Genomic DNA, 56,174 nt, shown 5'->3' with positions numbered 1-56,174 from the left:
CGAGGGTGCTCCGGGAGTCTGGAGGCATCACCGAACGTCGGAGCAGACCATGATCGTCACCCTCATCCTCTCCGCCGAGGTCGCCTTCTGGGTGGTCCTCGCCCTCGGCCTCGCCACCCGCTACCTGCTGCGGTGGCGCACGGTGAGCACCGTCCTGCTGGTCGGGCTGCCCGTGATCGACCTCGTCCTCTTCCTCCTCACCCTGTTCGACCTGCACGGCGGCGCCACCGCCTCCTGGACGCACGCGCTCGCCGCGAGCTACCTGGGCTTCTCGGTCGGCTACGGCCCGTCCGTGGTCCGCTGGGCCGACGCCCGCTTCCTGCACCGCTTCGCCGGCGGGCCCGCGCCGCTGCCCGCACCGAAGTACGGCGCCGACCGGAGCCGCTACGAGTGGCAGGTCTGCCGGCGCACCCTGGTCTCGGTGGCGATCACGATCACCCTGATCACCACGCTGAAGCTGCTCACGGACGCCCCCGGGAGCGAGGTGTTCGACCAGTGGTACTGGAAGCTGGGCATCGCCGCGGCGGTGAACACGGCGATCGCCGCCAGTTACACGCTCTGGCCCAAGCAGCCGCCGGCCGGCGCGATCGTCGAGGACGGCCGGATCACCGGCTGGAAGACCCCCGAGCGGTCGGACCGCTGAGCCCGGACCGCTGAGCCGCCGGACCGCCGGGGCTCAGCGGTTCTCGCCCGGCACCCAGAGCACGTCGCCGCGCTCCTTGTTGGCCGAGCGGGCCAGGATGAACAGCAGGTCGGACAGCCGGTTGAGGTACTTGGCGGTCAGCGGGTTGACGGTGTCCCCGTGGGTGTCGATCGCCGCCCAGGTGGCCCGCTCGGCCCGGCGCACCACGGTGCAGGCCAGGTGCAGGTACGCGGCGCCGGGGGCGCCGCCGGGCAGGATGAAGCTGCGGAGCTTCTCCAGCGTCTCCAGGTAGTGGTCGCAGTCCCCTTCGAGCTTGTCGATGTAGGACTGCTCGACCCGCAGCGGCGGGGCCACCCTGGAACGGGACGAGGGCGGGTCCTCCACCACCGGGGTGGCCAGATCGGCGCCGACGTCGAAGAGGTCGTTCTGCACCCGGGTCAGCACGGTGACCACGTCCTCGGGCAGCGCGCCGGCGGCGATCGCCACGCCGATCGCGGCGTTGGCCTCGTTGGTGTCCGCGTACGCGACCAGGCGCGGGTCGGTCTTGGTCGTGCGGCTCATGTCGCCCAGCGCGGTGGTGCCGTCGTCGCCGGTGCGGGTGTAGATGCGCGTCAGATTGACCATGCGGCCAGCCTAGCGGGCCGGTTAGGGGGCGTTAACCCCGCTACGCGACGTTCACCTCCCCCAGCCTCCGGCCGGGGGGACCCCCACCCCGAGGGTCCGTCGCTACGCGACGTTCACCTCCCCCAGCCTCCGGCCGGGGGGACCCCCACCCCGAGGGTCCGTCGCTACGCGACGTTCACCCTCTGCCCGGGCGGGGCCGCTTCCAGCCAGGCGAGGAAGCCGGTGAGCGCGTCCTCGCTCATCGCCAGCTCCAGCGGGGCGCCGTTGTGCAGGCAGCGCAGCACCACCGAGCCGGAGAGCAGGGCCAGTTCCTCCTGCCCCTCCGGGTAGCGCCGGCCGAGCACCTCGATCTCCCGGCGCGGCAGCACCTTGCGCGGGCGCGGGGCGTACGAGAAGACCCGGAACCACTCGATGGAGTCCCCGCTGTACCGGCCGATACCAAAAACCCACCCCTTGCCGTCGGTCTGCGGGACCGGGGCCGGGGTGGGTTGGCCGTTCTCGTCGAGGTCGGGCTGCGTCGAGGCGTCGGCCGGCATTTTGAGCCGGTAGCTGCAGTCGAACGTGCCACCGACCCGCTGGATCACACGGCGGCGTACCGCGAACGCGACCAGCCCGATCACACCGAGCGCCACGACCGCCGCACACACCACAAGGGCGAGGACCATGCTCACCTACCTCCTCGCTACCCGCGTTCCCCGTGTCGGTCGTACCAGGCGACCGCGTTGACCTACCAACTGAGACGACAGTCCCGGGGTCACGCTCACGCGTCCCCGGGACCGTCGGTCGACCCCGCTCAGGCGGGGTCCGGCGCACTCAGGCGTGGGCCTTGAGGCCGCGCGCCGCGAACAGCCGGACCTCGGCGCGCCGCTCGGCGTGCTCGTCCAGGTCGGACTTGGCCTTGTCCAGTGCGCGCTCGGCGCGCGCGACGTCGATCTCGTCCGCCAGCTCGGCGATCTCCGCGAGCAGAGACAGCTTGTTGTCGGCGAACGAGATGAAGCCGCCGTGCACCGCGGCGATCACGGTGTTGCCGTCCGTGGTGCGGATGGTGACCGGACCGGTCTCCAGCACGCTCAGCACCGGGGTGTGACCCGGCATGATGCCGGTGTCACCGGAGGCCGTACGGGCGACGACGATGGTGGCCGCACCGGACCACACCTTGCGGTCGGCTGCGACCAGCTCGACGTGCAGCTCAGCCAACGTGGGCTCCTAGGCTCATGCAACGCCCGATTACTCGGGAGTTTCGGTAAGAATAACGGGCCCGCGCCCCCGGCATGAAACCGGCGGCACGGATTTGACCGGAATCACAGCCGATGCGGCGCGAGGGGTGGGTCCCAGGGTTGGGGCCCACCCCTCGCGATCACGCTCGGCTGCTACCGGCCGGACTACTTCTTGGCCAGCTCGGCGGCGTTCTTCTCAAGGTCCTCGATGCCACCGCACATGAAGAAGGCCTGCTCCGGGACGGAGTCGTACTTGCCGTCCGCGATCGAGTTGAAGGCCTCGATGGTCTCCGACAGCGGGACGGTCGAGCCCTCGACACCGGTGAACTGCTTCGCCACGTAGGTGTTCTGCGAGAGGAAGCGCTCGATGCGGCGGGCACGGTGGACCGTGACCTTGTCCTCCTCGGACAGCTCGTCGATACCGAGGATCGCGATGATGTCCTGGAGGTCCTTGTACTTCTGCAGGATCCCCTTGATACGGACAGCCGTGTCGTAGTGGGTCGCAGCGATGTACCGCGGGTCGAGGATGCGGGACGTGGAGTCCAGCGGGTCGACGGCCGGGTAGATGCCCTTCTCCGAGATCGGGCGCGACAGAACGGTGGTCGCGTCCAGGTGGGCGAAGGTGGTGGCCGGGGCCGGGTCGGTCAGGTCGTCCGCGGGGACGTAGATCGCCTGCATCGAGGTGATCGAGTGACCGCGGGTCGAGGTGATGCGCTCCTGCAGGAGGCCCATCTCGTCGGCCAGGTTCGGCTGGTAGCCCACCGCGGAGGGCATGCGGCCGAGCAGGGTCGACACCTCGGAACCGGCCTGGGTGAACCGGAAGATGTTGTCGATGAAGAGGAGCACGTCCTGCTTCTCGACGTCGCGGAAGTACTCCGCCATGGTCAGCGCGGAGAGCGCGACGCGCAGACGGGTGCCCGGCGGCTCGTCCATCTGGCCGAAGACCAGCGCGGTCTTGTCCAGAACACCCGAGTCGACCATCTCGTCGATGAGGTCGTTGCCCTCACGGGTGCGCTCGCCGACGCCGGCGAACACCGACACACCACCGAAGTTCTCGGCGACGCGGTAGATCATCTCCTGGATCAGAACGGTCTTGCCGACACCGGCGCCACCGAACAGACCGATCTTGCCACCCTGGACGTACGGGGTGAGGAGGTCGATGACCTTGATGCCGGTCTCGAACATCTCCGTCTTGGACTCGAGGTCCTTGAAGGCCGGGGCCTTGCGGTGGATCGGCCAGCGGACCTCGACCTGCTTGTCGAACTCCGCCTGGTCGACGTTCAGCACGTCACCGAGGGCGTTGAAGACCTTGCCCTTGGTGATCTGGCCGACCGGCACCGAGATGGCGGCACCGGTGTCGGAGACCTGCGAACCGCGGACCAGGCCGTCGGTCGGCTGCATCGAGATGCCGCGGACCAGGCCGTCGCCGAGGTGCTGGGCGACCTCGAGGGTCAGGGTCTTCTTGCCCGTGCCGTCGGGGTTGTCCACCTCGACGTGCAGGGCGTTGAACATGTCCGGAATGGCGTCGACGGGGAACTCCACGTCGACGACCGGGCCGATGACCCGCGCGACGCGGCCCGTCGCCGTGGTCGGCTCAACAGTGGTGGTCATACTCATTCGCTCCCCGCGCTAGCGTCGGCCAGGGCGTTCGCGCCACCGACGATCTCGCTGATTTCCTGGGTGATCTCGGCCTGACGGGCCGAGTTGGCAAGCCGCGTGAGCGACTTGATGAGCTCGCCGGCGTTGTCCGTCGCGCTCTTCATGGCGCGGCGGCGGGCGGCGTGCTCGGAAGCGGCCGACTGCAGCAGCGCGTTGTAGATCCGGCTCTCGACGTACCGCGGCAGCAGCGCGTCCAGCACGCCCTCCGCCGACGGCTCGAAGTCGTACAGCGGGAAGATCTCCGACTTGGCCGGCTTCTGGTCGCTGAGCTGGACCTCGTCCAGCTTCAGCGGCAGCAGCCGCGCCTCGACCGCGTTCTGCGTCAGCATGGACACGAACTCGGTCGAGATCAGGTGGAGCTCGTCCACGCCGTCGGTCTCCGCGGTGAAGGCCTCGATCAGCTCGGAGGCCACCGTCTTCGCGTCACCGTAGGTCGGCTTGTCGGAGAAGCCCGTCCACGAGCCCGCGACCCGGAGGTTGCGGAAGCCGTAGTACGAGACGCCCTTGCGGCCGACGATGTACGTCACCACGTCCTTGCCCTCGGCGCGCAGGCGCTCGGAGAGCGTCAGCGCGGCCTTGATGGCGTTGGTCGAGTAGCCGCCCGCCAGACCGCGGTCCGCCGTGATCAGCAGGACCGCGGCGCGCGTGGCGCTCGGGTTCTCGGTGGTGAGCGGGTGCTTGGCGTTGGACCGGGTGGCCACCGCCGTCACCGCCCGGGTGAGCTCATCGGCGTACGGAGTGGAGGCGGCCACCGCGCGCTGCGCCTTGACGATGCGCGACGCGGAGATCATCTCCATCGCCTTGGTGATCTTCTTCGTCGCGGTGACAGAGCGGATCCGGCGCTTGTAGACCCGAAGCTGTGCTCCCATGGGTCGTTACGTCCTTTCCCTCGCTACCGGACTCAGGCCTGCTCGGAGAGCAGCTTGCCGTCAGCGGTCTGGTAACCCGCCTTGAAGGACTCGATGGCCTTCGTCAGCGCGTCGACGGTGCCGTCGGCCAGCAGGCCGGTCTCGACGATCCCGGCCAGCAGGTCCTTGTGCTGCAGGCGGACGTAGTCCAGGAACTCGCGCTCGAAGCGGCGGATCTCGGCGACCGGGACGTCGTCCAGCTTGCCGTTGGTGCCGGCCCAGATGGAGACGACCTGCTCCTCGACCGGGAACGGCTGGTACTGGCCCTGCTTCAGCAGCTCGACCATGCGCGCACCGCGCTCCAGCTGGGCCTTGGAGGCCGCGTCCAGGTCCGAACCGAAGGCGGCGAAGGCCTCCAGCTCACGGTACTGGGCGAGGTCCAGGCGCAGGCGGCCGGCGACCGAGCGCATGGCCTTGATCTGGGCGGAGCCACCGACGCGGGAGACCGAGATACCGACGTTCACGGCCGGGCGGATGCCGGCGTTGAACAGGTCGGACTCCAGGAAGCACTGGCCGTCGGTGATCGAGATGACGTTGGTCGGGATGTACGCCGAGACGTCGTTGGCCTTGGTCTCGATGATCGGCAGACCGGTCATCGAGCCGCCGCCGAGGGCGTCGTTCAGCTTGGCGCAGCGCTCCAGCAGGCGGGAGTGCAGGTAGAAGACGTCGCCCGGGTAGGCCTCGCGGCCCGGCGGGCGGCGCAGCAGCAGGGAAACGGAACGGTAGGCCTCGGCCTGCTTCGACAGGTCGTCGAAGATGATCAGGACGTGCTTGCCGTCGTACATCCACTCCTGGCCGATGGCCGAGCCGGTGTACGGGGCGAGGTACTTGAAACCGGCCGGGTCGGAGGCGGGAGCGGCCACGATGGTGGTGTACTCCAGCGCGCCGGCCTCCTCCAGGGCGCCGCGGACGGACGCGATGGTGGAGCCCTTCTGGCCCACGGCGACGTAGATGCAGCGGACCTGCTTCTCCGGGTCGCCCGAGCGCCAGTTGTCGCGCTGGTTGATGATCGTGTCGACGGCCACCGCGGTCTTGCCGGTCTGGCGGTCGCCGATGATCAGCTGGCGCTGGCCGCGGCCGATCGGGGTCATCGCGTCGATGGCCTTGATGCCGGTCTGCAGCGGCTGCTTGACCGACTTGCGGGCCATGACGCCCGGAGCCTGGAGCTCCAGGGCGCGACGACCGGTCGAGGCGATGTCGCCCAGGCCGTCGATCGGGTTGCCCAGCGGGTCCACGACGCGGCCGAGGTAGCCGTCGCCGACCGGAACGGAGAGGACCTCGCCGGTGCGGCGCACCGTCTGGCCCTCTTCGATGCCGCCGAACTCACCGAGGACGACGACACCGATCTCGCGGGTGTCGAGGTTCAGCGCGAGGCCGAGGGTGCCGTCCTCGAACTTCAGCAGCTCGTTCGCCATGACCGAGGGCAGACCCTCGACATGGGCGATGCCGTCCGCCGCGTCAGTGACCGTGCCGACCTCTTCCACAGAGGCGGCGTCCGGCTGGTACGACTGGACAAAGTCGGCCAGCGCGTCCCGGATCTCCTCCGGACGGATCGTAAGCTCCGCCATCAGGCTTCCCTGCTCTCCTAGTTTGCGATCCTCGGCCCGCCATTGAGGGCCGCAAGTACTCGACTCTCGGCCGGGTCGTATGAACCGGCCGTACGTTTTCCCGACTCCGGTGGAGCCGGTTTCCCGACCGAGGGTCGGATGTGCTGCTTCGGTGCTCAGCCTTCGAGCGACTGGCGAGCGCCTTCAAGGCGGCTCGACACGGTACCGTCGACGATCTCGTCACCGATCTGCACCCGGACACCGCCGACGACCTCGGGGTCGATGTCGATGTTCAGGTGGACCTGGCGGCCGTACATCCGGCCGAGGGCGCCCGACAGGCGCTCCTTCTGGCCGTCCGACAGCGGAGCCGCGGTGGTGACCTGGGCCACCACCCGGTCGCGCCGGGCCGCGGCGAGCTTGGAGTAGGACTCCAGCCCCTGCTCCAGGCTACGGCCACGCGGGTTGTTCACCAGGGTGGTGACCAGCCGCACGGTGCCCGCCTGAGCGCGGCCGCCGAGCAGCTTCTTGATCAGGGCCGCCTTGGCGACGGCACCGGCCTTGGGCTCGGTCAGCGCGGAGCGCAGCTCGTGCGAGCCGCTCACCACCCGGCCGAACCGGAAGAGCTCGTCCTCGACGTCGTCCAGGGCACCGGCCTTGTCGGCGGCGATGACCTCGGCGTACGCGGCCAGCTGCTCGCTGGCGTCGACCAGGTCGCGGCCGCCCGACCAGCGGGACCGGACCAGGCCGGACACCAGGTCGACGGTCTCGCCGGAGACCTGGCCGGCCAGCAGCGAGGAGACCAGCTGCGCCTTGTCCTGGCCCGACCGGGACGGGTCGGTCAGGACACGGCGGAGCGACACCTCACGGTCCAGCAGGGTCGTGACGGCGGTGAGCTCCTCGGCGAGCTTGGCCGCGTCCACCGAGGTGGAGTCGGTCAGGCTCTCCAGGTTCTGCCGCCCGGCGGCCAGAGCCTCGCGGCTGGCGCCGATCACTTGGCCGCACCCTGAGCAACGGCGGCCTTGGCCTCCAGCTCGTCCAGGAAGCGGTCGACGACACCGCTCTGCCGCGCGTGGTCCTCAAGGGACTCACCCACGATGCGGGACGCCAGCTGGGTGGCCAGCGAGCCCACGTCCTGACGCAGGGCGGCGGTCGCCTGCTTCTTGTCGGCCTCGATCTGGGCGTGGCCGGCGGCGACGATGGCCTCGCGCTGACGCTGGCCCTCCTCGCGCATCTCGGCGAGCTGGGCGGCGCCCTGCTCGCGAGCCTGCTCGATGATGCGGGCAGCCTCGTGACGCGCCTCGGCGAGCTCCGCGCGGTACTGCTCAAGCGTGGCCTGGGCCTCGGCCTGAGCGGCCTCGGCGCGCTCCATGCCGCCCTCGATCGCGTCCCGGCGCTCCGACAGCACCTTCTCGATGCTGGGGAGGAGCTTCTTGCCGAGGATCCCGAAGACGATGAAGAAGCAGAGCAGGCCGATGATGATCTCGGGCCATGCGGGCAGAAGGGGGTTCATGATCTCCCCCTCCTCCGCGAGGTGAGCCGCGATGCTCATATCTGGACCTTCCTCGAAGGGTCTACGGCGGGGATTACTTGGGGCCCTGGCCGAAGACGAACGGCATGACGATGCCGATGAGGGCGAGCGCCTCGGTCAGCGCGAAGCCGATGAACATGTTGGAACGGATCAGGCCGGCGGCCTCGGGCTGGCGGGCCATGGCCTGGACACCGTTACCGAAGATGAGACCGACACCGATGCCGGGGCCGATCGCGGCGAGGCCGTAGCCGATGGAAGCGACGGAACCGTAGACGCCGACCTCAGCGAGCATGCTCATTGCAATGTGTCCTTTGCGGGGATGGTGATCCGGTGGTGATTGGCCACCGGGCGTTCCGGGGGTGGTTCAAGAGGGCCGCAACGGCCCCTGGCTCAGTGCGCCTCTTCCAGGGCACCGGCGATGTAGCTGCTGGCCAGCATCACGAAGATGTAGGCCTGCAGGAACTGGACCAGCAGCTCGAAGGCGGTCAGGCCGACGGCGACGATGAACGAGGCCGAGCCGTACAGCGCGCCCAGGGTCGGGCTGAGCAGGTACCAGGAGGCGATGGAGAACATCACGATCAGCAGGTGGCCGGCGAACATGTTCGCGAAGGCTCGGACCGCGAGCGTGAAGGGGCGCACGAAGATGTTCGAGAAGAACTCGATCGGCACCAGGATGAACATGACCCAGCCGGGGATGCCCGAGGGCCAGCAGAGGTTCTTGAGACCGCCGACGAAGCCGTGCTTCTTGAAGGTCAGCGTCATGTAGGTGATCCACACGACCGCGGCCAGACCGGCCGGGAACGCGATCGCCGCCGTCACCGGGAACTGGGCGAACGGGATGACCGACATGATGTTCAGCAGCCACACGAAGAAGAACATCGAGACCAGCATCGGGACGTACTTCTCGCCCTTTTTGCCGATCGTCTCCAGCACGATGGAGCGCTTGACGAAGTCGTAGCCGATCTCACCGACCAGCTGCAGCTTGCCCGGGACCAGCTTCGGCTTGGCGAAGGCGGCCCAGAAGAACACGACGACCAGCGCGGCCACGATGATCGACAGCAGCATCGGCTTGTTGAACTCGAAGCTGCCGATGGTGAAAATCGGCTCGAACTGGAACTCGTTCAGGCCCGGGGCCGGGAAGCCGCAGCCAGCGTCCCCGAAGTGGCAACTGCCTGAGGCGAGGGACGTGAGTTCAGCACTCACCACGGACTCCTTCGTCGTGACGCATGGTTACGGCAACCTCGCTGTGTCGGCGTGGCCTGCGACCACGGAGCGGCACTGGAACTTGATGGGTTTCTCGCCGACCCCGCACGTCAGTGCGCTGCACCGAAGCGGGATCATCGAAGACTGCGCGGGTCCGGGGGGCGATCGGTCCGCCGTGCGGACAGACCAGGCCTCTTCCCGTACTCCGTTGTTGCGACGGACGATAGCAGCCCGTCAGTGCGGCATAAACACCGCCCCCCTCGTTGGGGGGACAGTGGGCCGTCGTCACTGTTGACGCCCCTTGTCGGACGGCTTCTCAGCCTTGTTTTCGGAGGCGTCGGGGTCGACGTAGAAGGTCTTGGCCTTCAGTGCGCCGCGCACCTGGAACCCGGTCCAGATCAGCGCGCAACCGAGCAGCGTGAAGGCGAACGCCTGCCGGTTGAAGAGGTCGGTGTCCTTGAAGACCGCCAGCACGATGCCGACCAGCAGGATCTGCGTGGTGTACACCAGCAGCGCGGCGGCCATCAGGATGTGCGGGTTCGACCTGGTCAGCCGGTCGAGGGCGACCTGCCCGAAGGTGAAGAAGGCCATCACCAGAAGGGCGCCGAAGAGCGCGCCGAGCAGGCCCTTGCCCCCGGCGACGGCGAAGGAGATCGCCATCGCGATGACTCCGGCGGCCGCAGTGGGGATCGCGGCGCCTCGGAGGATCCGGGCGTCGTTGGACGGCATGTCGGCAACTCCGGCGGCATGTCGATGTGGCGGGGGGACGGGCAGAGAAACGCGGTGGGTGACACCGGACCGGGACCGCCGCGGGCCGGCCGCTCGACGGCGAGCCCGTCGAGGGAGACCCGCCAGGGACGGAAGTCATCCACCTGTCAGGTCTTTCGGCGTGTTCTCGGTACTCGTGAACGGTATCACAAACTATTTGATGAGAGCTTTACCATGAATGTGTGGCACCTGTCACACCGATGGCACAGAAGTGCCGCCGAACGGGTGACATGGCGTGACGGTTCATCACCTCCCCTAGCGGCCCCGGCCGTTGCCGCGGCCACGCCCGGTGATCGCCGACGATCCCTTCGCCGCCCCGCCGAGCAGCCGCTTGTCCTCGGCCGACAGCTCCGCCATCGGTTCGGAGACCGTACGCCCGGCCGAGTCGGCGGTGAGTTCCCCACCCTCCGTGACCGGAGCCTCGACGGCGTCCACGGCCTCCACGGCGACCCGCGGACGGCGGCGGCGGTAGCGCGGCGGCACGAAGGCCTGCACCGCGCGCGGGGCCCGCGGCCGGAACTGCGGGGTGAGCAGCACCACCAGGCCGACCAGGCAGAGCCCGGCCAGCGTGAGGACGACGGTACGGCCGGTGCTGGTGACCGAGAAGGCGACGGTCCCGAACGCGATCAGCGCGGCCCAGAAGTACATGATCAGTACGGCGCGGCTGTGCGAGTGGCCGACCTGGAGCAGTCGGTGGTGCAGGTGGCGCTTGTCGGCGGCGAACGGGGACTGGCCCGCCCAGGTGCGGCGGACCACCGCGAGCAGCAGGTCCGCCAGCGGCAGCGCGATGACCGTCAGCGGCAGCAGCAGCGGGATGTAGATCGGCACCAGGGCGTGCACGGTGGCGGTCTGCGAACCCAGCTCGCTGGTGATGAGGTCGGGGTCGACCCGGCCGGTGATGGAGATCGCGGCGACGGCCAGCATCAGGCCGAGCATCATCGAGCCCGAGTCGCCCATGAAGATCCGGGCCGGGTGCATGTTGTGCGCCAGGAAGCCCAGGCACATGCCGATCAGCAGCACGCTGAACAGCACGGCGGGGGCGGCGTCGGTGATCGTGTAGCCGTACCAGAGCCGGTAGGAGTACAGGAAGAAGGCCATCGCGGCGATGCAGACCATGCCGCCGGCCAGGCCGTCCAGACCGTCGATGAAGTTCACCGCGTTGACCATGACGACGACCAGGACCACCGAGATGACCATGCCCTGGGTGGGGCTGACCGCGACCGGGCCGAAGCCCGGCACCGGCAGGGTGATCACCGTGACGCCCTGCCAGACCATCACGCCGGCGGCGATCATCTGGCCGCCGAGCTTCACCAGGGCGTCCACGCCCCACTTGTCGTCCAGCACGCCGAGCAGCCACATGATGCCGGCGCCGGAGAGCAGCGCCCGGATGTCGGTGCCCTGGGAGAACACCTTGCTCAGGTTGTCGAGCTGGGAGGCGACCAGGATGCCCGCGCAGAGTCCGCCGAACATCGCGATGCCGCCGAGCCGCGGAGTGGGCTCGCGGTGCACGTCGCGGGCGCGGACCGGGGGCATCGCCCCCGCCGCGATGGCGAACTTCCGGACCGGACCGGTCAGCAGATAGGTGACGGCCGCGGTGCAGAACAGCACCAGCAGATACTCACGCACCACTGGCCTCCTGCAGCGCTGTCCGACGGATGGGTACCGAAGGTACTCCCGTGCCTGTCCGGGGTTCGAGGTGCGTCGCCACGGCACACACCTTATTGAGTCCGACGCCGGGGACGCGCATCGCGGTTCGCCCTACCGGGTAGGAGATTCGAACAACCGGTCAGCGGCGCCCGGCGAAGTCCTGCGCCAGCTCCCGGACCCGCTCCGCCACCCGGACGTCCGCGCCCTCGGCGAGCAGCCGTCCGAGCAGGGCGGCGATCTCCGCCAGCTCCGCCTCGCCCATGCCCTGGGAGGTCACCGTACCGGTGCCGAGCCGGATCCCGGAGGCCTCGGACGGCGGCGCCTCGTCGTACGGCAGCGCGCACTTGCCGAGCAGCAGCCCGGCGGCCGCGCTGCGGCGCTCCGCCTCGGCGCCGGTGACCCCGAGCGGGCTGACGTCGGCGGTCACCAGGTGGGTGTCGGTCCCGCCGGTCAGCGGGCGCGCGCCGGCCTGCGCGAGCCCCTCCGCGAGCACCCGCGCGCCGGCCACCGCGCGGTGCGCGTAGGCGCGGTAGGCGGGCGTCGCGGCCTCGGCCAGCGCGACGGCCTTGCCGGCCACCTCGTTCATCGCGGCGCCGCCCTGGCTGAACGGGAACACCGCCCGGTCGATCCGCTCCGCCAGCTCCGCGGTGGACAGCAGCAGGCCCCCGCGCGGGCCGCGGAGCAGCTTGTGGGTGGCCGCCACGGTGACGTCCGCGTACGGCACCGGGGACGGCGCCAGACCGGCCGCGATCAGCCCGGTGGTCTGCGCGGCGGCGGCCACCAGGTAGGCGTCCGTCTCGTCGGCGATCTCCCGGAAGGCGGCCCAGTCCGGATGCCGCGGGTAGGAGATGGAACCGGCCACGATCGCCTTGGGGCGGTACCGCAGGGCCAGCTCGCGCACCTGGTCGAGGTCGATCAGCCCGTCCTCGCGGCGCACCCCGTAGCCGACGAAGTCGAACCAGCGGCCGGAGAAGTTGGCCCGCGAGCCGCAGCTGAGGTGGCCGCCGTGCTCCAGCGACATCGCGAGCACCACGTCGCCGGGCCGCAGCAGCGCGGCGTAGGCGGCCAGCATCGCCGAGGTGCCGGAGCGGGGCTGGACGTTGGCATGCGGGGCGGCGAACAGCGCGCGGGCCCGGTCGACCGCGAGCAGCTCGGCGGCGTCGGCGAGCGCGCAGCCGGTGTGGTGGCGGCGGCCGGGGTAGCCCTCGGCGTACTTGTCGATCAGCGGGCCGGTGAGGGCCGCCAGGACGGCCGGGCTGGTGAGGTTCTCCCCCGCCAGCAGCTGGACCGTCTCGGCCCTCCGCTCGGCCTCGGCGGCCAGCAGGTCGGCCAGCTGCGGATCGGCCCGGTACAGGGCCGTGGAGCGCGCCTCGGCGGTGTCGACGGGGCCGGTCGCGGCATCGGTGACGGTCATGGCGGGGCTCCCGGGCGGCGCGTCGGGTCGGATTTCTCCAGCGTAGGACCGCCCCCGCGCCCCGGCGCGGCGGCGCGGGCCGGGACCGCCCGGGTGGGTGTGCCGGGTGCCGGGAGGAAGGAGGGGCGGGAGCCCCGGCGGAGCGCGAGCGGCGGTGCGGGACGGCGGGTCCGGGACGCGGGAACAGGCGCCGGGAGGGAGGACGTCACCGTCCCGGCGGGCCGCCGTCAGTGCAGGGCGGGGAAGCCGGTCAGAGCGGTGACCACCGGGTCGACGGCGTGGAATATCTCCTCGCCGCAGTTGCGGAACATCCCGATCGGCGCGCCGTAGGGGTCGTGCAGTTCGTCCGCCTCGGGGTCGGCGGCCAGCAGCCAGCCGCGCAGCGCGGCGGCGGCGCGGACCAGCGCGCGGGCGCGCTCGGTGACGTCCGCGCCGCGGCGGGGGTCCGGCAGGGTTCCGGGGTCGATGGTGCGGACCAGCCGGGTGAACTCCTTCAGCGTGAAGGTGCGCAGCCCCGCCTCGTGGCCCATCGAGATGACCTGGGCCCGGTGGTCCAGGGTCGCGGTGAGCACCAGGTCGGCCTCGACCACGTGCTCGTCCAGCAGTTCGCGGCCGGTGAAGCCGCCGCTGTCGGCGCCGTACTCGTCCAGCACCGTGGCGGCGTGCTCCTCCATCGGCGCGCCCACATGGCCCCAGGTGCCGGCCGACTCGACCAGGATCCGGCCGGCCACCCGGGGGTTGAGCCGGGTGTCCAGCTCACGCCGGGTGAGCCGCTCGGCGATCGGCGAGCGGCAGATGTTGCCGGTGCAGACGTAGAGGATCCGGAAGTGGTCCAGCGGCCTGGGGCCCACGCTCAGGTACGGCGATATGCCGGGCCCGGCATGGAGGGAGGCGGCCGTCAACTGCCGGCCTCCAGGTCGGGGACGACCTCCCTCAGCTGCTCGGCGGAGATCGCGCCGGCCCGCAGCAGCACCGGCACCTTGCCCGTGACGTCCACGATCGACGAGGCCCGGGCGTGGTCGGCGGTGCCGCCGTCCAGGTAGACCGAGATGGCGTCGCCGAGCTGCTGCTGGGCCTCGTCGCAGGTGGCCGGGGACGGGCCGCCGGTCCGGTTGGCGCTGGAGACGGCCATCGGTCCGGTGGCGTTCAGCAGCTCGATGGCGACCGGGTGCAGCGGCATCCGGACGGCGACGGTGCCCCGGGTGTCGCCGAGGTCCCAGCGCAGCGAGGGCTGGTGCTTGGCGACCAGGGTGAGGCCGCCCGGCCAGAAGGCGTCGACCAGCTCCCAGGCCTGCTCGGAGAAGTCGGTGACCAGGCCGTGCAGGGTGGTCGGCGAGCCGACCAGGACCGGCGAGGGCATGTTGCGGCCGCGGCCCTTGGCGGCGAGCAGGGCGCCCACGGCCTCCGGCGAGAAGGCGTCCGCGCCGACCCCGTACAGGGTGTCGGTGGGCAGCACGACGAGTTCGCCGCGGCGGATGGCCGAGGCGGCCTCGCGCAGGCCGGTGGCGCGGTCCCCGGCGTCGGCACAGTCGTAGCGGCGGCTCATCGGTACGGTCCCCTTCCGGACGGGCTCATGGCGTTGTTCACAGCGACGCCTTGCGCGCCGTGGTGAAGCGGGGGCGGTTGTTGAGGTCCCGGTGGTCGGCGGCGTCGGTCCAGCCGCCCTCCTCGTTGAAGATCCACGGGACCTGTCCGCCCTGGGTGTCGGCGTGCTCGATCACCACGGCGCCGCCCGGGCGCAGCAGGCGGGCGGCGACCCGCTCGATGCCGCGGATGGTGTCGAGGCCGTCCTCGCCGGAGAACAGCGACATCTGCGGGTCGTGGTCCCGGGCCTCGGGCGCGACGTACTCCCACTCGGTGAGCGGGATGTACGGCGGGTTGGAGATGACCAGGTCGAAGCGGCCGTCCCAGACGCGGTCGTCCTCGAAGGCCCGGGTGGCGTCGCCCTCGTGCAGGGTGACCCGGGCCCGGTCGGGCGAGGCCTCGATGTTGCGCCGGGTGTACGGCAGCGCGCCCTCGTCGAGCTCGAAGGCGTGCACGATGGAGCGCGGAAGCTCCTGGGCGAGGGCGAGCGCGATGGCGCCGGAGCCGGAGCACAGGTCGACCACCAGCGGCTCGGCGACGTCCATCTCGCGGACCGCGTCTATGGCCCACTCGACGACCGTCTCGGTCTCCGGGCGGGGCACGAACACCCCCGGTCCGACCGCCAGTTCGAGGTAGCGGAAGAAGGCCCGGCCGGTGATGTGCTGGAGCGGCTCGCGCGCCTCGCGGCGGGCGACGGCCTCCCAGTACCGGGCGTCGAAGTCGCCGTCCTGGACGGTGTGCAGCTGGCTGCGCTTGACGTTGTGGACGTGGGCGGCGAGCTCCTCCGCGTCGAAGCGCGGCGACGGCACGCCGGCCGCGGCCAACCGCTGGGTGGCCTGGGCCACCTCCGCGAGTAGCAGGTTCATCCGTACGACCTCTTGCTTCCGCTCTCCGGCCTCGACGTCGGTCTCGCTGCCGCCGGTGTCAGTTCTGTTGGGCCGCGGCGAGCTTGGCCGCGGCGTCCGCGTCGACGCAGGACTGGATGACCGCGTTCAGCTCGCCGTCCAGCACCTGGTCCAGGTTGTACGACTTGAAGCCCGTGCGGTGGTCCGAGATGCGGTTCTCCGGATAGTTGTACGTCCGGATCCGCTCGGAACGGTCCACCGTGCGGACCTGGCTGCGGCGCGCGTCCGAGGCCTCCCGCTCGGCCTCCTCCTGCGCGGCGGCCAGCAGCCGCGAACGCAGGATGCGCATCGCCTGCTCCTTGTTCTGCAGCTGGCTCTTCTCGTTCTGGCAGGACGCCACGATACCGGTCGGCAGGTGGGTGATCCGGACCGCGGAGTCGGTGGTGTTGACCGACTGGCCGCCGGGGCCCGAGGAGCGGTACACGTCGATCCGCAGGTCGTTCGCGACGATCTCGACCTCGACCTCCTCGGCCTCGGGGGTGACCAGCACGCCCGCCGCGGAGGTGTGGATGCGACCCTGCGACTCGGTGGCGGGGACGCGCTGCACGCGGTGCACGCCGCCCTCGTACTTCAGCCGGGCCCAGACGCCCTGGCCGGCCTCGGCGTTCCCCCTGGTCTTCACGGCCACCGAGACGTCCTTGTAGCCGCCGAGGTCGGACTCGTTGGAGTCGATGATCTCGGTCTTCCAGCCGATCCGCTCGGCGTACCGCAGGTACATCCGGAGCAGGTCGCCGGCGAACAGCGCGGACTCCTCGCCGCCCTCGCCCGCCTTGATCTCCAGGATGACGTCCTTGTCGTCGCTCGGGTCGCGCGGGACGAGCAGCAGCCGCAGTTCCTCGGTCAGCTCCTCGCGGCGCGCCTCGCCCTCCTTCACCTCGGAGAGGAACTCCGAGTCCTCGGCGGCGAGTTCGCGGGCGGCCTCGATGTCCTCGCCGGCCTGCTTCCAGGCCCGGTAGACGCGGGTGATCGGGGTCAGCTCGGCGTAGCGCTTGGCCAGCTTGCGGGCGTTGGCCTGGTCGGCGTGGACGGACGGGTCGGCCAGCCTCGCTTCGAGGTCGGCGTGCTCGACGAGGAGCTCTTCGACTGCCTCGAACATGGGGTGGCCTTCTTCCCGGGGATCGTCGTGCGGGGGGGTGGGTGCGCGGAGGCGCGGGGGGACGCGAACGGCGCCGGTCCCCAGCACCCCCGGAACGAGTTCGGGGGCACCGGGAACCGGCGCCGAGGGAGCGCTAGGCCTTCGCGCTGTGCTGCTTGCCGAAGCGGGCCTCGAAGCGGGCCACGCGGCCACCGGTGTCGAGGATCTTCTGCTTGCCGGTGTAGAACGGGTGGCACTGCGAGCAGACCTCGGCGCGGATCTCGCCACTGGTCTCGGTCGAGCGGGTGGTGAACTCGGCACCGCAGGTGCAGGTCACGCGGGTGACCACGTACTCGGGGTGAACGTTGGGCTTCAAGGGGTTCTCCTAGTGTTCGGGAGGGCACCGGGTCGGCGGCTGGAATGCCGCACGTGAACCGGGACCGACGGTCCAGTCTGCCAGGACCGGCCGCTTCTTCCCAAACCGGGGGGCGCTCCGGGATATTCCGGGCCCCCGCCGGGGCTCCCCCGCCGCCTCACGGCCGCTTGGCGGGCGTCTTCGCCGGAGCCGTGGCCCGGGCCGTGGGGGTGGCCGCGGGGGTGGCCTGGGCGGGGTTCTGCGGCTGGGCGGCGACCACCGCCTGCGGCACCGGCCGGTCGGCCTTGAGGGCCGCCCAGAGCTGGTCCGCCTGGGGCTGCTGCTGGACCACCCGGTCCGGGTCGCTCGGCGCCGTCACCACCGGCAGGGTGACCATGGCGAGCCGGTCCGGCCCGATGCCCTTGACCTCCTGGGCCAGCCCGACCAGCGAGTTCACCGAGGCGAGCGCGGAGTCGGTGGTGATCGAGCGGGTCAGGGTGTCGCCGACCGACCAGAGCTTGACCGGGTCGGTCAGCAGTCCGACGCCGCCGACCTGCTGGAGCAGCGAGCGGACCATCTGCTTCTGCAGCTCGATCCGGCCGAGGTCGCTGCCGTCGCCGACACCGTGCCGGGTGCGGACGAAGGCGAGCGCCTGCTGCCCGTCGAGGTGGTGCTCGCCGGCCGGGAGGTCCAGGCCGCTGTCCTTGTCGTGGATGGCCACCGTGGTCGTCACGGTGACCCCGCCTATCGCGTCCACCAGCCGGGCGAAGCCGGCGAAGTCCACCTCGACGTAGTGGTCCATCCGCAGCCCGCTGAGCTGTTCCGCGGTCTTCACCGCGCAGGCCGCGCCACCGGCCTCGTAGGCGCTGTTGAACATCGCGCGCTTGGCGGCCGGCACGGTCCCGCCCTTCGCGTCGGTGCACTCGGGCCGCGGGACGAGGGTGTCGCGCGGGATGGACACCACGTCGGCGCGGGAGTGGTCCTGGCTGACGTGCACCACCATCGCGGTGTCCGAGCGGGCGGTGCCGCCGGTGTCGCCGCCGGCGAGGGCCGCGTTGCCGCCGGACCGCGAGTCGGAGCCGAGCACCAGCAGGTTGAAGGAACCGTCGGTGGCGGCCGGCGGGCGGGCGGTGCCGAGCCGGGAGTCGATGTCGACGCTCCTGATGTTGCCGTCCAGCCGCAGGTACGCGTACCCGGCCGCGCCGGCCCCGAGGACGGCGAGCGCCGCGACGGCGCACGCGACCGCGCGGAGGACCTTGCGACGGCGGCTCGGGACCCTCTTGTGTTCGGCCATACGGTCCAGAGTAAATCGGACAAGATGCCAAAAAGTCCCCCATCTGTCCCGAGTCTGGAACAAAGGGGCCGGAAACGGCAGCGGGCCCCGAACCGCTCGCGCGGTCCGGGGCCCGGGTGCTTCGACGCGTCCTGCCGCGTCAGTCGCCCGACCCGGGGGTCGTCTTGGCGATCTGCATCAGGAACTCGGCGTTGCTCTTGGTCTGCTTCATCTTGTCCAGCAGCAGCTCGATCGCCTGCTGCGAGTCGAGCGCGTGCAGCACCCGGCGCAGCTTCCAGACGATGGCGAGCTCCTCGCCGCCGAGCAGGATCTCCTCCTTGCGGGTGCTGGAGGCGTCCACGTCCACGGCCGGGAAGATGCGCTTGTCCGAGAGCTTCCGGTCGAGCTTGAGCTCCATGTTGCCGGTGCCCTTAAACTCCTCGAAGATCACCTCGTCCATCCGCGAGCCGGTCTCGACCAGCGCGGTGGCCAGGATGGTCAGCGAGCCGCCGTTCTCGATGTTGCGCGCGGCACCGAAGAACTTCTTCGGCGGGTACAGCGCGGTCGAGTCGACACCACCGGACAGGATGCGGCCGGAGGCCGGCGCCGCCAGGTTGTAGGCGCGGCCCAGGCGGGTGATCGAGTCCAGCAGGATCACCACGTCGTGGCCCAGCTCCACCAGGCGCTTGGCGCGCTCGATGGCCAGCTCGGCGACGGTGGTGTGGTCCTCCGCCGGGCGGTCGAAGGTCGAGGAGATGACCTCGCCCTTCACCGACCGCTGCATGTCGGTGACCTCTTCCGGACGCTCGTCGACCAGGACGACCATCAGGTGGCACTCGGGGTTGTTGTGGGTGATCGCGTTGGCGACCGCCTGCAGCACCATCGTCTTGCCGGTCTTCGGCGGCGCGACGATCAGACCGCGCTGGCCCTTGCCGATCGGCGACACCAGGTCGATGATCCGGGTGGTCAGCACGCCCGGGTCGGTCTCCAGGCGCAGCCGCTCCTGCGGGTAGAGCGGGGTCAGCTTGTTGAACTCGGGGCGGCCGCGGCCGCTCTCCGGGTCCATGCCGTTGACCGAGTCCAGCCGCACCATGGCGTTGAACTTCTCGCGGCGCTCGCCCTCGCGCGGCTGGCGCACCGCACCGGTGATGGCGTCGCCCTTGCGCAGGCCGTTCTTGCGGACCTGGGCGAGCGAGACGTAGACGTCGTTCTGGCCCGGCAGGTAGCCGGAGGTGCGCACGAACGCGTAGTTGTCGAGGATGTCGAGGATGCCCGCGACCGGGATCAGGACGTCGTCCTCGCCGATCTGCGGCTCGGTGCCGCTGGTCTCGAAGCCCTCGCGGCGGCTGCCCCGGCCCCGGCGGTCGCGGTAGCGGCCACGGCGGCCGCGGCGGCCGTCGCCGAACTCGTCGTCGTCGAAGCCGCCCTGCGGCTGCGCCTGCGGCTGGGCCTGCTGGCCGCCGCCCTGGCGGCCCTGCTGGGCCTCGCCCTGGGTGCCGCCCTGCTGCTGGGGCTGGCGGTCGGCGCGGTCACGGCGGTTGCGGCGGTCGCGGCGCGACTCGCGCCCGTCGCCGTCCTGGCCGGCCGGGGCCTCGGCGGTCTCCTGGCGGCCCTCGCGCTCGCCGCCCTCACGGCGGTCGCGGCGCTCGCGGCGGTCGCGGCGGGTCTCGCGGCCCTCCTCGCGGCCCTCGAAGGCGCGGGCGCCCTCGGTGCGGGTCTCGGCCGTCTTGGCCTCGGTCGCCACGGCGGCGGGCGCCTCGGCGGCGGCCTCGGCGACCGGGGCGCCGGCGGCCGAGGTGGCCCGGCGGCGGGTGCGCTCGGCGCGGGCCGGCGCGGCGGCGGTCTCGGCGGCGGCCTGGACCGGGATCTCGATCTGGGCCTGCGCGTCGGCGGCGGCGGCGGGGGCCTCGGCCCGGGCGGCGGCCTTGGTGGTCCGGCGGGCCGGCTTCTCGGCCGGCTCGGCGGTCTCCGCCTTGGCGGCGCGCTTGGCGGCCGGAGCGGCGGCGGCGGCGCCGGCGAGCAGCGGGTCGCCGCCGCTCTTCTCCTTGATGGTCTCGATCAGCTGGCTCTTGCGCATGCGTCCGGTACCGGTGATGCCCAGGTCCGCGGCGAGCTTCTGCAGCTCGGCCAGGACCATGCCGTCCAGGCCCGCGGCGGCGGTACGACGGCGCCGCGCCGGGGCCGCGGGTGCGGCGGCTGCGTCGGACGCGTCGGCGTCCGGGCGCGCGCCCATCAGATCGGTGGTGTCGCTCACTAAGGGTCCTTCCCTGGAGCGGACGTCGGCCTGTCTGGCTCGGCGACCGGTTGTGCTGTCCTGACCAACGCTCGACTGCGTCGGTCCGAGGCGGTGATCCCCCGAATGGCGCTGGGTGCCAGTCGGGAGAGAGCTACGAGGTGCGGTGCTTGAAGCACGGTGGTGCTGAGTGGCGTGGCGGGACGGTCGTGCACCGACCCTCCCCCGGCCTCCGGCCGGGAGGTGCCCCCACGCTGCCTGCGAATCCCGGGCCCCCGTCGCGTGACGGTGGCCCGTGCTCCGCCCGTCCTGGCCTCTAGGTGGGAGGCCGCGGGTGGGAGTCAGGTGCCGTCACGGCTTCGGGATGCGACCGCAAGTCGCGCAGGCAGGCTGCGTACGCGCTGCGGTGGGCTCCCGGAGAATCGTCGCCCCGTACATCGCCGGGACTCCACTGGTGCGGAGTGCTGGGATCGGGACGCGGCGCACCGAGCCCCGGAGGGCACCTGGTGCAGCAATGAGGTTAACACTACCGACCCCCTCAGACATTCCCCAGCCTTGCGCTTGCCAATCGTGTCCGGACGGTCCGGCCCGGACGGCGCGCTCAGACGCCCAGCGGGAGCACGGCGGCGCCGGTCCGGTCCAGTTCGAGCCGGTGCGCGGCGAACACCGGGCCGCCGGTGCCGTGGTCGCCGGCGAAGCCCAGGACCTTCTGCACGCCGGCCTCGTCGGTGAGCGCGAGCACGGTCGGGCCGGCGCCGGAGATCACCGCGGGCACGCCCTCGGTGCGCAGCGCGGCCACCAGCGCGGCACTGTCCGGCATCGCGGAGGCCCGGTAGTCCTGGTGGATCCGGTCCTCGGTGGCGGTCAGCAGCAGGTCCGGCCGCCGGGTCAGCGCCTCGACCAGCAGTGCGGACCGGCCGGCGTTGGCGGCGGCGTCGGCCAGCGGGACGGTCCTGGGCAGCAGGCCGCGGGCGGTCTCGGTGAGCACCTCGGTGGCCGGGACGAACACCACCGGGACGACCTCGGCGGACGGCTCCAGGGCGATCGCCCGGGCGGTGTCCTCCTCGGTCCACGCCACGGTGAAGTTGCCGCGCAGACAGGCCGCCACGTTGTCCGGGTGGCCCTCCAGTTCGGAGGCGAGGGCCAGCAGGGCGTCGTCGTCCAGGGCGGACGGGCCGCCGATGGTGACGGCGCGGGCGGCGACGATGCCGGCGCAGATCGCGGCGGACGAGGAGCCCAGGCCGCGGCCGTGCGGTATCCGGTTGGCGCAGACCACTTCGAGGCCGCGCGGCTGGCCGCCGAGGCGGTCGAAGGCGGCCCGCATCGAGCGGACCAGCAGATGGCGCTCGTCACGCGGGAGCGTGTCGGCACCCTCGCCGGCGATGTCGACGGAGAGCCCGGAGTCGGCGACCCGGACGACCACGTCGTCGTACAGACCCAGCGCGAGTCCGAAGGCGTCGAAACCCGGGCCGAGGTTGGCGCTGGTCGCGGGAACCCGGACCCGGACGGCGGCGGCACGGAACGCAGGACCGGCCATGCGGTGGACTCTCCTGGGGAAATCGGGCGGCGCGAAGCGCGTCGGTGCGAGGGTGGGGAGCGGGCCGCGGGCCCCGGCCGGGGCGGACGGTCACAGTCGGTGGTGCGGCCCGTGATGGGGCCGGACCCGGGGCATGTGCCACACGGCCGGACCCAGAGTATCGAAGAGAGGTTCCACAGCGGTACACCCCGTGGGCCTTCGATCTGGTGTGTTGCCGGTTCTGGCCGGAATGCATGCGGGAATCGGATCGGAATGCGCCGGTGAATTGACACAAAAGTGTCAGTCGAGAACGCAAACCGGGCCGACCCCCGAAAGGGTCGGCCCGGTGGGGGCTGAGCCCCCGGCGCGGCGGGGGGGGCTAGTCGAGCAGGCCCAGGCGCTGGGCGGCGGCCTCGGGGTCGACCGGGACGATCTGCGGCTGCGGCGCGCCGGCCACCGCCCAGTCCGGGTCCTTGAGGCCGTTGCCGGTCACGGTGCAGACGATCCGCTGGCCCGGGTCGACCAGACCGGCCTCCGCCTTGGCCAGCAGGCCGGCCACCGAGGCGGCCGAGGCGGGCTCCACGAAGACGCCCTCCTGGGAGGCCAACAGGCGGTAGGCGGACAGGATCTGACGGTCGGTCACCTTGTCGATCAGGCCACCCGACTCGTCCCGCGCGGCGAGCGCGTAGTCCCAGGAGGCCGGGTTGCCGATCCGGATCGCGGTGGCGATGGTCTGCGGCTTGAGCACCGGGGCGCCGTCGACGATCGGGGCCGAGCCGGAGGCCTGGAAGCCCCACATCCGCGGCGTGCGGGAGGCCAGGCCGTCCGCCGCGTACTCGCGGTAGCCCTTCCAGTACGCGGTGATGTTGCCCGCGTTGCCCACCGGCAGCACGTGGATGTCCGGCGCGTCGCCGAGCATGTCGACGATCTCGAAGGCGGCGGTCTTCTGGCCCTCGATCCGGACCGGGTTCACCGAGTTGACCAGCGCCACCGGATACTTCTCGGACAGTTCACGCGCAAGGGTGAGGCAGTCGTCGAAGTTCCCGTCCACCTGGAGGATCTTCGCGCCGTGCACCAGCGCCTGGCCCATCTTGCCCAGGGCGATCTTGCCCTGCGGGACGAGCACCGCCGACACCATCTGCGCCCGCACCGCGTACGCGGCGGCGGAGGCCGAGGTGTTGCCGGTGGAGGCGCAGATGACGGCCTGGGCGCCGTCCTCCTTCGCCTTGGAGATGGCCATCGTCATGCCGCGGTCCTTGAAGGACCCGGTCGGGTTGGCGCCCTCGACCTTGAGGTAGACCTCGCAGCCGGTGCGCTCGGAGAGCACCTGGGCGGGGACCAGCGGGGTGCCGCCCTCCAGCAGGGTGACCACCGGGGTCGCCGCGCTGACCGGCAGGCGGTCCCGGTACTCCTCGATCAGGCCGCGCCATTGGTGGGTGTGGGTGCCACGGGCGGCGTTCTCGGCAACGCTGCTCATCATCTGTTCCTATTCCCCTTCGACCCGCATGATGCTGGCCACGTCGCGCACGCTGTCGAGTGCGCGGAGCTTGTCCACCGTCGCCGACAGCGCGGCGTCGGAGGCCCGGTGGGTGACCACGACGAGCGAGGCGTCGCCGTCGCGGCCCTGCTGGCGCACGGTGTCGATGGAGACGCCGTGCTCGGCGAAGACGGAGGCCACCTGGGCGAGCACGCCCGCGCGGTCGTCGACGTCCAGGCTGACGTGGTAGCGGGTGACGACCTCGTCCATCGGCTTGGCCGGCAGCTGCGTGTAGACCGAGTCGCCGGGGCCGGTGGCACCGGCGAGCTTGTTGCGACAGACCGCGACGAGGTCGCCGAGGACCGCGGAGGCGGTCGGCGCGCCGCCCGCGCCCGGGCCGTAGAACATCAGCCGGCCGGCCGCCTCGGCCTCCACGAACACCGCGTTGTACGCCTCGCGGACCGAGGCCAGCGGGTGCGACAGCGGGATCATCGCCGGGTGGACGCGCGCGGTGACCGACTCGCCGTCGGCGGCCCGCTCGCAGATCGCCAGCAGCTTGACCACGCAGCCCATCGCCTTGGCGGAGGCGATGTCGGCGGCGGTCACCTCGGTGAGGCCCTCGCGGTAGACGTCCGCCGCGGTCACCTTGGTGTGGAAGGCGATGCCGGCCAGGATCGCGGCCTTGGCGGCGGCGTCGAAGCCCTCCACGTCGGCGGTCGGGTCGGCCTCGGCGTAACCGAGCGCGGTGGCCTCCTCCAGCGCCTCCGAGTAGCCGGCGCCGGTGGTGTCCATCTTGTCGAGGATGAAGTTGGTGGTGCCGTTGACGATGCCCAGCACCCGGTTGACCCGGTCGCCGGCCAGCGACTCGCGCAGCGGGCGCAGCAGCGGGATCGCCCCGGCCACCGCGGCCTCGTAGTAGAGGTCCACGCCGGCCGCGGCGGCGGCCGCGTGCAGCTCGGTGCCGTCCTTGGCCAGCAGCGCCTTGTTGGCGCTGACCACCGAGGCGCCCTTCTCGAACGCCGACAGGATGAGGTGTTTGGACGGCTCGATGCCGCCCACGACCTCGATCACCACGTCGATGTCGCCCCGGTTGACCAGGGCCTCGGCATCGGTGGTGAGCAGGTGCTCGGGCACTCCCGGGCGGGGGCGCCCCGCCCGGCGCACCGCGATACCGGCGAGCTCGACCGGCGCGCCGATGCGCGCGGCGAGGTCGGCGGCGTCTGTCGTCATGATGCGCGCCACCTCGGAGCCCACCACACCACAGCCCAGCAACGCCACCTTCAGCGGCCGCGTACGCATCATCCGACTCCGCTCTGCATTCATCGTGCTTCGGTCGATCCGGCGGGTTTTCGGGGGCCCGCCGGACTTTCGGTTCCTACCAGTCTCCGGGACTTTCCGTACGGATCTACGGTCGTTCCATGATCTGAGACAAGGATTTCGTCATCCGATATCGAGACGCAGGAGATCCTCCTCCGTCTCGCGCCGGACGATCACCCGGGCCGCGCCGTCCTGGACGGCGAGCACGGGGGGCTTGAGGGCGTGGTTGTAGTTGCTCGCCATGGAGCGGCAGTAGGCGCCGGTGGCGGGCACCGCGATGAGGTCGCCGGGGGCGAGGTCGGCCGGCAGGAAGGCGTCCCGGACGACGATGTCGCCGGACTCGCAGTGCTTGCCGACCACCCGGACCAGCATCGGCCCGGCCTCGCTGGTGCGCGACACCAGGGCCACCGAGTACTCGGCGTCGTACAGCGCGGTGCGGATGTTGTCGGACATCCCGCCGTCCACGCTGACGTAGGTGCGCAGGCCCTCCAGCGGCTTGACCGTGCCGACCTCGTACAGGGTGAACGCGGTCGGGCCGACGATCGCCCGGCCCGGCTCCACGCTCAGCCGGGGGGCGGTGAGGTTCGCGGCGGCGCACTCGCGGCGCACGATCTCGGCCAGCGCGGCGGCGATCTCGGCCGGCTCGCGCGGGTCGTCCTCGCTGGTGTAGGCGATGCCCAGGCCGCCGCCGAGGTCGATCTCGGGCAGCTCGACGCCGTGCTCGTCGCGGATCGACGCCAGCAGGCCGACCACCCGGCGGGCGGCCACCTCGAAGCCGGCGGTGTCGAAGATCTGCGAGCCGATGTGCGAGTGGATGCCGCGCAGCTCCAGGCTGTCGCCGTGCGCCAGCACCCGGCGGACGGCCTCGGCGGCCGCTCCCCCGGTCAGCGAGAGGCCGAACTTCTGGTCCTCGTGCGCGGTGGCGATGAACTCGTGGGTGTGCGCCTCGACGCCGACGGTGATCCGGATCAGCACCGGCTGGCGCACGCCCTGGTGCCCGGCGATCGCCGCCAGGCGCTCGATCTCCTCGTAGGAGTCGACCACGATGTGCCCGACCCCGGACTTCACCGCGTGCTCCAGCTCGTCCACGGACTTGTTGTTGCCGTGCAGCGCGATCCGCTCCGGCGGCATCCCGGCGGCCAGCGCCACGGCCAGCTCGCCCGGGCTGCACACGTCGAGGTTGAGGCCCTCCTCGTGCAGCCAGCGAACGACCGCCTTGGAGAGGAAGGCCTTGCCCGCGTAGAAGACGTCGGCGCCGGCGCCGAAGGCCTCGCGCCAGGCGCGCGCCCGGGCCCGGAAGTCCGCCTCGTCCATGACGTACGCCGGGGTGCCGAACTCGGCGGCCAGGCTCTTCACGTCGACACCGCCGACGGTGACCACGCCCTCGGCGTCACGGGCGACGGTCCGGGACCAGACCTTGGGGTCGAGCGCGTTCAGGTCGCTCGGCGGCGCCTGGTAGTGGCCCTCGGGCAGCACGTCGCCGTGCCGGGGGCCTGCGGGGTGTGCGGAGCGAGACATGTCGTTGGTTCCCTCGACCTATGGCGAGGGGCGGCGACGGTCCCCGTTGACCGTCCGCCGCCCCCGCTGTGCACATGGGGGTGGTGCCTACATCCGCTCGGGCGCCGAGACGCCCAGCAGCGTCAGGCCGTTCGCGATCACCGTGCGTGTCGCGTCGGCGAGCCAGAGCCGGGCGTGCGTGAGGTCGGTGACCTCCTCGTCGCCCCGCGGCAGGATGCGGCAGTTGTCGTAGAAGCGGTGGTACTTGGCCGCGAGGTCCTCCAGGTACGTCGCGACGCGGTGCGGCTCGCGCAGCTCGCCGGCCGAGGCCAGCACGCGCGGGAACTCACCGAGGTGGCCCAGCAGGTCGGACTCCCACTCGGTGGCCAGCAGCTCCGGTTTGAAGTCCTCGGCCGCGCCGCGCGAGATGCCCTGCTCGTCGGCGTTGCGCTGGACCGCGCACATCCGCGAGTGGGCGTACTGGACGTAGTACACCCGGTTCTCGTTGGTCTGGCTGGTCAGGATGTTGATGTCGAGCGTGATGGTGGAGTCGGTGGAGGAGCGCGCCAGGGTGTAGCGGGCCGCGTCCACGCCGATCCACTCGACGACGTCGTCGATCGTGATGATGTTGCCGGCCCGCTTGGACATGCGGACCTCTTCGCCGTCGCGAAGCATCTTCACGAACTGGCCGATCCTCACCTCGATGTTGTGGTTCATGTCGTCGCCCGCGCAGGCCGCGATGGCCTTGAGGCGGTTGACGTAGCCGTGGTGGTCGGCGCCCAGCATGTAGAGCGCGACCTCGGTGCCGCGGTCCCGCTTGGACAGGTAGTAGGCGGCGTCGGCGGCGAAGTAGGTGGTGTCGCCGTCGGCCTTGACCAGGACGCGGTCCTTGTCGTCGCCGAAGTCGGTGGTGCGCAGCCAGACGGCGCCGTCCTGCTCGAAGACGTGGCCCTGCTCGCGCAGCCGGTCGATGGCGGTGCCGACGGCGCCGGAGTCGTGCAGCGACCTCTCCGAGAACCAGACGTCGAAGTGGGTGCCGAACTCGTCCATCGAGCGCTTGATCTCGGCGACCATGAGGTCGAGGCCCTCGGCGCGGAAGACCCGGAGCTGCTCCTCCTCGGACTTCTCCAGCAGGCCGGGGACGGCCTCGGTGATCGCCTTGGCGATGTCGGCGATGTACTCGCCGACGTAGCCGCCCTCCGGCACCTCGCGGCCGTTCGCGGCGGCCTGCAGCGAAGCGGCGAACTTGCTGATCTGCACGCCGGCGTCGTTGAGGTAGTACTCGGTGGTGACGTCGGCGCCGCAGGCCCGCAGGACGCGCGCCAGGGAGTCGCCGACGGCCGCCCAGCGCACGCCGCCGATGTGGATCGGGCCGGTCGGGTTGGCGGAGACGAACTCCAGGTTGATCTTCAGGCCGGCGAGGTCCTGGTTGCGGCCGTAGGCCTCGCCCGCCTCGACGATGGTGCGCGCCAGCGCGCCGGCGGTGGCGGTGTCCAGGGTGATGTTCAGGAAGCCCGGACCGGCGATGTCGACCTTGGCGACGCCGGTGATCCCTCGCAGGCGGTCGGCCAGCACCTCGGCAACGGCTCGCGGCGGCCGGCCGGCCGACTTCGCGAGCTGGAGGGCCACGTTGGTCGCGTAGTCGCCGTGGTCCCTGTTCTTGGGCCGCTCGACCGTCACGTGCTCGGGCACGGCGACGGCCAGCTCGCCCGCCTCGACGGCGGCGCTCACTGCGGCCTGGACTGCCTGGGAAAGCTCTGCGGGGGTCACGACGCCAAGCGTAGGCGAGAGGGGGAGGGCGCCCGCCACCCGGTTTGCCGGTTGAGACGCCCGGCCCCCGGCAGTCAGCCCCGATCGCTCCCGTCTGTTCGCTGAGGGCGAAACCCGTCGGGGGCCGCGTCCGGCGCCCCGCGGTGGCCGAGCTCCACCAGCCGCCGCACCAGCGCCACCAGGTCGGCCGGGTCGAAGGGCTTGCCCAGGTAGCCGTCCACCCCGACCGACTCCCCCAGGTCCAGGTCGGCCGGCGTGCAGGCGCTCACGATCGCGATCGGCAGCAGCCTGGTCCCCGGCGCCGCCCGCAGCCGGGCCGCCGTCCGCAGGCCGTCCAGCCGCGGCATCATCACGTCCAGCGTCACCACGTCGGGCTTCACCCGGCGGACCACCTCCAGGCACTCGGCACCGTCGGCGGCGGTCACCACCTCGAAGCCCTCAAGCTCCAGGTTGACCCTGATCAGCTGGCGGATCACCTCGCTGTCGTCCACCACGAGGACCCGCCCGGACACTCCCGACACCTCACCGAGGGTATCGGCGGCCCCGCCGCCCCGTCCGGTCTTTGCGGACTTCCACCGGCCCTCCCGGCCGCCCCCGCGCAAACCCGTGCACGGAGCGCGCCCCGGGCCTGGTAGTGTTCTCCACGTCGAAGCGAACGCGACGACAACAGCAAGGCAAGCCCCCGTAGCTCAGGGGATAGAGCACCGCCCTCCGGAGGCGGGTGCGTAGGTTCGAATCCTACCGGGGGCACTTCGCGAGAAGTGCCGAAGAGGCCCAGGCCAGTGGCGAGTTGCCACCGGACTGGGCCTGATTCGTTTTCCGGTCGCGCCCGGGCGGGCCAACCCCCGCCCGGGGCGGCGGAGTTGCTCCGCCGCCCCGGGTCCTCAGTCGGCGACGGGGCTGGGCGCGGCGAAGGTCTCGGCGGGGCCGAAGTCGCTGAAGGCCAGCGTGATCGCGATCTTCTCCCCGTCGACGACCACCGTCTCGTCGACGTGGCGGGTGCGGCCCTGCGCGTCGATCCACTGGTCGAGGTCGAGCGAGGTGGCGCCCGTCCTGGTCAGCGCCCGGTGGACCGACGGGGCGGCGTCGGCGAACTGCGCCACGTCGAGGTGGCCGGCGAGGTGGTAGGTCGGCACGCCGTCCCTGGTCTCCATGCCCTTGCGGGCGGACGGGCCCTGGGCCAGCAGCAGCTTGGCGTAGTCGCCGTAGTCGAAGTCCGAGACCTCGGTGGAGCGCGGGGCCTTCAGCCAGGTGCCGGTGGCGTCGTGCCCCCGCAGGTACTCGGCGTCCGCGGTGGTGACGCCCTCCCGGAGGGTTCCGTCCGGCTCCTTGCCCTGCCAGCGGCCGGTGAACACGGTGTTGAGGTTCTGCCGCGCCGTGAGGAGGGCGGGCTCGGCGCCGCCGTCGGGGGCGCGGGACGCCTCCACGGTGACCGCGTACGGCTCCTTGCCGGCCTTCGCCACGGCCTCCGCCGGGTCGAAGGCGCCGCCGGCCCCGGTGGACGCGTCGTCCCCCCGGCAGCCGGTGAGCAGGGCGAGGACGGCGGTGGTCGCGGCGGCGGCGAGGACGGTGGTTCGGCGCACGGTGGAAGCCCCCCAAGGCAACACGGACGGTCGGTGCGCGGAGAGCCTCCCACAGCGGGGGCCGCCGGTCGAACGGGAATCCGGGCGGCCCTCGCGGTCAGGAGGAGGCGGCGGCGACGGCCTCGGCGCAGAGGTCCTCGACGGTGTGGTCGAAGTAGGCGCTGTAGGAGGTGTCGTCGGTGTCGCCGCCCTGCTGGTAGCCGCCGATGGCGCCGACGACGTGGCCGGTGGCGGTGGAGATCCAGGGGCCGCCGCTGGTGCCGCCCGGGTAGCCGGGGCAGTCGATGACGCGCTGGAAGGCGCTCTGCCGGCCGGTGGTGTTGGTGCAGAGCAGCGGGCGCTCGGCGGCGGCGGGGTAGCCGTAGAGGCGGACGTCGGCGCCGAAGGGCTCGTCGGCGCCGAGGGTGTTGCCGCCGACCACGTCCTCGATCCGGCGGCCGGAGGTGTCGGCGGCGGTCTCCAGGATCGCGAAGTCCTCGTCCTGGTCGCCGTCGTGGGACCAGCCGGCGGTGGTGTGCACGGCGGTGACCCGCCAGGTGCCGTACGGGGCCCGGCCGTCGCGGTAGCCGGGGGCGAAGGTCACGCCGCCCGGGTCCTCGACGCAGTGGGCGGCGGTGAGCAGCAGGTTGCCGGTGGTGCTGTGCAGCACGCTGGCGGTGCAGAAGTGGGTGCCGGCGCCGACGGTGCCGGAGAACAGGGCGCCGACGGTGGCGGCCTCGGGGGTGGCCGGGGCGGTGGCGGTGGTGCCCGGCGGGTCGCTCGGGGTCGGGGCCGGGGTCGCCGTGGCGGTGGCGGTCGACGTGGAGGCGGGCGAAGGAGTGGGCGCCGGGGACCCGGTCGGGGCGTCGGTCGGGGGCTCGGTCGGGGCGTCGGTCTCCACCGGATCCGCCGGAACCACCGGGACCGCCGGGGCCGTTGACGCCGGGGCCGTTGCCACCGTGGTCTCCGGGGAGGCCACGGCGGTGGCCCTGGGGGCCACGCTGTGGGTGCCGACCACCACGGCCGCCACGGTGAGCGCGGAGAGCGTCGTGGTGACCAGGGTCGGGGCCAGGAGGCGGTGTCGAGAGGTGCGGCGGCGGCGGTGCTGGCCCATGCCCGGTCGGCTCCTGCCCTGGTCGGCGGCGGTACGGGAACCGACTATGGCTCGCCGAGCTGGGAGGGCGGTGATGCGCCGCTGGGAACGCGATGAGAATTCAGCCGGTCGACGGCCCGCTCACAGTACCGCGGCCGGTGCGTCCGCGGCGATGGAGGCGGTGCGGGTGCCCGCGGCGGGCACCTCCAGCCGGTCGGCCCGGACGACGGTGTCGACGCCGGCGCCGCCCACCACCAGCAGGTCGAAGTCGGGCTCGGGCTCGGTCACGGCGGCGCCTCCTTGCTCCCGGGTGTGACGAGGAGTCGAGCAGGCGCCGCCGGACTGCGAGAGATTGCAGCAGATTTCACCGAGCGCGCTGGCGCTGGTGGGCCGCGGTCTGCTCCTGGGTCTGCGGCGCCTGCGCACCGGCCTCGGCGGTGCCGGTGGCCTCCCCCGGCGCCGGTCGGTGGTCGATCATCAGGAACGCGATCGCCGAGGCCAGCAGCAGGATGCCCATCGCCACCCAGGTGGCCACCACGTAGCCGTGCACGGCCCCCTCGGCCTGGACCGCGGGGTTCCCGGCGCCGGCGGCGCGGGCGGCCAGCCAGCTCGCGGTGGCGCTGGCCGCGATGGTGTTCAGCAGGGCCGTCCCGAAGGATCCGCCGACCTGCTGGGCGGAGTTGATGGTGGCCGAGGCCGCGCCGGCCTCGGTCGGGGCGACGCCGAGGGTGGCCAGGCTCATCGACGGCATGAAGACCAGGCCCATGCCGAAGCCGAGCAGCAGTTCGGCGGGCAGCACCATGCCGGCCCAGGGGCTGTCCACCCGCATCTGGGTCAGCCAGGCCATGCCGGCGGCGGCCAGCAGCAGTCCGGGGCCGATCAGGTTGCGGGACGGCACCCTGGTCATCAGCCGGGCCGCGAAGCCGGTCGAACTGATGATGATGGCGGCGGTCATCGGCAGGAAGGAGACGCCGGACATCACCGGCGAGAAGTGCTTGATCACCTGGAGGTAGTAGGTCAGGAACAGGAACAGGCCGAACATCCCGATCATCGCCAGGCCGATCGAGAGGGCACCGCCGCCCCGGTTCCGGTCCGCGACGATGTGCAGCGGCAGCAGCGCGTGCGGCGTCCGCTTCTCGACCAGGACGAACACCGCCAGCAGCAGCACGCCGAACAGCAGCGAGCCCAGCACCAGCCCGTCGCCCCAGCCCCGGGTGACCGCCTCGGACATGCCGAACACGATGGCGAGCAGACCGCCGCAGCCGAGCACCGCGCCGGGCAGGTCGAGCCTGTAGCGGGTGCCCTTGCCGATGTGGTCGCGGGTCAGCACGGAGAACGCCGCGAAGGCGGTCACCACCGCGATCGGGGTGTTCACGAACAGGCACCAGCGCCAGTTCAGGTACTCGGTGAGCACACCGCCGAGGAGCAGGCCGATCGCGGCGCCGCCGCCGGCGATCGCGCCGAAGATGCCGAAGGCGGTGCTCCGCTCCCGGGGATCGGAGAAGGTCGTGGAGAGCAGCCCCAGCGCGGAGGGGGCGAGCAGCGCGCCGAAGGCGCCCTGCAGGGCGCGGGCGGCGAAGAGCATGGTGGGGCCGTTGGCGCCGCCGCCGATCGCGGAGGCGAGGGCGAAGCCGAGCAGGCCGATGATGAAGACGCGTTTGCGGCCGAAGAGGTCGCCGAGCCGGCCGCCGAGGAGCAGCAGTCCGCCGAAGGCCAGCGTGTAGGCGGTGATCACCCACTGCCGGTCGGCGTCCGAGATGCCGAGGTCCTTCTGGGCGGACGGGAGGGCGATGTTCACGATCGTGATGTCGAGGACGATCATCAGCTGGGCGATGGCGATGACCGCCAACGCCCACCAGCGGCGGGAGTCCGCCGCTCCGTGACCGGTGGCGGCTTGGGCTTGGGCAGACACTGGGGGCGCCTTTCCGGAGGGGTACGGAGAGGTCACGCAGTCGCCTTCCAGCCAAACGCTCCGGGCGCCGAATGGCAAGGAAAATATTGGACAAACCGGTTGAACCAGGACCAAAGAACCAGGGGTGCGGGACCGTGGCACGAGGCCCCCGGGACCGTCCCCGGGGGCCTCGCCGCCTGCGGCCGCCGGCCGCTACAGCACCGACAGCTCCGCGACCAGGTCGTCCAGGCCCAGCGAGCCCTGCGACAGCGCCGCCATGTGCCAGGCCTTGAGGTCGAACACCTCGCCGCGCGCCTCGTGCGCCGCCCGGGCCGCCGCCCGCCCGCGCAGCCAGGCCCGCTCGCCCAGCTTGTAGCCGATCGCCTGCCCGGGCAGGCCCAGGTAGCGGACCAGCTCGCTGTCCAGGAAGTCGGCGGACAGCCCGCAGTACAGCCCGAAGAACTCGCGCGCGGCCTCCGGCGAGACCGGCTCCCCCGCGCGGTACGGCGAGTCCGCCGGGAAGTCCAGGCCGGCGTGCATGCCGATGTCGACGATCACCCGCAGCGCCCGCATCATCTGCGCGTTGAGGTAGCCGAGCCGGTGGCCCGGGTCGGTGAGGTAGCCGAGCTCGTCCATCAGGCGCTCGGCGTACAGCGCCCAGCCCTCCAGGTTGGCGCTCACCCCGCCGAGGCTGACCTGGTAGGTGGAGAGCCGGTCGGCGACGTAGTTCCACTGCGCGAGCTGCAGGTGGTGGCCGGGGACGCCCTCGTGGTACCAGGTCGAGACGAGGTCCCACTCGGGGAAGCGCTCACGGCCCAGGGTGGGCAGCCAGGTCCGGCCGGGGCGGCTGAAGTCCAGCGACGGGGCGGTGTAGTACGGCGCGGCGGCGCCGCCGGCCGGGGCGATCCGGGACTCGACCCGGGTGATCGGCTCGGCCAGGTCGAAGTGGGTGCCCTGGAGGTCGGCGATCGCGCCGTCCATCAGGCCCTGGAGGAACTCCCGGGCGGCCTCGGCGCCGACCCGCGCGGGGCCGTCGCTCTCCAGCCACTTCATCGCCTCCATCGGCTCGGCGCCGGGCCGCACCTTCCCGGCCTCGGCGCGCATCTGCGCGAGCAGGTCGTGGAACTCCTGCCAGGCCCAGGCGTAGGCCTCGTCGATGTCGAGGTCGGCGCCGGTCCAGTAGCGCACCCAGCGACCGTAGCGCTCCCGGCCCACGGTGTCGGGGGCGTCGGCGCCGGCCGGCCCGTAGACGTCGCGCAGCCAGTCGCGCAGGGCGGCGAGCGCCTCGCCGGCGGCCGCGGCGTGCCCGGCCAGCTCCTCGCGCAGCGCCTCGGGGGCCTCCCGGACCAGCTCGCCGAACCAGCCGCCGGGGGCGTCCCCGACCAGCCACTCGCCCAGCTGGCCGGTCACCGTGGTGACCTGGCGGGGGCCGGAGAACAGGCCGCGCTCGATGCCCTCGGCGAGGGTGGCGCGGTATCCGGTGAGCGCCTCCGGCACCAGGGCGAGGCGGCGGCCGAGGATCCGCCACTGCTCCTCGGTGTCGGTGGGCATGAGGATGAAGACCTCGCGGAGGTTGTGCACCGGGGAGCCCAGGTTGTGGACGGCCCGGTACCGCTCACCCGCGTCGTGCACGGCGAGTTCGGCGGTGAGCCGCTCGCGCAGCAGGCGGGCGCAGCGCCGTTCCGCCTCGTCCCGGGGGGAGCCGGCCGCCTCGGCCGCGTCGAGCGCCGCCTCGGCCTCGTCGAGCCGGGTCAGGGTGGTGCGGCCGAGTTCCGCGATCGCCTCGGCGCCGGCCGGGGAGAGGTCGGGGAGGCGGTCGTCCTCCGGGTTCAGGCCCAGGTACACCGCGGTCAGCGGGTCGAGCTCGGCAAGGTCCCGTACATAGGTGTCGGCGACACGTCGGGGTGTGGTGCCGTCGGAGCTGATCAGTTCAACCATCCGGCCATCATGGCGCGGCCGGCGCCGTTTGCAAGCCCCTTCAGGATGGCATGGACCGGCCAATTCCCGGCCGGGTCGGCCGGGCCGGCCGCGCGGGCGGCGCGGGCGCCGGCGCCGCAGCGCCCGGCCCGGGTCCCAGGTGGGTCGTCCGTGGGCGAAGGGGAAGAAGGCGAGTCCGATCAGGGCGGCGCTGAAGTGCCCGAGGTCCGTGAAGGTGTGCGAGACCACCAGCGGCACCAGGTAGAAGACCACCACCCCGCCGCCGTAGAGCCACCGCCAGCCGCCGGCGAACCGGTGGGTGAGCACCGCCGCCACCCCGGCCAGCGCGTAGGAGACGCCGACGTCCACCGTCTCGGCCATGCTCCGCTGCAGGGTGCCCCGGACGATCCCCCAGGCCACCACGCCCTCGCTCACCAGGGTCGCCAGCACGTGCGCCGTCGCGGCCACCACGAACCAGCGCGCGGTGCCCAGCCAGCGCTCGGCGTTGGCGTGGAACACGGTGAACAGCACCGCGTAGAGCGGCCAGCTCGACGTCTCGGTCCACAGCGCGCTGGCCACCAGGGCGTGCACCGGGCGCGAGCGCAGGTGCTCCAGGTTGGTCGAGCGGGCGGCCAGGAACCAGTCCAGGGTGCGCTGGTCCATCCGCGCCACGGCGAAGCTGGTGACCGCGAGGAGGACCAGCCACAGGTAGGTGCCGGGCGCCGAGCGGATCCACGCCAGGAGCGCGCGCGGCGCCCCGCGCAGCCGGCGGGCCCGGGGCGGCCGGTCCAGCGTCTGCGCCATCCGGCGGGCCTCCTCGGTGCGGCGGCGTGGTGCGTCCCATCCTCGGGCGGGGCCCGGCGGGGCGCCTCCCGGAACGGGCCCGTCCGACCGGGCGGCGCGGGTCGGGCGGGGCGGCCCGGACGCGCCCCGCGCGGGCCCCGGACGCGCCCCGGACGGGCGCAAACGCGCGTTCGGAAGATCGGTGCAGACCCGGCTCCGATCCGGCCCGGGGCCGTTACGCTGACCGCCATGGAAGCCAGCCCAGCGCCCGTCCCGCCCTCCCCCGACCCCGCGGCCCGGCCGCGGCGCGCCGGGTACCGGCGGCTGCCGGTGCAGCAGCGGCGCGAGCAGCTGATCGCGGTGGCGCTGGAACTGTTCGCCCGCCGACCGCCCGAGGAGGTCGGGCTGGACGATGTCGCGCAGGCCGCCGGGGCGTCCCGGCCGCTGGTCTACCGCTACTTCGCGGGCGGCAAGCAGCAGCTGTACGAGGCCGCGCTGCGCAGCGCGGCCGAGGAGCTGACCGGCCGCTTCACGGTGCCGCCCGCCGGGAGCCCGACCCAGCAGCTGTCCGCCGTGCTGGAGCACTACTTCTCCTTCGTCGCGGAGCACGACGCCGGCTACTCGGCGCTGCTGCGCGGCGGCTCGGTGGTGGAGACGGCCCGCACCTCGGCGATCGTGGACGACGTCCGGCGGGCGGCGCTGCGGCGGACGCTGCGCCACCTCGGGGTGCGGCAGGCCGGGCCGCGGCTGACGCTGCTGGTGCGCTCGTGGATCGCGGTGGTCGAGGGGGCCTCGCTGAGCTGGCTCGACGAGGGCCGGGCGCTGCCGGTGGACGAGCTGCGCGAGTGGCTGGTGGACCAGTTCGTGGCGATGGCGGCGGCCACGGCGCTGCACGACCCGCAGACCGCCGAGGTGCTGGCCGGGCTGCTGGCGCTGGAGGGCCCGGACTCGCCGCGGACGGCGCGGCTGCGGACGGTGCTGGGGGCGGCGGACGCGTAGGGCGGGCCCCGACCGCGCCCCGGCCCCCGCACCGAGGGCCGGGAGCGCGGTCCGCGCTACGCCTTGCCGAGGACCTGGCGCTGCCGGCCGAGGCCGTCGATCTCGATCTCGACGACGTCGCCGGGCGCGAGGTAGGGCGTGCCCGGGCGGCCGAGGGTGACCCCGGCCGGGGTGCCGGTGATGATCACGTCGCCCGGCTCCAGCACCATGAACCGGCTCGTGTAGCGGACCAGCTCCAGCACCGGGAAGACCATCTGCGCGGTGGAGCCGTCCTGCCGCTGCTCCCCGTTCACCCACAGCCGCAGCGGCAGCCGCTGCGGGTCCGCCACCTCGTCGGGGGTGACCAGCCAGGGCCCGAGCGGGGTGAAGGTCTCCGCCGACTTGCCCTTGTCCCACTGGCCGCCGCGCTCGAACTGGAAGGCGCGCTCGGTGACGTCGTTGGCGATGGTGTAGCCGGCGATCACCCCGGCCGCCGCCGCGTGGTCGTCCAGGTAGCGGGCGGTGCGGCCGATCACCACGGCCAGTTCGGCCTCGTAGTCGGTCTTCTCGCCGCCGCGCGGCACCAGCACCTCGTCGTACGGGCCGACCACCGTCGAACCGGGCTTGAGGAAGATCACCGGCTCGTCCGGGATCGCCGCGCCCGCCTCGGCCGCGTGGTCCCGGTAGTTGAGGCCGATGCCGACCACCTTGCCGGGCCGGACCACCGGCGGGCCGATCCGCTGCCCGGCGAGCTCGGCCACCGGCAGCCGCCCCGCCGCCACCCGGGCGGCCAGCTCGGCCAGGGCCTCGCCCTCCAGCCCGGCGAGGAAGCCGCCGTCGATGTCCCCGGTCACCCCGGAGAGGTCGTACGCGGTGCCGTCCTGGGCCAGCGCGACCGGGCGTTCGGCGCCCGGCGGGCCGACGCGGAGGAGCTTCATCCGATCCCCACCTCCTGATTCGTCGATCGCCGGCGCGGTGAGGGCCCGCACCGGCTGTTGCCCGCGAGGTATATCAACGCCCCGCCGCGGCCGTCACGCCCGGGGCGAACAGGGGCGTGGGCGACCGCCCCCCGGTACAGGATCCGCTCATGGAGATCACCCGCATACGCCCCGAACTGACGGTCGTCACCCTGGACTTCGGCACCGCCTACCTCTGGCGCGACGAGGACGGCGCGCTCACCCTCGTCGACACCGGCATCGCCGGGCAGGCCGACGCGATCGAGGAGGCGGTCCGCGCCGTCGGATCCGACCCGGCCGCGCTGCGCCGCATCGTGCTCACCCACCACCACGAGGACCACGCCGGCTCGGCCGCCGAACTCGCCCGGCGGCTGGGCGCCGAGGTGACCGCCCACCGGCTGGAGGCCCCGGTGGTGCGCGGCGAGCAGGAGCCCCGGCCGTTCGCGCTGAGCCCCTTCGAACAGGAGCTGCGGGACGCCCTGCCGGCGCTGCCGCCCGCCCCGCCGTGCCGGGTGGACCGCGAGGTGGCGGACGGCGAGGTGCTCGACTTCGGCGGCGGCGCCGTGGTGGTGCACGTGCCCGGCCACACCGACGGCTCGATCGCCCTGCACCTGCCAGAGTCCGGTGTGCTGTTCACCGGCGACCTCGCGGCCAACGTCGGGAACCGGACCACGCCCGGCGTCTTCAACACCGATCCGGCGCTCGCCCTGGAGTCCTTCCGCCGGCTGGCCGCGCTGGAGGCGGACAGCGTGCTGTTCGGGCACGGCGAGCCGATCGCCCAGGGCGGCTCAGCCGCCCTGCGTCGAGCCGTCGAGCAGCTCGGCGAGCACTAGCGGCCGGGCCGGCTCGGCGTCGGCCTCGGCGCTCCCCCGCTCCCAGCGCTCCAGGTCGCGCCCGACGTCCTCGCGGGCTCGGGGGTGGCCGTCCAGCACGGGCAGCAGCTCGCGCAGCAGCGCGACGGCCGCCCGCGGCCGGCCCGAGCGGGCCAGCCAGAGCGCCAGGTCGTGGCAGGTCCGCAGGGTCCGCGGATCGCCCGACCCGAAGGCCCGGGAGAACTGCGGTATCAGCGCGACCAGCTGCTCGACGGCCCGCTCCGGCGAGCCGGCCGCGCCTCGCCGCCAGGCGTCGTCGGCCTTGCGGCGCAGCTCGTCCGGGTCGGTGCCGATCCGGATGTCGCGCAGCCGGCGGCGGACCTCGGCGGCGTCGGCGGGCCGGTCCTCCGGCTTCTTGGCGAGCAGTTGGAGCACCAGCCGGTCCAGCGCCGGGTCGGGCGTGCCGGGGGCCGCCGGCTGCTCGTTGACGTGCTTGAACATCATGGTGACCGGCGTGGTGGCGCTGAACGGGCGGCGGCCGGTGCAGAGCTGGTAGAGCACCACGCCGAGCGCGTACAGGTCGGCCCGGCCGTCGATCGGGTCGCCGGACCAGCACTCGGGCGCCAGGTAGGCCGGGGTGCCGATGACCACGCCGGTGGAGGTGAGCCCGCCGCCCTGCTGGGTGAGCAGCCGGGCGATGCCGAAGTCCAGCACCTTGGCCTCGCCAGTGTCGGCGATCATGATGTTCTCGGGCTTGATGTCCCGGTGCACCACGCCGCTGCGGTGCGCGGAGTCCAGCGCCTTGCAGACCTGCCGCGCCCAGCGCAGGGCGACCGACAGCTCCGGCCGGACCCCGTCGCCCAGCAGCGCGGAGAGCGGCCGGCCCCGGACCAGCTCCATCACCAGGTAGTGGGTCGAGCGCGCGCCGTCCTGCACCCGCCCGTAGTCGTACAGGGTGACGATGTGCGGATGGGACAGGCCGCCGACGGTCTTGGCCTCGCGGATGAACCGGCCGACCGACTCCTCGTCCCCGGCCTTCTCCTCGGAGAGCACCTTGAGCGCGACCGCCCGCCCGATGGTCTCGTCGTGGGCGGCCCAGACCACGCCGAACCCGCCCTGGCCGAGCTCCCGGTCCAGCCGGTAGCGGCCGCCCACGACATCGCCCGCCTTCATGCCTTCCCCCACACGTCCGCCGAACCCGACCACCGTTCATCCTGACCGGGTCAGGGTAGCGGCGGGCAACGGTGTTCGGGTGAACTACCCCGCGCCCGGGCCGGAGCGGGGGTCGGGGCCTACGTCTTCGGCAGGCCGACCGGGTTGACCTCCGAGCTCTGCACGGCCTCGGCGTCCAGGCCCCAGCGCTTCAGCACCTGGCCGTAGGTCCCGTTCTTGATCACCTCGTCGATCGCCCCGTGCAGCGCCCGGACCAGGCCGTTGTCCTTCCTGGTGGTGGCCCCGATCTTGCCGAGCACCTCGGCGCCGGCGCCCGAGTAGGTGCCGATCACCTCGGTCTCGCCGGTCTGCACGGCGTGGAAGGCGGTCACCGGGTTGGGGCCGACGTAGATGTCGATCCGGCCGGAGGAGAGCGCCAGGTAGTAGTCCGAGGAGCTCTGGAAGTACTTGATGTCGGCCGGCTTGAGGCCGTTGCGCACGTTCTCCTCGTTCCAGGCGACGAGCAGCTTCTCCTGGTTGGTGCCGGAGCTGACGGCGACGGTCCGGCCGGCGATGTCCTTGGGGCCGGTGATCTTCCAGCCGGTGCCCTTCTTCGCCTCGAAGCCGAGGATGTCGAGGCGGTACGTGGCGAAGTCGTACTTCTCCTTCCGGGCCTCGGTGACCGTGATGTTGGAGAGGCCGACGTCGTACTTGCCGCTGTCCAGTCCGACGAAGATGTTCTCCCAGGAGACCGGGTTGAACTCGACGTCGAGGCCGAGCACGTTGCCGATCAGCGAGGCGATGTCCGGCTCCACGCCGATGATCGTCTTGTCGTCGGAGGCGTAGAAGTCCAGCGGCGGCGTGGTGCCGAGCGAGTCGACCACGGTCAGTTTGCCGCGCTTTCTGATCTCCTCCGGCACCAGCGCGGCGATGGCGTCCACCTTGGCCGTGGTCACCCGGTTCTGCTGGGGCGACAGGTTCACCGTGGCGCCGTTCGGCGCGGTGCTGCCCTTGGCGGGGGCGAGGTCCGCCGCGGCGTCCGTGGTGCTGCCGCAGGCGGCCAGGGTCAGGGCGGCGGCGAGCGCGGCGGCGGCGGTCACGAGGGCGCGACGGGGTAGGGACATGGCGGGACTCCTGCCGGTGAGAGGGGGGTTCGGTGGGTCAGAGGACCTTGGCCAGGAAGGCCTTGGTCCGTTCGTGCTGCGGCTCGTCGAGCACCGCCCGCGGCGGGCCCTGCTCGACCACGACGCCGCCGTCCATGAAGACCACGGTGTCGGCGACCTCGCGGGCGAAGCCGATCTCATGGGTGACCACGATCATCGTGGTGCCGGTCCGGGCGAGGTCCTTGATGACGTCCAGCACCTCGCCGACCAGCTCCGGGTCGAGCGCCGAGGTCGGCTCGTCGAACAGCAGCACCTTCGGTTCCAGCGCCAGCGCCCGGGCGATCGCCACCCGCTGCTGCTGGCCGCCGGAGAGCTGGCGGGGGTAGGCGTCCGCCTTCTCGGCCAGGCCCACCCGTTCGAGCAGCTCCAGCGCGCGGGCCCGGGCCTCGGCCTTCGGCCGGCGCAGGGCGCTGACCGGCGCCTCGGTGAGGTTCTCCAGCACGGTCAGGTGCGGGAAGAGGTTGAAGTTCTGGAAGACGAAGCCGATGCCGGTCCGCTGCCGCAGGACCTCGCGCTCCTTGAGCTCGTGCAGCTTGTCCCCGGAGCGGCGGTAGCCGATCAGCTCGCCGTCGATCGCGACGAAGCCGCGGTCCACCTTCTCCAGGTGGTTGATCGAGCGCAGCAGGGTGGACTTGCCGGAGCCGGACGGCCCGAGCACCACGGTCACCGAGCCGGTCGGCACGTCGAGGTCGACGCCGCGCAGCACCGCGTTCACCCCGAAGCTCTTCCACAGGCCGCGCACCTGCACCATGGGCCGCGCCGCGGGCAGCCCGGTCCCCTCGGCGGCGGTGTCCTCGACGAGGGTGGTCATGAGCGTCCTCCGATGGCGGTGGCGGTGCGGGCGCGCAGGCCCCGGACGAGCGCCCGGGCCCGCTGGAGCGGGGTGGGCGGCGGGGTGCGGTCGGCACCGCGGGCGAAGTAGCGCTCGACGTAGTACTGGCCGATCGACAGCACGGTGGTGAGCAGCACGTACCAGACGGTGGCGACCATCAGCATCGGCACCACCCGGCCGGTGCGGCCGTACACCACCTGCACCTGGTAGAAGAGCTCGCCGATGGCCATCACGTAGACCACCGAGGTGCCCTTGAACAGCGAGATCACCTCGTTGGCGGCGGCCGGCAGGATGCCCCGCATGGCCTGCGGCAGGACGATCCGCCAGGCCTGCCGCCAGCGCGGCACGCCGAGCGCGGCGGCGGCCTCGCGCTGGCCGGGGTCGACGGCGATCACGCCGCCGCGGATGATCTCGGCGGCGAAGGCGGCCTGGTGCAGCCCGAGGCCGAGCACCGCCGCGCCGAGCGCGCCCAGCACGCCGACCGTCTCGAAGTCCCCGAAGGTCGGGCCGAACGGGATGCCGAAGCCGAACCGCTTGTAGAGGTAGGAGAGGTTGAACCAGAAGACCAGCTGGACGATCAGCGGGATCGAGCGGAACACCCAGACGTAGGCCCAGGCGACGGACTGCAGGATCGCGCTGCGGGAGAGCCGCAGCGCGGCCACCACGGCGCCCAGCAGGAAGCCCAGCAGGGTTCCGTAGAAGGTGAGTTCGACGGTGCGGCCGACCGCCCGCAGGATGGTGTCGGCGGTGAAGAAGAGCCGGAAGGTCGCCCAGTCCCAGCCGGGGTTGGTGGCCAGGCCGTGGGCGAACTGGGCCAGCACGACGAGGGTGGCGAGGCCGGCCGCCCAGCGCCAGGGGTGCCGGGCCCGGACGGTGCGCAGCCCGGCCAGCTCGGCGAGGTCGAGCGGGGCGCGCGGACCGGCGCCGGCGGCCTCGGCGGCTCCGGTTCTGCCGCCGGGTTTCGCGAAGGGTTCGGTGGTGGTGGCGGTACTCATGGGGGACTCCTCCCAAGGGGCCCTGGACAGGGGGTCACGTGTGCTCGGGCGGGCTGATCAGGGATTCCTTGACGGCCGAGTCCGTCACCCCCCACTTCTTGAGGATCCGCTGGTACGTCCCCTCCTTGATCAGCTCGTTGACGGCCGCCTGGAACGCGGGGGCGAGCGGGGAGCCCTTCTTGAACGCGAAGCCGACGTCGAGGCGGTGGAACTCGCCGAGGAAGCGCGTGCCCGCGGCCTCCTGGGCGGCCTGGTAGCGCAGGCCGTTGATGGTGGACATGACGAGGTCCACCCGGCCCTGCTGGAGGCTGGTCAGCGTGGCGCCGTTGTCGCTGAACGCCTTGACCTCGTAGGGCTTCTTGCCGGCGTCGGTGCAGACGTTCTTCTTCGCGTTGAGCGTGGTCTCGAAGGTGGTGCCGGCGCCGGTGCCGATGGTCAGGCCGCAGAGCTGGAGCAGGTCGGTGACCGGCTGGATCGCGGTGTTGTCCTTCTTGACCGCGAAGCCCTGGCCGTCGTCGATGTAGGTGACGAAGTCGATCGTCTTCAGCCGGGCCTCGGTGACCCCGAAGTTGCCGGTGCCGACGTCGTACTTGCCGCTGCCGAGCGCGGGCAGGATGGTCTCGAACGCCGCCTCCTCGCGCTGCACGGTCAGGCCGAGCACCTTGGCCACCGCGTCGGCGAAGTCGATGTCCAGGCCGGCCGCCTTCTTGGTGGCCTGGTCGGCGTAGAACGCGGAGGGCGGGGTGCCGATCGAGGAGCCGAACTTGACCGTGCCGGCGGCCCGGACGTCGGCCGGCAGCAGCGCGGCGGCGGTGTCCGACTTCTTCAGGCCGGAGACGAGGTCCTCGGCGGCGGCGGAGGCGGCCTGCTGCCCGGGGCCCGCCGCGGCCGCCGGCTTCGGGTCCGAGCCGCACGCGGCCAGCGCCAGGACCGGCAGCAGGGCGGTGGCCGCGAGCAGGCGGCGGCGGACGGTGGTGGTTCTCACGGGGGTGCCTTTCGGGACTTCGGTCGTGGAGCGGAGGTGCTCAGGGCAGGTGCTTCTCGAACGGCAGCGGGCCGATCGTCAGCGGATCGGCGGCGACGTCGAACAGCGCGGTGTAGCCGTTGGCCAGGTAGAGCCCGCGGGCCTCGGGCTGGCGCGGGCCGGTGGTGAGGAAGATCCGGCGGTAGCCGGCCGCGGCGGCGGCCCGCTCCAGTTCGGCCAGCACCCGGGTGGCCAGGCCCCGGCGGCGGTGCGCCGAGTGCGTCCACATCCGCTTCACCTCGGCCGTCCGCGCGTCGTAGCGCTTGTACGCGCCGCCGGCCACCGGCTCGCCGTCCTCCAGCAGGAGCAGCAGGACGCCGCCGTGCGGCTCGGCCCAGCTGTCCGCCGGGTAGCGGGTCATCTCCTCGATCGCCTCGGGGCCGTAGCGGCGGACGTACTCCTCGGTGAGCTCGCGCACCAGCGGCTCGGCGAGCGGGTCGTCGATGCGCACCCGGCGGACCTCGACGCCGAGGCCCGGTGCGCCGGGCGGGGCCGTCACGCCTGGGCCGCGATCAGCTGGTGCCGGTCGCGCTCGGCCTGCTCGGTCCGGGCGGCCTCGGCGGCCGCCTTCACGGCGTCCCGCTTGGCGACCTCCTCGCGGACGATCGGGATCACGTACCGGCCGAAGTCGATGGCGTCGTCCACCAGGTGGTAACCGCGCGCGGAGAGGATGTCCACGCCCAGGTCGTAGTAGTCGAGCAGCGCCTGGGCGACCGTCTCCGGGGTGCCGACCAGCGCGTTGGAGTTGCCCGCCCCGCCGGTGGCGGCGGCGGTCGGCGTCCACAGCGCCCGGTCGTAGCGCTCGCCCGCCTCGGCGATCTCCAGCAGCCGCTGCGAGCCGGCGTTCTCGGGTGCCACGATCTCGGGGGACGCGGCGCCGGCCTTGCGGCCCCCGCGGATCAGCTCGCCGCCCTCCCGGCGGGCCCGGATCGCGGCCACCGTCCGGTGCGCCTTCTCCCAGGCCAGCTCCTCGGTGGGGGCGATGATCGGCCGGAACGCCACCTGGATCCGCGGCGCGTCGTCGCGCCCGGCGGCGCGCGCCGCCTCCTTCACCCGCTCGATCTGCTCGGCGGTGCGGGCCAGCGGCTCGCCCCACAGGCCGTAGACGTCCGCCTCGGCGCCGCCGACCGCGTACGCCGCCGCCGAGGAGCCGCCGAAGGAGACGCCCGGGCGCGGCTGCTGCACCGGGAAGACGTCGGCGACGAAGTCGTTGAAGCGGTAGTGCGCGCCCTCGTGGTCGAAGGGCTCCCGGCTGGTCCAGGCCTTCTTGACGATCCCGATGTACTCCCGGGTCCGCTCGTACCGCTCGTCCTTGGTGAGGAAGTCGCCCTCGCGCTGCTGCTCGTGGTCGTTGCCGCCGGTGATGAAGTGGACGGTGAGCCGGCCCTCGCTGATCCGGTCCAGGGTGGCGAAGGTCTTGGCGGCGAAGGTCGGGTACGAGACGTTCGGGCGGTGGGCGAGCAGGATCTGCAGCGTGTCGAGGCGGGAGGCGAGGAACGCGGCGGCGGGCGCCGGGTCGGGGGCGCCGGAACCGTAGGCGAACAGCACCCGGTCCCAGCCGTTGTCCTCGTGGGCGCGGGCCAGCCGCAGGGTGTAGTCGCGGTCGAACGCGGCGGTGGTGCGCGCGGCGGTCTCGGTGCCGTCGGCGGTGGCGGCGATGCCGAGGAATTCGACGGGCATGGTGGCGGAACCTTTCGGGTCGTGCGCAGTCCGGTGGGCTGCGGGTGGGCAGGCCGGAGAAAGCCCTGGCGGTACGGCGGGCAGGGCCGTGGTGCGGTGGAGACGGTGGCGGGCACGTGACGGCCCGCGGGCGGACGGGAAATGCCGGAGCGCAACGCGGTGAGGAGGAGGGGGCGGCGGCAGCGCGCTGTTGACGGACCGTCAGGAGCTGACGGCCCTCCCGGCCCGGGACGGGGCACCGAGGGAGGTCCCTGCGAGGGAGGACGGGGCCGGGCGGACGGCCCGCTGCCGGGTCAGCCGCGACACGCCGCGGACCACACCCGACCGAAGTCGATGTGGTCGCGGGTGACCAGGGGCTGCTCGGCGTACATGACCTCAAGTTGAGCAGCGAACCGCGCACGGCGTCAACCATCCCCCGTTGCCACCGTGTTGCGATCTCCTGTCGCCCCGCGACACGTTCCGCGCCCCGCCCCGGACCGGACTCCCCACCCTTGACACCGGCCGATCGCTCACGCGTACGATCGCGGCCGGAGTGCAGTGCACCGCCGGCCGTGTTGAGGGACGCGGGCCGGCCGCAACGGCCGTACGTGACCACGCCGTACCCGCCCCGTGCGCCCGCGCGCGCAACTCCGCCCCTCCCGCCTGGAGCCTCCCCATGGCCACCCCGCCGGACGTCCTGCCCGCCTCCGCCCGCCTCCTCACCAAGTCCGCCGCCCCCTCGCCGACGACCGCCCCCGGCCCCGGCGCCGCGGCCGCCACCGCCCGGATCGTCCCCCGCCGCCGCCCCGGCCAGTGGGCCGCCGCCGTCGCCGCCCTGCTGCTCTTCGCGATGGTGGTGAACTCGCTGGCCCGCAACAAGGCGTTCCAGTGGGACGTGGTCGCGGACTGGTTCACCGCCGCCTCCGTCATGAACGGCCTCACCCTGACCCTGTGGCTGACCGCCGTCACCCTCGGCCTGGGCTTCCTGCTCGGCACCGTCCTCGCCACCATGCGGCTGTCCGCCAACCCGGTGCTGCGCACCCTGAGCTGGGTCTACATCTGGATCTTCCGCTCCACCCCGGCGCTGGTGCAGCTGCTGCTGTTCTTCAACATCGGCGCCCTCTACCCGACGCTCGGCCTCGGCATCCCGTTCGGCCCGGAGTTCCTCACCGTCCGCACCGTCAACCTGTTCGGCCCGACCCTCACCGCCGTGGTCGGCCTGACCCTGCTGGAGGCCGCGTACGCCGCCGAGGTGGTGCGCGGCGGCATCCTCTCCGTCGACCGCGGCCAGTTGGAGGCCGCCTCCGCGCTCGGCATCGGCCGGTGGCGGGTGCTGCGCCGGATCGTCGTCCCGCAGGCGATGCGCTCGATCGTGCCGACCGCCGGGAACATGCTGATCAGCGCGCTCAAGGGGACCAGCATCATCAGCGTGCTGGCCGTCTCCGACCTGCTCTACTCGGTCCAGCTGGTCTACCTGCAGTCCTACCAGGTCATCCCGATGCTGATGGTCGCCACCATCTGGTACATCGTGATCACCACCGTGCTGTCGATCGGGCAGTACTACGTCGAACGGCACTACGCGAAGGGCGCCACCCGCGAGGGCCTGCCGCCCACCCCGCTGCAGAAGGCCCGCGAACGGTACCGGCGGCTGCGCGCCGCCGCCGACGCCCCGGCCGAGGGGGCGGCCCGATGAGCGCCGTCCTGGTCGTCGTCGGCGCCGGGCCGCGCGGCACCGGCGTGCTGGAGCGGATCGCCGCCAACGCGCCCGAACTGCTGCCCGCCGACCGGCCGCTGCACATCCACCTGGTCGACCCGCACCCGCCCGGCGGCGGCCGGATCTGGCGCCACGAGCAGTCCCCGCTGCTGCGGATGAACTCGATGGCCGAGGACGTCACGATGTTCACCGACGAGCGCTCGACCATCGACGGGCCGGTCCGCCCCGGCCCCTCGCTCGCCGAGTGGGCCGCGGACCCCCGGGCCTTCGCCCCGTACCGGGAGATCGCCGACCCGGACGTCCGGGCCGAGCTGCGCACCCTCGCGCCCACCGACTTCCCCACCCGGCGGGCCCAGAGCGCCTACCTGGACTGGGTGTTCCGGCGCGCCGTCGCCGACCTGCCGCCGCACGTCACGGTCACCGTCCACCGGGACACCGCGCACCGGGTCGAGGGCCCGCCGGACGGACCGCAGCAGGTCCACCTCACCGACCGGGTGCTCACCGCCGACCACGTCGTGCTCACCCTCGGCCACCTCGACTCCGCCCCCGACCCCCGGTACGCCGCCGACACCGCCTTCGCCGGCCGGCACGGCCGCCTCCACCTGCCGCCCGCCTACTCCGCCGACGCGGCCGACGAACTCGACCGGATAGCCCCCGGCGAGCACACCGTGCTGCGCGGCTTCGGGCTCGCCTTCGTCGACCTGGTCTCCCTGCTCACCGAGGGCCGCGGCGGCCGCTTCGAGCCGGACGGCGCGGGCGGCCTGCGCTACCTCCCGTCCGGCCGCGAGCCCGTCCTCCACGTCGGCTCCCGGCGCGGCGTCCCCTACCACTCCAAGACCGACTACCGCCTCCAGGGCCCGCGCGCACCGCTCCCCCGCTACTTCGACGCCGCCGCCGTCGACGCCCTGCTCGACCGGCCGGGCCCGCTCGAACTGCGGCGCGACGCCTGGCCGCTGATGGCCAAGGACATCGGCTTCGGCCACTACCACGAACTGTTCCACGCCCACCCCGGGCGCACCGCCCTGCCCTGGACGGAGTTCCTGGCCGGCTACGACGCCCACCCCTGGGCGTCCCCGGAGCTGAACGCCCTGGTCGCCCGGGCCGTCCCCGACCCGGCCGACCGGCTCGACCTGGAACGCCTCGACTTCCCGCTCGCCGGCCTCGAACTCGGCTCCGCCGAGGAGCTCCAGCAGCACCTGCGCCGCTACATCACCGAGGACGCCGACCGCCGCGCCGACCCCGCCCACAGCGCCGACCTCGGCGCCTTCCTCGCCCTGCTCTCGCTCTTCGCCCAGCTGCCCCGGCTGCTCGGCTCCGGCCGGCTCACCGCCCGCTCGGTCGCCGAGGAGATCGACGAGTGGTTCTTCGGCTACTTCAGCTACCTGGCCTCCGGCCCGCCCGGCTTCCGGCTGCGCCAGCTGCTCGCGCTCTCCGAGGCCGGGGTGGTCCGCTTCCTCGGCGCGGGCATCCGGGTCGACCGGGACGAGGCCACCGGCACCTGGCGGGCCTCCGGCGCCACCGTGCCCGGCCACACCGTCACCGCCACCGCGCTGGTCGAGGCGTACCTGCCCAAGCACGCGCTGGCCCGCACCCGCGACCCGCTGCTGGCCGAGCTGCACCGCACCGGGCGGATCGCCGAGGAGGTCGTCACCGACGCCGGGTACACCCACCGGTCGGGCCTGCTCACCATCCGCCCCGCGGACAGCCGCCTCCTCGACCCGTCCGTCGACCCCGCCCTCGACGGCGGCGCGCACCCGCGCCGCACCGCGCTCGGCCCGCACACCAGCCTGCGCGCGGCCGCCGCCTTCTCCCGCCCGCGCACCGACTCCCCCGGCTTCCGCCAGAACGACGCCGCCGCCCGGACCCTGCTGTGCGCCCTCGCCCGCGCGGACTCGGCGGTGCCGGCCTGAGCCCTTGCGGATCGCGCGTTCAGGACCCCGTCACGGCCCGTAGATCTCCTCGACCAGGTCCTCGGCCGTGACGTGGTCCGGCGCGGAGAGGATCCAGGTGCCGACCTCCTTGATCCCGGTCCCGCGCTCCAGCGCGGTCAGGCAGGCGTTGGCCTCCTGCTCCGAGCCGAAGTCCCAGGCCAGCAGGCGGCGGATCAGGACCAGCGCCTCCGCCGGGTGCATCCGCGGCCGCCTGCCGGAGCGCGCCCGCCCGGCCGGGGCCGCGGCCAGCCGGTGCTGGTAGCCGGCGAGGTCCTGCCAGGCCTGGACGGTCGCCGGGTGGTGCTCCCCGAGCGCCCGGGCGAGGTCCGGCAGCAGGGTGCGCAGCTGGAGCACCGCGCCCTCCAGGTCGCCCCGGTTGGCCGTGTACACCGCCAGGTCGTGCCGCGCCTTGAGCACCCGCGGGTCGTGGCCGCCCCAGGCGGCGTGCAGGTCCGGCAGCAGCTGGACGAGCCGGCGCAGCGCGCTGACCGTCTCGCCGCTCTCGCCGATGCACCACACCAGGTGGTACCGGGCGGCGAGGGTGTCCGGGTCGGCCTGGCCGAGGGCGAGCCGCATGTCCTCGGACACCGTGGAGAGCAGCCGGATCGCTCCGTCGAGGTCGCCGGCCCGGCTCAGGAACCAGGTGAAGTCGCGCCAGGCGTTGAGCGTCTCCCGGTCGGTGGCGCCGAGCGCGGCCACCGCCTCCTGGGCCACCGCCTGGAGCTGGATGGCGGACTCGCCGGGCGTCGACGCCCGGAAGGCGGCGTCCCGGCGCGCGCGCAGGGCGGCCCGGACGGCCTCCGGCGGCGAGGGCTGCGGGGGTGGCGGGGCCGTCACCGGTGGACTGGTGAGCGGCGGCAGCACCGGCCCGACCGGCCCGGCGAGCGCGGCGGGTGCGACCGGTCCGACCGGTCCGAGCGGTCCTACGGGTGCGACCGGTACGACCGGTCCGACGGGTGGCGGCGCCGACGGCATCGGCGGCACGGCGGGCCCGGCCGTCCGCCGCTCCTCCAGCTCCGCCAGCCGCCGCTCCACCGCCCGGGCGTCCGCCGGGCGCTCGTCCGGGTCCTTCGCCAGCAGCTCCGCGACCAGCCCCGCCAGCTCCGCCGGCAGCCCGAACGGCGCCGGATCCAGCGCCGGCGGCGGCTCGTTCAGATGCTGGTACATCAGCACCGGCGTCGAGTCCCCGCCGAACGGGCGTGCCCCGGTGCAGAGTTCGACCAGCACGCAGCCGAACGCGTAGAGGTCCGCCCGGCCGTCCACCCGGCCCCCGGTCCAGCGCTCCGGCGCCATGTACGCCGGGCTGCCGATGACCGTCCCGGTGGTGGTCAGCCCGCCCGCCCCGATGTCGAGCTGCGCGATGCCGAAGTCCAGCACCTTCGCCACACCGGCCTCGGTGACCATGATGTTCTCGGGCTTGATGTCCCGGTGCACCATCCCCGCGTCGTGCGCGGCGGCCAGCGCGGAGCAGATCTGCCGCCCCCACCGCAGGCTCTGCTCCGGGTCCGCCGGGCCGTCCCGGAGCACCGCGGTCAGGGTGCGGCCGACGAGCAGCTCCATCACCAGGTACGTCACCCGCCGGCCGCCCAGCTCGCCCTCGCCGAGGTCGTGCACGGTGACGATGTGCGGGTGCGAGAGGTTCCCGGCCGCGCAGGCCTCCCGGACGAACCGCAGCGCCGCCTTCTGCTGGTCCTCGCCGTGGTGGTTGATGACCTTGACCGCCACCGGCCGCCGCATCCGGGTGTCGAAGGCCCTCCACACCACGCCGAATCCGCCCTGGCCCAGTCGCTCGACCAGCTGGTACCGCCCGTCGAGCACGTCGCCGACCATCACCCGCCCACCCCCGGCCCCATCGAAGCACCAGCACTCTATCCGCGCCCCGCCCCGGCCGCCCTCCCCTCTTTTCCGCCCCTGCCGCCCGCGGCCCCCCGGGTGCGAGGATGAGACCAGGCACCGCGACGAGGCGGCGGCCCCCGCACAGCCGAGGAGCGCAGTCATGGCCAAGCAGGCCCCGCAGAGCGATCCGGCGCAGGACGCCCCCCGGGTGTCCGCGCCCCAGCACGCGGCCGCCGGGCTGCCCGCCGTCGGCCACAGCCTGCGGATGGCCACCGAGCAGATGGGCGCCCGCCGCACCCTGAGCACCCTGCTCAAGGTCAACCAGCCCGACGGCTTCGACTGCCCCGGCTGCGCCTGGCCGGAGCCCGGGAAGACGCACACCGCCGAATTCTGCGAGAACGGCGCCAAGGCCGTCGCCGAGGAGGCCACCGAGCGCCGGATCCGCGCCGAGTTCTTCGCCGCCCACCCGGTCGCCGAGCTGGCCGAGCGCTCCGGCTACTGGCTCGGCCAGCAGGGCCGGCTCACCCAGCCGATGTTCCTCGACGAGGGCGCCACCCACTACACCCCCGTCTCCTGGGACGACGCCTTCGCGCTGATCGCCGAGGAGCTGCGCGCCCTGGACACCCCGGACGGCGCCGCGTTCTACACCTCGGGCCGGACCAGCAACGAGGCCGCGTTCGCCTACCAGCTGTTCGCCCGCCGGCTCGGCACCAACAACCTGCCGGACTGCTCCAACATGTGCCACGAGTCCTCCGGCTCGGCGCTCACCGAGACGCTCGGCGTCGGCAAGGGCAGCGTCAGCCTCAAGGACCTCTACCAGGCCGATCTGATCATCGTCGCGGGCCAGAACCCGGGCACCAACCACCCCCGGATGCTCTCCGCCCTGGAGCGGGCCAAGCGGGCCGGCGCGACCGTCGTCAGCGTCAACCCGCTGCCCGAGGCCGGACTGGAGCGCTTCAAGAACCCGCAGCAGGCGCGCGGCCTGGTCGGCCACGGCACCAAGCTGACCGACCTCTTCCTGCAGATCCGGCTCGGCGGCGACCTCGCCCTGTTCCGCGCCCTCAACCAGCTGCTGCTGGAGGAGGACGCCGTCGACCACGCCTTCGTCGACGAGCACTGCCACGGCTTCGAGGAGTTCGCCGCCGAGGCCGCGTCGACCTCCCGCGAGGAGGTGCTCGCCGCCACCGGGCTGCCGTGGTCGCAGATCGAGGAGCTGGCCCGGCTCACCGTCGCCTCCGAGAAGGTCATCGTCTGCTGGGCGATGGGCCTCACCCAGCACAAGCACGCCGTGCCGACCATCCGCGAGGTCGTGAACTTCCTGCTGCTGCGCGGCAACGTGGGCCGCCCGGGCGCGGGCGTCTGCCCGGTGCGCGGGCACAGCAACGTCCAGGGCGACCGGACGATGGGCATCTTCGAACGCCCCTCCACCGCCTTCCTGGACGCCCTCGGCCGGGAGTTCTCCTTCGAACCGCCGCGCGAGCACGGCCTGGACTCCGTCGACACCATCCGCGCGATGCGCGACGGCCGGATCGGCGTGTTCTTCGCGATGGGCGGCAACTTCGTCGCCGCCACCCCGGACACCGAGGTCACCGAGGCCGCGATGCGCCGCTGCCGGCTCACCGTGCACGTCTCCACCAAGCTCAACCGCTCGCACGTGATCACCGGCGCCCGCGCCCTGATCCTCCCCACCCTCGGCCGCACCGACCGGGACGTCACCGCGCGCGGCGCCCAGTTCGTCACCGTCGAGGACTCGATGGGACAGGTCCACTCCTCGCGCGGAGGCCTGCGCCCGCCGGCCCCGGGCCTGCTCTCCGAGACCGCCATCGTCTGCCGCCTCGCCCGCGCCGTCCTCGGCCCGCAGGACACCGTGCCGTGGGAGGACTTCGCCGCCGACTACGACACCCTGCGCGACCGGATCGCCCGGGTCGTCCCCGGCTTCGAGGACTTCAACGACAAGGTCCGCCGCCCCGGCGGCTTCACCCTCCCGCACGGCCCGCGCGACACCCGCACCTTCCCCACCGCCACCGGCAAGGCCAACTTCACGGTCAACCCGCTCACGGCGCCGGAGGTCCCGGAGGGCCGGCTGCTGCTCCAGACGCTGCGCTCGCACGACCAGTACAACACCACCATCTACGGCCTGGACGACCGCTACCGGGGCATCCAGGGCGGGCGGCGGGTCGTCCTCGTCAACCCGGCCGACGCCGCGGCCCTCTCGTTGTCCGACGGCCAGTACGTCGACCTGGTCAGCGAGTGGAAGGACGGCGTGGAGCGCCGCGCTCCGCATTTCCGCGTCGTCCACTACCCGGTCGCGCGGGGCGGAGCCGCCGCGTACTACCCCGAGACCAACGTGCTGGTCCCCCTGGACTCCACCGCCGACATCAGCAACACGCCGACGTCCAAGGCCGTCGTCATCCGCTTCGAGCCCGACAGCGGCGCCGATGCCTGACCCGACGCCCGACCCGGGGGTCCTCCACCCGATGCCGGAGCAGCCCCGCGTGGTGCTGCTCCGGCCGCTGGTGACGTCCCCGCTCATCGAGGTCGGGGAGTTCACGTACTACGACGACCCGGACGACCCCACCGCGTTCGAGACCCGCAACGTGCTGTACCACTACGGCCCGGAGCGCCTGGTCATCGGCCGGTACTGCGCCCTGGGCACCGGCGTGCGGTTCATCATGAACGGCGCCAACCACCGTACGGACGGCCCGTCGACCTTCCCGTTCCCCATCATGGGCGGCGCCTGGGCCGCCCACTTCGACCTGCTCACCGACCTCCCGAACCGGGGCGACACGGTGGTGGGCCACGACGTCTGGCTCGGCAACGGCGTCACGGTGATGCCGGGCGTCCACATCGGCCACGGCGCCGTCGTCGCCACCGGCTCCGTGGTCACCGCCGACATCCCTCCCTACGCCATCGCCGGCGGCAACCCGGCCCGCGTGATCCGCCACCGGTACAGCGAGGAGGACGTCACCCGCCTCCTGGCCGCCGCCTGGTGGGACTGGCCCACGGAGCACATCACCGCCCACGTCCGCACGATCATGTCCGGCACCGTCGAGGAGCTGGCGGCCGCCGCCCCGGAGTAGGAAGTCGGCCTCATCGACTTCCTACTCCGGTATCCGTCACCGCCGCCCGAGCGGGCAGGGCGGGGGCGTCTCCGAGGTGGGGTTGTGGGTGCGGGGGCAGGAGACGGCGGCGACCGAGCGGAGCTGCTGGGCCGGGGTCCAGTACGTCCACACCACGTCGTGGGGGTAGGCGGCGAGGAACTCGCGGGCGTAGTCGAGCCGGAGTGCTGCGGGAAGGTCGGTCTCCAGTGCGGGTGCGTCGGCGAGCTGCTTTCCGAGCCAGTCCACCGCGCCCGCCGGGTCATCGGTGGTGAGGCTGATCCGGTCGGCCGACTTGGCGAGCCAGTGCATGACCTCCAGGGGCGGGACCGGACTGTTCCAGACGGGCCGCCTGCCGTTCTGCGCTTCGGGCGGCCGCCGTTCGACGTCCTCGGGCCGCTTGCCGCCCACCCAGGCGTAGCAGTGCCAGTGAAGTGCGGGCCTGTGCCAGTGATCCATGCGCGCCTACCCTTGATGGATGGGTCGACCCCGCTTCAGGCGGGGTCGACCCGTGCCGGGCGTGTCAGACCGCCGTGTCGAACCGCGCCGGATCGATGCCCGCCGCCGCCAACTCGACAGGAGCCACGGCGGCTCGCGTCGAGCGGCACCCACCGTAGGGGCCGAGGGCGGTCGCTACGAGGCACTTTCCTGTTCCCTCAAGAAGTCGTCCCGGATGCCCTCGACCAGGTGACGCATGTCGTCATCGAAGAGGGCTCCGGCCGCAAATCCGTCGAACTTCCGAACATAGATCTCGACGTCCCGCGGATCGGTGACCGCCACTTCGGCATGGACGGTCTCGACCGTGACCATACGATCGTCCCGGATGACGAAGGAGTGGGCCGACACGTCGAACTGCGGTGCGTCGAGCGGCACGACCCGGATGTCCACGTTCGACATCCGGGATGCGGAAACGATGCGGTCCAACTGCCCGGCCATCATCGCCGCCGGCACCAATCGCCATCTGAGGACGGGCTCGGTGATCACGAATCGCACGCTCTTGGCAGCGTCGTAGAGCGTCGACTGCCTGGCCAGCCTCGCCGCGATCGCCCGTGACAACTGGTCCTCGCCGAGGCCCTTCCGCCCGAACACCGCCCGCACGTATTCGGGTGTCTGCAGCAACCCGGGAACGATGGAGGGCTGGAACACACGAAGCACCCTGCTCGCGTCGTCCAGCGCTTTGATCTGCTGCTGCTTCCGATGGTGCCCGAGGCGTCGGACCAGGCGCCATGCCGTCGCTTCCGTGGCCTGCGCACGAGCGGCGGCCATGTACTCGGCTTTGACCTCGTCCGACACTCCTATGGCGGTGAGGATGCGCTCGACGTCCACGACGGTGGGCGCCACCTTGCCGGTCTCGATCTTGCTGAGCTTGCTCGGAGACATGACGGCGCCACGGGCGACGGCCTTGGCCTCCCTTCCGGAAGCCTGCCGAAGTGCCCGCAGCGCCGTGCCGAGCTGTGTTCTGTTCACGCGCCGTACTGGGCCCACCATTCCGCGAACGGCACGGAGTGCGCCATCGCGGTGTCCCGGTACGCCCTGAACTCGTCGAGCCGCGAGGCGTCGGGGAAATCCGCGCCGAGGTACTTGCCGTCGCCGTCGTCGCATGAACCTACAAGCCGCGTCAGCTTCATAGCCGTCTCCTTGATGGCTTGGTGTCACGACAATGCTCCCGAGACCCCACGCCGACCCACAAGTGGTTGCGGTTTCCAACACTGGAAACCGCCTTGTCTCGAACAAGCGCTCCCACTCCCCGGCAACTCCACTCACCTGAGTGACCACGGCCGCCAGCGGCAATCACGGCGAGGCACCAGATCTCGCACAGGAAGTCGCCCAAGCCGACTTCCTGTGCGGTGGCGCTGATGGTGTGGCAGCACATGCGTGCGAGCTTCGCCCACGACCCCGCCGAGCAAGGGTGCCGTCAAGTCCCGACGCATGCATCACGAGTCAGGTCGGCTTGTAGTCCCCGTGCTCTGTGGCCCGCTCCCACACGGACTCGAAAGCGGAGCTGACCAGCTCCAGGACGGCGGATTCCGTCCGCCACTCCCTGTCCACGACTTCTCCGGCCCCGGAGAAGTACGTGAACAGCACGGCCGAACCGTCGAACATCCACAGGTCCGTTCCCGGCAACGCGATGTCGGCAGCCCGCCGCCGGGGCAACCAGCGGACCAGTTCACCTGCGGCGATGTTGGCGAATGTGAGGTCGTGCTCGTACCGGATGTAGTCCGTCACCGGCTCCGAGACGATCCTGGCCCGCCGCACGACCACACCGCGGCCCGTTGTCTCGGCCACCAGGTCGGCCCAGGAGCCCCACCAGTCGGGCAGCTTGGCCGGGTCATTGTCGTATCGGTAGCCGGCTCGCCAACGGGCGAACTCCGGATCGTCCGGTGTGTAGCTGTCACGCATCTCCAGATGCACGGCGGAGCATCGCGCCTTGGCCAAGCCCTCACGAACGGGAAACCCCACCATCTCCCCTTTCAGGTCGCGGGATGTACTCCGCCTCACTATTTGCCTTACCGGGCGGGGGGCCCCCCCGACCGGTGGGGGGGGGGCCCCCCCGGAAGGCGGGGGGGCCGAGAGTTAGGGCCCAAAAAAACCCCAAAACCAACCCCCCCACCCCCCAC

51 protein-coding genes, 1 tRNA gene and 1 pseudogene are annotated in these 56,174 nt (G+C 72.6%); 8 read left to right on the top strand and 45 right to left on the bottom strand.

Annotated features, from left to right (window positions below):
• Positions 1-49 precede the first annotated feature (49 nt).
• Positions 50-643: a hypothetical protein gene (locus ACFC0B_RS27910; RefSeq protein ID WP_376091452.1), complete on the top strand. Its 594-nt coding sequence runs from the start codon at positions 50-52 to the stop codon at positions 641-643.
• Positions 644-676: 33 nt separating this feature from the next.
• Here the strand turns inward: ACFC0B_RS27910 and ACFC0B_RS27905 are convergent, their stop codons facing one another.
• The 26 genes from ACFC0B_RS27905 to ACFC0B_RS27780 form a co-directional block, all read right to left on the bottom strand.
• Positions 677-1,267, bottom strand: a complete 591-nt coding sequence (locus ACFC0B_RS27905) for a cob(I)yrinic acid a,c-diamide adenosyltransferase (RefSeq protein ID WP_376091449.1) — start codon at positions 1,265-1,267, stop codon at positions 677-679.
• 164 nt (positions 1,268-1,431) lie between these two features.
• Positions 1,432-1,932 carry a DUF2550 domain-containing protein gene (locus tag ACFC0B_RS27900; protein WP_344324216.1) on the bottom strand — a complete coding sequence of 167 codons (501 nt, stop codon included), beginning with the start codon at positions 1,930-1,932 and terminating at the stop codon, positions 1,432-1,434.
• Positions 1,933-2,080: 148 nt separating this feature from the next.
• Entirely contained in the window at positions 2,081-2,464 is a 384-nt protein-coding gene (locus ACFC0B_RS27895) for a F0F1 ATP synthase subunit epsilon (protein WP_376091445.1), read from the bottom strand.
• 185 nt (positions 2,465-2,649) lie between these two features.
• On the bottom strand, positions 2,650-4,095 hold the full coding sequence (atpD, locus tag ACFC0B_RS27890) for a F0F1 ATP synthase subunit beta (RefSeq protein ID WP_376091442.1): 1,446 nt from the start codon (positions 4,093-4,095) through the stop codon (positions 2,650-2,652).
• Between the two features lie 2 nt (positions 4,096-4,097).
• Complete coding sequence (locus ACFC0B_RS27885; RefSeq protein ID WP_376091438.1) at positions 4,098-5,012, bottom strand: F0F1 ATP synthase subunit gamma; 915 nt, start codon at positions 5,010-5,012, stop codon at positions 4,098-4,100.
• Between the two features lie 32 nt (positions 5,013-5,044).
• Positions 5,045-6,619, bottom strand: a complete 1,575-nt coding sequence (gene atpA / locus ACFC0B_RS27880) for a F0F1 ATP synthase subunit alpha (RefSeq protein ID WP_350553049.1) — start codon at positions 6,617-6,619, stop codon at positions 5,045-5,047.
• Positions 6,620-6,774: 155 nt separating this feature from the next.
• Positions 6,775-7,590 carry a F0F1 ATP synthase subunit delta gene (locus tag ACFC0B_RS27875; protein WP_376091433.1) on the bottom strand — a complete coding sequence of 272 codons (816 nt, stop codon included), beginning with the start codon at positions 7,588-7,590 and terminating at the stop codon, positions 6,775-6,777.
• Positions 7,587-8,147, bottom strand: a complete 561-nt coding sequence (locus ACFC0B_RS27870) for a F0F1 ATP synthase subunit B (protein WP_376091430.1) — start codon at positions 8,145-8,147, stop codon at positions 7,587-7,589. The genes ACFC0B_RS27875 and ACFC0B_RS27870 overlap by 4 nt, the downstream gene beginning before the upstream one ends.
• A gap of 34 nt (positions 8,148-8,181) precedes the next feature.
• A complete protein-coding gene (gene atpE, locus ACFC0B_RS27865; protein ID WP_030302757.1) occupies positions 8,182-8,424 on the bottom strand; it encodes an ATP synthase F0 subunit C in 243 nt (80 codons plus the stop codon).
• A gap of 92 nt (positions 8,425-8,516) precedes the next feature.
• Positions 8,517-9,329, bottom strand: coding sequence for a F0F1 ATP synthase subunit A (atpB, locus tag ACFC0B_RS27860; RefSeq protein ID WP_376091427.1), 813 nt, complete (start codon positions 9,327-9,329; stop codon positions 8,517-8,519).
• A gap of 285 nt (positions 9,330-9,614) precedes the next feature.
• A complete protein-coding gene (locus tag ACFC0B_RS27855; RefSeq protein WP_376091424.1) occupies positions 9,615-10,058 on the bottom strand; it encodes a hypothetical protein in 444 nt (147 codons plus the stop codon).
• Between the two features lie 294 nt (positions 10,059-10,352).
• The gene (locus tag ACFC0B_RS27850) at positions 10,353-11,723 is read right to left on the bottom strand and encodes an MraY family glycosyltransferase (RefSeq protein WP_376091421.1); all 1,371 of its coding nucleotides are present in this window, start codon (positions 11,721-11,723) and stop codon (positions 10,353-10,355) included.
• Between the two features lie 160 nt (positions 11,724-11,883).
• Positions 11,884-13,158 carry a serine hydroxymethyltransferase gene (gene glyA / locus ACFC0B_RS27845; protein WP_376091418.1) on the bottom strand — a complete coding sequence of 425 codons (1,275 nt, stop codon included), beginning with the start codon at positions 13,156-13,158 and terminating at the stop codon, positions 11,884-11,886.
• A gap of 227 nt (positions 13,159-13,385) precedes the next feature.
• Positions 13,386-14,027 carry a protein-tyrosine-phosphatase gene (locus tag ACFC0B_RS27840; protein ID WP_376091711.1) on the bottom strand — a complete coding sequence of 214 codons (642 nt, stop codon included), beginning with the start codon at positions 14,025-14,027 and terminating at the stop codon, positions 13,386-13,388.
• A 29-nt stretch (positions 14,028-14,056) separates the two neighbouring features.
• A complete protein-coding gene (locus tag ACFC0B_RS27835; RefSeq protein WP_376091415.1) occupies positions 14,057-14,704 on the bottom strand; it encodes an L-threonylcarbamoyladenylate synthase in 648 nt (215 codons plus the stop codon).
• A 37-nt stretch (positions 14,705-14,741) separates the two neighbouring features.
• Positions 14,742-15,608 (bottom strand): peptide chain release factor N(5)-glutamine methyltransferase, encoded by an 867-nt coding sequence (prmC, locus tag ACFC0B_RS27830; protein ID WP_376091411.1) that lies wholly within the window; start codon positions 15,606-15,608, stop codon positions 14,742-14,744.
• A gap of 58 nt (positions 15,609-15,666) precedes the next feature.
• Positions 15,667-16,743 (bottom strand): peptide chain release factor 1, encoded by a 1,077-nt coding sequence (gene prfA, locus ACFC0B_RS27825; RefSeq protein ID WP_376091408.1) that lies wholly within the window; start codon positions 16,741-16,743, stop codon positions 15,667-15,669.
• Between the two features lie 133 nt (positions 16,744-16,876).
• Positions 16,877-17,098 carry a 50S ribosomal protein L31 gene (gene rpmE, locus ACFC0B_RS27820; protein WP_030057539.1) on the bottom strand — a complete coding sequence of 74 codons (222 nt, stop codon included), beginning with the start codon at positions 17,096-17,098 and terminating at the stop codon, positions 16,877-16,879.
• 157 nt (positions 17,099-17,255) lie between these two features.
• The gene (locus ACFC0B_RS27815) at positions 17,256-18,371 is read right to left on the bottom strand and encodes an LCP family protein (RefSeq protein WP_376091405.1); all 1,116 of its coding nucleotides are present in this window, start codon (positions 18,369-18,371) and stop codon (positions 17,256-17,258) included.
• Between the two features lie 139 nt (positions 18,372-18,510).
• Positions 18,511-20,604: a transcription termination factor Rho gene (gene rho, locus ACFC0B_RS27810; protein ID WP_376091402.1), complete on the bottom strand. Its 2,094-nt coding sequence runs from the start codon at positions 20,602-20,604 to the stop codon at positions 18,511-18,513.
• 580 nt (positions 20,605-21,184) lie between these two features.
• On the bottom strand, positions 21,185-22,120 hold the full coding sequence (gene thrB, locus ACFC0B_RS27805) for a homoserine kinase (protein ID WP_376091399.1): 936 nt from the start codon (positions 22,118-22,120) through the stop codon (positions 21,185-21,187).
• Positions 22,121-22,478: 358 nt separating this feature from the next.
• Positions 22,479-23,576: a threonine synthase gene (gene thrC / locus ACFC0B_RS27800; protein WP_376091396.1), complete on the bottom strand. Its 1,098-nt coding sequence runs from the start codon at positions 23,574-23,576 to the stop codon at positions 22,479-22,481.
• Between the two features lie 9 nt (positions 23,577-23,585).
• Positions 23,586-24,878, bottom strand: a complete 1,293-nt coding sequence (locus ACFC0B_RS27795) for a homoserine dehydrogenase (protein WP_376091393.1) — start codon at positions 24,876-24,878, stop codon at positions 23,586-23,588.
• 138 nt (positions 24,879-25,016) lie between these two features.
• On the bottom strand, positions 25,017-26,411 hold the full coding sequence (gene lysA, locus ACFC0B_RS27790; RefSeq protein WP_376091390.1) for a diaminopimelate decarboxylase: 1,395 nt from the start codon (positions 26,409-26,411) through the stop codon (positions 25,017-25,019).
• Positions 26,412-26,498: 87 nt separating this feature from the next.
• Positions 26,499-28,160 (bottom strand): arginine--tRNA ligase, encoded by a 1,662-nt coding sequence (gene argS, locus ACFC0B_RS27785; RefSeq protein ID WP_376091387.1) that lies wholly within the window; start codon positions 28,158-28,160, stop codon positions 26,499-26,501.
• Positions 28,161-28,234: 74 nt separating this feature from the next.
• The gene (locus ACFC0B_RS27780) at positions 28,235-28,681 is read right to left on the bottom strand and encodes a response regulator (RefSeq protein WP_376091384.1); all 447 of its coding nucleotides are present in this window, start codon (positions 28,679-28,681) and stop codon (positions 28,235-28,237) included.
• 157 nt (positions 28,682-28,838) lie between these two features.
• Here ACFC0B_RS27780 and ACFC0B_RS27775 point away from each other — a divergent pair.
• Positions 28,839-28,910 (top strand) — tRNA-Arg (locus ACFC0B_RS27775).
• Between the two features lie 134 nt (positions 28,911-29,044).
• On the opposite strand, the gene ACFC0B_RS27770 is transcribed toward ACFC0B_RS27775, so the two are convergent.
• The 6 genes and pseudogenes from ACFC0B_RS27770 to ACFC0B_RS27745 form a co-directional block, all read right to left on the bottom strand.
• Positions 29,045-29,743, bottom strand: a complete 699-nt coding sequence (locus ACFC0B_RS27770; protein ID WP_376091381.1) for a hypothetical protein — start codon at positions 29,741-29,743, stop codon at positions 29,045-29,047.
• 97 nt (positions 29,744-29,840) lie between these two features.
• Positions 29,841-30,836, bottom strand: coding sequence for a trypsin-like serine peptidase (locus ACFC0B_RS27765; RefSeq protein ID WP_376091378.1), 996 nt, complete (start codon positions 30,834-30,836; stop codon positions 29,841-29,843).
• Between the two features lie 120 nt (positions 30,837-30,956).
• Entirely contained in the window at positions 30,957-31,103 is a 147-nt protein-coding gene (locus ACFC0B_RS27760; protein ID WP_376091375.1) for a hypothetical protein, read from the bottom strand.
• A gap of 76 nt (positions 31,104-31,179) precedes the next feature.
• Positions 31,180-32,727: an MFS transporter gene (locus tag ACFC0B_RS27755; protein ID WP_376091372.1), complete on the bottom strand. Its 1,548-nt coding sequence runs from the start codon at positions 32,725-32,727 to the stop codon at positions 31,180-31,182.
• A gap of 192 nt (positions 32,728-32,919) precedes the next feature.
• Entirely contained in the window at positions 32,920-34,644 is a 1,725-nt protein-coding gene (locus ACFC0B_RS27750) for a DUF885 domain-containing protein (RefSeq protein WP_376091708.1), read from the bottom strand.
• A gap of 153 nt (positions 34,645-34,797) precedes the next feature.
• Positions 34,798-35,427: pseudogene (locus ACFC0B_RS27745) on the bottom strand (rhomboid-like protein); the annotation flags it as partial.
• 228 nt (positions 35,428-35,655) lie between these two features.
• On the opposite strand from ACFC0B_RS27745, the gene ACFC0B_RS27740 reads away from it, so the two are divergent.
• Entirely contained in the window at positions 35,656-36,405 is a 750-nt protein-coding gene (locus tag ACFC0B_RS27740) for a TetR/AcrR family transcriptional regulator (RefSeq protein WP_376091369.1), read from the top strand.
• Positions 36,406-36,461: 56 nt separating this feature from the next.
• On the opposite strand, the gene ACFC0B_RS27735 is transcribed toward ACFC0B_RS27740, so the two are convergent.
• The gene (locus ACFC0B_RS27735) at positions 36,462-37,322 is read right to left on the bottom strand and encodes a fumarylacetoacetate hydrolase family protein (RefSeq protein ID WP_376091366.1); all 861 of its coding nucleotides are present in this window, start codon (positions 37,320-37,322) and stop codon (positions 36,462-36,464) included.
• A gap of 149 nt (positions 37,323-37,471) precedes the next feature.
• Here ACFC0B_RS27735 and ACFC0B_RS27730 point away from each other — a divergent pair, with 149 nt between their 5' ends.
• The gene (locus tag ACFC0B_RS27730) at positions 37,472-38,173 is read left to right on the top strand and encodes an MBL fold metallo-hydrolase (RefSeq protein ID WP_376091363.1); all 702 of its coding nucleotides are present in this window, start codon (positions 37,472-37,474) and stop codon (positions 38,171-38,173) included.
• Here the strand turns inward: ACFC0B_RS27730 and ACFC0B_RS27725 are convergent.
• From ACFC0B_RS27725 to ACFC0B_RS27695, 7 genes are all read right to left on the bottom strand, one after another.
• A complete protein-coding gene (locus ACFC0B_RS27725; protein WP_376091360.1) occupies positions 38,129-39,325 on the bottom strand; it encodes a serine/threonine-protein kinase in 1,197 nt (398 codons plus the stop codon). The two genes, ACFC0B_RS27730 and ACFC0B_RS27725, sit on opposite strands and share 45 nt — an antisense overlap.
• Positions 39,326-39,444: 119 nt before the next feature.
• A complete protein-coding gene (locus ACFC0B_RS27720) occupies positions 39,445-40,428 on the bottom strand; it encodes an ABC transporter substrate-binding protein (protein ID WP_376091357.1) in 984 nt (327 codons plus the stop codon).
• A 37-nt stretch (positions 40,429-40,465) separates the two neighbouring features.
• Complete coding sequence (locus ACFC0B_RS27715; RefSeq protein ID WP_376091354.1) at positions 40,466-41,278, bottom strand: amino acid ABC transporter ATP-binding protein; 813 nt, start codon at positions 41,276-41,278, stop codon at positions 40,466-40,468.
• Positions 41,275-42,294 (bottom strand): amino acid ABC transporter permease, encoded by a 1,020-nt coding sequence (locus ACFC0B_RS27710; RefSeq protein WP_376091351.1) that lies wholly within the window; start codon positions 42,292-42,294, stop codon positions 41,275-41,277. The genes ACFC0B_RS27715 and ACFC0B_RS27710 overlap by 4 nt, the downstream gene beginning before the upstream one ends.
• Before the next feature lie 34 nt (positions 42,295-42,328).
• The gene (locus ACFC0B_RS27705; RefSeq protein WP_376091348.1) at positions 42,329-43,279 is read right to left on the bottom strand and encodes an ABC transporter substrate-binding protein; all 951 of its coding nucleotides are present in this window, start codon (positions 43,277-43,279) and stop codon (positions 42,329-42,331) included.
• A gap of 40 nt (positions 43,280-43,319) precedes the next feature.
• Complete coding sequence (locus ACFC0B_RS27700; protein ID WP_376091345.1) at positions 43,320-43,817, bottom strand: GNAT family N-acetyltransferase; 498 nt, start codon at positions 43,815-43,817, stop codon at positions 43,320-43,322.
• Entirely contained in the window at positions 43,814-44,998 is a 1,185-nt protein-coding gene (locus ACFC0B_RS27695) for an LLM class flavin-dependent oxidoreductase (protein ID WP_376091342.1), read from the bottom strand. The genes ACFC0B_RS27700 and ACFC0B_RS27695 overlap by 4 nt, the downstream gene beginning before the upstream one ends.
• Positions 44,999-45,653: 655 nt before the next feature.
• On the opposite strand from ACFC0B_RS27695, the gene ACFC0B_RS27690 reads away from it, so the two are divergent.
• Both ACFC0B_RS27690 and ACFC0B_RS27685 read left to right on the top strand, forming a co-directional pair.
• Positions 45,654-46,670: an amino acid ABC transporter permease gene (locus ACFC0B_RS27690; RefSeq protein WP_376091339.1), complete on the top strand. Its 1,017-nt coding sequence runs from the start codon at positions 45,654-45,656 to the stop codon at positions 46,668-46,670.
• Positions 46,667-48,601 carry an FAD/NAD(P)-binding protein gene (locus tag ACFC0B_RS27685; protein ID WP_376091336.1) on the top strand — a complete coding sequence of 645 codons (1,935 nt, stop codon included), beginning with the start codon at positions 46,667-46,669 and terminating at the stop codon, positions 48,599-48,601. Before ACFC0B_RS27690 ends, ACFC0B_RS27685 begins: the two co-directional genes overlap by 4 nt.
• Positions 48,602-48,631: 30 nt before the next feature.
• Here ACFC0B_RS27685 and ACFC0B_RS27680 read toward each other — a convergent pair whose 3' ends face one another.
• Positions 48,632-50,452, bottom strand: a complete 1,821-nt coding sequence (locus ACFC0B_RS27680) for a protein kinase (RefSeq protein ID WP_376091333.1) — start codon at positions 50,450-50,452, stop codon at positions 48,632-48,634.
• 166 nt (positions 50,453-50,618) lie between these two features.
• Between ACFC0B_RS27680 and ACFC0B_RS27675 the strand changes: the two genes are divergently transcribed.
• Together ACFC0B_RS27675 and ACFC0B_RS27670 are read left to right on the top strand one after the other, a co-directional pair.
• Positions 50,619-52,904 (top strand): FdhF/YdeP family oxidoreductase, encoded by a 2,286-nt coding sequence (locus ACFC0B_RS27675; protein WP_376091330.1) that lies wholly within the window; start codon positions 50,619-50,621, stop codon positions 52,902-52,904.
• Entirely contained in the window at positions 52,897-53,538 is a 642-nt protein-coding gene (locus ACFC0B_RS27670; RefSeq protein ID WP_376091327.1) for a CatB-related O-acetyltransferase, read from the top strand. The genes ACFC0B_RS27675 and ACFC0B_RS27670 overlap by 8 nt, the downstream gene beginning before the upstream one ends.
• A gap of 36 nt (positions 53,539-53,574) precedes the next feature.
• Here the strand turns inward: ACFC0B_RS27670 and ACFC0B_RS27665 are convergent, their stop codons facing one another.
• The 4 genes from ACFC0B_RS27665 to ACFC0B_RS27650 form a co-directional block, all read right to left on the bottom strand.
• Entirely contained in the window at positions 53,575-54,015 is a 441-nt protein-coding gene (locus ACFC0B_RS27665; protein WP_376091324.1) for a hypothetical protein, read from the bottom strand.
• Between the two features lie 174 nt (positions 54,016-54,189).
• A complete protein-coding gene (locus ACFC0B_RS27660) occupies positions 54,190-55,023 on the bottom strand; it encodes a helix-turn-helix domain-containing protein (protein ID WP_376091321.1) in 834 nt (277 codons plus the stop codon).
• Positions 55,020-55,184 carry a hypothetical protein gene (locus ACFC0B_RS27655; protein ID WP_376091318.1) on the bottom strand — a complete coding sequence of 55 codons (165 nt, stop codon included), beginning with the start codon at positions 55,182-55,184 and terminating at the stop codon, positions 55,020-55,022. Before ACFC0B_RS27655 ends, ACFC0B_RS27660 begins: the two co-directional genes overlap by 4 nt.
• 313 nt (positions 55,185-55,497) lie before the next feature.
• Positions 55,498-56,019, bottom strand: coding sequence for a DUF6879 family protein (locus tag ACFC0B_RS27650; RefSeq protein WP_376091315.1), 522 nt, complete (start codon positions 56,017-56,019; stop codon positions 55,498-55,500).
• Between the last annotated feature and the right edge of the window lie 155 nt (positions 56,020-56,174).

The organism is Kitasatospora sp. NPDC056184, assembly GCF_042268405.1.
Classification (GTDB): Bacteria; Actinomycetota; Actinomycetes; order Streptomycetales; family Streptomycetaceae; genus Kitasatospora.
This window is presented reverse-complemented; position numbering and strand designations above follow the sequence as displayed.

What these genes read in the sequence shown, in the direction of transcription:
- ACFC0B_RS27680 (WP_376091333.1), bottom strand. Translation starts at nt 50,452, where the DNA reads ATGGTCGGCGACGTGCTCGACGGGCGGTACCAGCTGGTCGAGCGACTG.
- ACFC0B_RS27870 (WP_376091430.1), bottom strand. Translation starts at nt 8,147, where the DNA reads ATGAGCATCGCGGCTCACCTCGCGGAGGAGGGGGAGATCATGAACCCC.
- ACFC0B_RS27730 (WP_376091363.1), top strand. Translation starts at nt 37,472, where the DNA reads ATGGAGATCACCCGCATACGCCCCGAACTGACGGTCGTCACCCTGGAC.
- ACFC0B_RS27900 (WP_344324216.1), bottom strand. Translation starts at nt 1,932, where the DNA reads ATGGTCCTCGCCCTTGTGGTGTGTGCGGCGGTCGTGGCGCTCGGTGTG.
- ACFC0B_RS27710 (WP_376091351.1), bottom strand. Translation starts at nt 42,294, where the DNA reads ATGAGTACCGCCACCACCACCGAACCCTTCGCGAAACCCGGCGGCAGA.
- ACFC0B_RS27855 (WP_376091424.1), bottom strand. Translation starts at nt 10,058, where the DNA reads ATGCCGTCCAACGACGCCCGGATCCTCCGAGGCGCCGCGATCCCCACT.
- ACFC0B_RS27740 (WP_376091369.1), top strand. Translation starts at nt 35,656, where the DNA reads ATGGAAGCCAGCCCAGCGCCCGTCCCGCCCTCCCCCGACCCCGCGGCC.
- atpA (WP_350553049.1), bottom strand. Translation starts at nt 6,619, where the DNA reads ATGGCGGAGCTTACGATCCGTCCGGAGGAGATCCGGGACGCGCTGGCC.
- ACFC0B_RS27720 (WP_376091357.1), bottom strand. Translation starts at nt 40,428, where the DNA reads ATGTCCCTACCCCGTCGCGCCCTCGTGACCGCCGCCGCCGCGCTCGCC.
- thrB (WP_376091399.1), bottom strand. Translation starts at nt 22,120, where the DNA reads ATGGCCGGTCCTGCGTTCCGTGCCGCCGCCGTCCGGGTCCGGGTTCCC.
- prmC (WP_376091411.1), bottom strand. Translation starts at nt 15,608, where the DNA reads ATGAACCTGCTACTCGCGGAGGTGGCCCAGGCCACCCAGCGGTTGGCC.
- ACFC0B_RS27715 (WP_376091354.1), bottom strand. Translation starts at nt 41,278, where the DNA reads ATGACCACCCTCGTCGAGGACACCGCCGCCGAGGGGACCGGGCTGCCC.
- prfA (WP_376091408.1), bottom strand. Translation starts at nt 16,743, where the DNA reads ATGTTCGAGGCAGTCGAAGAGCTCCTCGTCGAGCACGCCGACCTCGAA.
- ACFC0B_RS27650 (WP_376091315.1), bottom strand. Translation starts at nt 56,019, where the DNA reads ATGGTGGGGTTTCCCGTTCGTGAGGGCTTGGCCAAGGCGCGATGCTCC.
- ACFC0B_RS27695 (WP_376091342.1), bottom strand. Translation starts at nt 44,998, where the DNA reads ATGCCCGTCGAATTCCTCGGCATCGCCGCCACCGCCGACGGCACCGAG.
- ACFC0B_RS27675 (WP_376091330.1), top strand. Translation starts at nt 50,619, where the DNA reads ATGGCCAAGCAGGCCCCGCAGAGCGATCCGGCGCAGGACGCCCCCCGG.
- ACFC0B_RS27690 (WP_376091339.1), top strand. Translation starts at nt 45,654, where the DNA reads ATGGCCACCCCGCCGGACGTCCTGCCCGCCTCCGCCCGCCTCCTCACC.
- ACFC0B_RS27835 (WP_376091415.1), bottom strand. Translation starts at nt 14,704, where the DNA reads ATGAGCCGCCGCTACGACTGTGCCGACGCCGGGGACCGCGCCACCGGC.
- atpD (WP_376091442.1), bottom strand. Translation starts at nt 4,095, where the DNA reads ATGACCACCACTGTTGAGCCGACCACGGCGACGGGCCGCGTCGCGCGG.
- ACFC0B_RS27685 (WP_376091336.1), top strand. Translation starts at nt 46,667, where the DNA reads ATGAGCGCCGTCCTGGTCGTCGTCGGCGCCGGGCCGCGCGGCACCGGC.
- ACFC0B_RS27910 (WP_376091452.1), top strand. Translation starts at nt 50, where the DNA reads ATGATCGTCACCCTCATCCTCTCCGCCGAGGTCGCCTTCTGGGTGGTC.
- thrC (WP_376091396.1), bottom strand. Translation starts at nt 23,576, where the DNA reads ATGAGCAGCGTTGCCGAGAACGCCGCCCGTGGCACCCACACCCACCAA.
- lysA (WP_376091390.1), bottom strand. Translation starts at nt 26,411, where the DNA reads ATGTCTCGCTCCGCACACCCCGCAGGCCCCCGGCACGGCGACGTGCTG.
- ACFC0B_RS27905 (WP_376091449.1), bottom strand. Translation starts at nt 1,267, where the DNA reads ATGGTCAATCTGACGCGCATCTACACCCGCACCGGCGACGACGGCACC.
- ACFC0B_RS27750 (WP_376091708.1), bottom strand. Translation starts at nt 34,644, where the DNA reads ATGGTTGAACTGATCAGCTCCGACGGCACCACACCCCGACGTGTCGCC.
- ACFC0B_RS27765 (WP_376091378.1), bottom strand. Translation starts at nt 30,836, where the DNA reads ATGGGCCAGCACCGCCGCCGCCGCACCTCTCGACACCGCCTCCTGGCC.
- glyA (WP_376091418.1), bottom strand. Translation starts at nt 13,158, where the DNA reads ATGACCGTCACCGATGCCGCGACCGGCCCCGTCGACACCGCCGAGGCG.
- ACFC0B_RS27725 (WP_376091360.1), bottom strand. Translation starts at nt 39,325, where the DNA reads ATGAAGGCGGGCGATGTCGTGGGCGGCCGCTACCGGCTGGACCGGGAG.
- ACFC0B_RS27795 (WP_376091393.1), bottom strand. Translation starts at nt 24,878, where the DNA reads ATGATGCGTACGCGGCCGCTGAAGGTGGCGTTGCTGGGCTGTGGTGTG.
- ACFC0B_RS27815 (WP_376091405.1), bottom strand. Translation starts at nt 18,371, where the DNA reads ATGGCCGAACACAAGAGGGTCCCGAGCCGCCGTCGCAAGGTCCTCCGC.
- ACFC0B_RS27665 (WP_376091324.1), bottom strand. Translation starts at nt 54,015, where the DNA reads ATGGATCACTGGCACAGGCCCGCACTTCACTGGCACTGCTACGCCTGG.
- ACFC0B_RS27735 (WP_376091366.1), bottom strand. Translation starts at nt 37,322, where the DNA reads ATGAAGCTCCTCCGCGTCGGCCCGCCGGGCGCCGAACGCCCGGTCGCG.
- ACFC0B_RS27655 (WP_376091318.1), bottom strand. Translation starts at nt 55,184, where the DNA reads ATGAAGCTGACGCGGCTTGTAGGTTCATGCGACGACGGCGACGGCAAG.
- ACFC0B_RS27670 (WP_376091327.1), top strand. Translation starts at nt 52,897, where the DNA reads ATGCCTGACCCGACGCCCGACCCGGGGGTCCTCCACCCGATGCCGGAG.
- atpE (WP_030302757.1), bottom strand. Translation starts at nt 8,424, where the DNA reads ATGAGCATGCTCGCTGAGGTCGGCGTCTACGGTTCCGTCGCTTCCATC.
- ACFC0B_RS27885 (WP_376091438.1), bottom strand. Translation starts at nt 5,012, where the DNA reads ATGGGAGCACAGCTTCGGGTCTACAAGCGCCGGATCCGCTCTGTCACC.